This window comes from Microbacterium sp. UBA1097 (genome assembly GCF_002313585.1).
GTDB lineage: Bacteria > Actinomycetota > Actinomycetes > Actinomycetales > Microbacteriaceae > Microbacterium.
This window is the reverse complement of the sequence record NZ_DCBW01000044.1, coordinates 1-57,671: the sequence shown is the minus strand read 5'-3', so window position 1 is coordinate 57,671 and position 57,671 is coordinate 1. Positions and strand designations below refer to the sequence as shown.

Annotated in this window: 55 protein-coding genes (1 of these 55 running past the window's edge); 32 read left to right on the top strand and 23 right to left on the bottom strand. The window is 66.4% G+C overall.

Features of this window, described 5'->3' with window-relative positions; genetic code table 11:
* From B4F19_RS10730 to B4F19_RS10670, 13 genes are all read left to right on the top strand, one after another.
* Positions 1-355, top strand: the 3' portion of a protein-coding gene (locus tag B4F19_RS10730; protein ID WP_292726577.1) for a fibronectin type III domain-containing protein. The gene continues 2,348 nt to the left of window position 1, outside the view; 355 of the gene's 2,703 nt are visible here — the last part of the coding sequence; its start codon lies beyond the left edge, outside the window; the stop codon is at positions 353-355.
* A gap of 3 nt (positions 356-358) precedes the next feature.
* On the top strand, positions 359-1,534 hold the full coding sequence (locus B4F19_RS10725; protein ID WP_414683160.1) for a TRAFAC clade GTPase domain-containing protein: 1,176 nt from the start codon (positions 359-361) through the stop codon (positions 1,532-1,534).
* Between the two features lies 1 nt (position 1,535).
* Positions 1,536-3,947, top strand: a complete 2,412-nt coding sequence (locus tag B4F19_RS10720) for a hypothetical protein (RefSeq protein ID WP_292726581.1) — start codon at positions 1,536-1,538, stop codon at positions 3,945-3,947.
* A complete protein-coding gene (locus B4F19_RS10715; RefSeq protein WP_292726583.1) occupies positions 3,944-5,506 on the top strand; it encodes an Hsp70 family protein in 1,563 nt (520 codons plus the stop codon). Before B4F19_RS10720 ends, B4F19_RS10715 begins: the two co-directional genes overlap by 4 nt.
* A 13-nt stretch (positions 5,507-5,519) precedes the next feature.
* Positions 5,520-6,131: a vWA domain-containing protein gene (locus B4F19_RS10710; RefSeq protein WP_292734819.1), complete on the top strand. Its 612-nt coding sequence runs from the start codon at positions 5,520-5,522 to the stop codon at positions 6,129-6,131.
* A gap of 54 nt (positions 6,132-6,185) precedes the next feature.
* Positions 6,186-7,871: a TRAFAC clade GTPase domain-containing protein gene (locus tag B4F19_RS10705; RefSeq protein WP_292726587.1), complete on the top strand. Its 1,686-nt coding sequence runs from the start codon at positions 6,186-6,188 to the stop codon at positions 7,869-7,871.
* Positions 7,872-7,883: 12 nt separating this feature from the next.
* Positions 7,884-8,006 (top strand): hypothetical protein, encoded by a 123-nt coding sequence (locus tag B4F19_RS10700; protein ID WP_292726589.1) that lies wholly within the window; start codon positions 7,884-7,886, stop codon positions 8,004-8,006.
* A 9-nt stretch (positions 8,007-8,015) separates the two neighbouring features.
* A complete protein-coding gene (locus B4F19_RS10695) occupies positions 8,016-8,198 on the top strand; it encodes a hypothetical protein (RefSeq protein WP_292726591.1) in 183 nt (60 codons plus the stop codon).
* Between the two features lie 44 nt (positions 8,199-8,242).
* Positions 8,243-8,791, top strand: coding sequence for a hypothetical protein (locus B4F19_RS10690; protein WP_292726593.1), 549 nt, complete (start codon positions 8,243-8,245; stop codon positions 8,789-8,791).
* A 157-nt stretch (positions 8,792-8,948) separates the two neighbouring features.
* Positions 8,949-9,137: a hypothetical protein gene (locus B4F19_RS10685; protein WP_292734816.1), complete on the top strand. Its 189-nt coding sequence runs from the start codon at positions 8,949-8,951 to the stop codon at positions 9,135-9,137.
* A 134-nt stretch (positions 9,138-9,271) separates the two neighbouring features.
* Entirely contained in the window at positions 9,272-9,550 is a 279-nt protein-coding gene (locus B4F19_RS10680; RefSeq protein ID WP_292734814.1) for a type II toxin-antitoxin system RelE/ParE family toxin, read from the top strand.
* Between the two features lie 12 nt (positions 9,551-9,562).
* Positions 9,563-9,844 (top strand): HigA family addiction module antitoxin, encoded by a 282-nt coding sequence (locus B4F19_RS10675; RefSeq protein ID WP_292734811.1) that lies wholly within the window; start codon positions 9,563-9,565, stop codon positions 9,842-9,844.
* Positions 9,841-9,990: a hypothetical protein gene (locus B4F19_RS10670; RefSeq protein ID WP_292734808.1), complete on the top strand. Its 150-nt coding sequence runs from the start codon at positions 9,841-9,843 to the stop codon at positions 9,988-9,990. The genes B4F19_RS10675 and B4F19_RS10670 overlap by 4 nt, the downstream gene beginning before the upstream one ends.
* Here the strand turns inward: B4F19_RS10670 and B4F19_RS10665 are convergent.
* Complete coding sequence (locus B4F19_RS10665) at positions 9,967-10,335, bottom strand: type II toxin-antitoxin system PemK/MazF family toxin (protein WP_292734805.1); 369 nt, start codon at positions 10,333-10,335, stop codon at positions 9,967-9,969. The two genes, B4F19_RS10670 and B4F19_RS10665, sit on opposite strands and share 24 nt — an antisense overlap.
* Positions 10,332-10,553: a ribbon-helix-helix domain-containing protein gene (locus tag B4F19_RS10660; protein ID WP_292734802.1), complete on the bottom strand. Its 222-nt coding sequence runs from the start codon at positions 10,551-10,553 to the stop codon at positions 10,332-10,334. Before B4F19_RS10660 ends, B4F19_RS10665 begins: the two co-directional genes overlap by 4 nt.
* Before the next feature lie 84 nt (positions 10,554-10,637).
* Between B4F19_RS10660 and B4F19_RS10655 the strand changes: the two genes are divergently transcribed.
* Complete coding sequence (locus B4F19_RS10655; protein WP_292734799.1) at positions 10,638-10,907, top strand: FitA-like ribbon-helix-helix domain-containing protein; 270 nt, start codon at positions 10,638-10,640, stop codon at positions 10,905-10,907.
* On the top strand, positions 10,904-11,062 hold the full coding sequence (locus B4F19_RS10650; RefSeq protein ID WP_292734796.1) for a hypothetical protein: 159 nt from the start codon (positions 10,904-10,906) through the stop codon (positions 11,060-11,062). Before B4F19_RS10655 ends, B4F19_RS10650 begins: the two co-directional genes overlap by 4 nt.
* Positions 11,063-11,079: 17 nt before the next feature.
* On the opposite strand, the gene B4F19_RS10645 is transcribed toward B4F19_RS10650, so the two are convergent.
* The 11 genes from B4F19_RS10645 to B4F19_RS10595 all read right to left on the bottom strand — a co-directional run bounded on the left by B4F19_RS10645 (position 11,080) and on the right by B4F19_RS10595 (position 26,784).
* Positions 11,080-11,271 carry a hypothetical protein gene (locus B4F19_RS10645; protein ID WP_292734793.1) on the bottom strand — a complete coding sequence of 64 codons (192 nt, stop codon included), beginning with the start codon at positions 11,269-11,271 and terminating at the stop codon, positions 11,080-11,082.
* A gap of 231 nt (positions 11,272-11,502) precedes the next feature.
* Positions 11,503-14,589 carry a hypothetical protein gene (locus B4F19_RS10640; protein WP_292734790.1) on the bottom strand — a complete coding sequence of 1,029 codons (3,087 nt, stop codon included), beginning with the start codon at positions 14,587-14,589 and terminating at the stop codon, positions 11,503-11,505.
* Positions 14,586-16,388, bottom strand: a complete 1,803-nt coding sequence (locus B4F19_RS10635) for a phospholipase D family protein (RefSeq protein WP_292734787.1) — start codon at positions 16,386-16,388, stop codon at positions 14,586-14,588. The genes B4F19_RS10640 and B4F19_RS10635 overlap by 4 nt, the downstream gene beginning before the upstream one ends.
* Complete coding sequence (locus tag B4F19_RS10630; RefSeq protein ID WP_292734786.1) at positions 16,381-17,598, bottom strand: DUF6361 family protein; 1,218 nt, start codon at positions 17,596-17,598, stop codon at positions 16,381-16,383. The genes B4F19_RS10635 and B4F19_RS10630 overlap by 8 nt, the downstream gene beginning before the upstream one ends.
* On the bottom strand, positions 17,598-18,170 hold the full coding sequence (locus B4F19_RS10625; RefSeq protein WP_292734783.1) for a hypothetical protein: 573 nt from the start codon (positions 18,168-18,170) through the stop codon (positions 17,598-17,600). The genes B4F19_RS10630 and B4F19_RS10625 overlap by 1 nt, the downstream gene beginning before the upstream one ends.
* An 81-nt stretch (positions 18,171-18,251) precedes the next feature.
* Positions 18,252-18,353, bottom strand: a complete 102-nt coding sequence (locus B4F19_RS10620) for an SHOCT domain-containing protein (RefSeq protein ID WP_292734781.1) — start codon at positions 18,351-18,353, stop codon at positions 18,252-18,254.
* A gap of 464 nt (positions 18,354-18,817) precedes the next feature.
* Complete coding sequence (locus B4F19_RS10615) at positions 18,818-21,931, bottom strand: type I restriction endonuclease subunit R (RefSeq protein ID WP_292734778.1); 3,114 nt, start codon at positions 21,929-21,931, stop codon at positions 18,818-18,820.
* Positions 21,928-23,121: a restriction endonuclease subunit S gene (locus B4F19_RS10610; protein ID WP_292734775.1), complete on the bottom strand. Its 1,194-nt coding sequence runs from the start codon at positions 23,119-23,121 to the stop codon at positions 21,928-21,930. The genes B4F19_RS10615 and B4F19_RS10610 overlap by 4 nt, the downstream gene beginning before the upstream one ends.
* Entirely contained in the window at positions 23,118-25,067 is a 1,950-nt protein-coding gene (locus B4F19_RS10605; protein ID WP_292734772.1) for a type I restriction-modification system subunit M, read from the bottom strand. The genes B4F19_RS10610 and B4F19_RS10605 overlap by 4 nt, the downstream gene beginning before the upstream one ends.
* A gap of 607 nt (positions 25,068-25,674) precedes the next feature.
* A complete protein-coding gene (locus tag B4F19_RS10600) occupies positions 25,675-26,565 on the bottom strand; it encodes a hypothetical protein (protein WP_292734769.1) in 891 nt (296 codons plus the stop codon).
* A 45-nt stretch (positions 26,566-26,610) separates the two neighbouring features.
* A complete protein-coding gene (locus B4F19_RS10595; RefSeq protein WP_292734766.1) occupies positions 26,611-26,784 on the bottom strand; it encodes a hypothetical protein in 174 nt (57 codons plus the stop codon).
* A gap of 578 nt (positions 26,785-27,362) precedes the next feature.
* On the opposite strand from B4F19_RS10595, the gene B4F19_RS10590 reads away from it, so the two are divergent.
* From B4F19_RS10590 to rpsA, 3 genes are all read left to right on the top strand, one after another.
* Positions 27,363-28,925, top strand: a complete 1,563-nt coding sequence (locus B4F19_RS10590; RefSeq protein WP_292734764.1) for an AAA family ATPase — start codon at positions 27,363-27,365, stop codon at positions 28,923-28,925.
* The gene (locus B4F19_RS10585; protein WP_292734761.1) at positions 28,922-29,929 is read left to right on the top strand and encodes a hypothetical protein; all 1,008 of its coding nucleotides are present in this window, start codon (positions 28,922-28,924) and stop codon (positions 29,927-29,929) included. Before B4F19_RS10590 ends, B4F19_RS10585 begins: the two co-directional genes overlap by 4 nt.
* Before the next feature lie 527 nt (positions 29,930-30,456).
* Complete coding sequence (rpsA, locus tag B4F19_RS10580) at positions 30,457-31,932, top strand: 30S ribosomal protein S1 (protein WP_292734758.1); 1,476 nt, start codon at positions 30,457-30,459, stop codon at positions 31,930-31,932.
* Between the two features lie 109 nt (positions 31,933-32,041).
* Here the strand turns inward: rpsA and B4F19_RS10575 are convergent, their stop codons facing one another.
* The 4 genes from B4F19_RS10575 to B4F19_RS10560 form a co-directional block, all read right to left on the bottom strand.
* Entirely contained in the window at positions 32,042-33,022 is a 981-nt protein-coding gene (locus tag B4F19_RS10575) for an FUSC family protein (protein WP_292734756.1), read from the bottom strand.
* A 141-nt stretch (positions 33,023-33,163) separates the two neighbouring features.
* Positions 33,164-33,898, bottom strand: coding sequence for a GIN domain-containing protein (locus B4F19_RS10570; protein WP_292734753.1), 735 nt, complete (start codon positions 33,896-33,898; stop codon positions 33,164-33,166).
* Between the two features lie 35 nt (positions 33,899-33,933).
* Positions 33,934-34,389 carry a DUF6326 family protein gene (locus B4F19_RS10565; RefSeq protein WP_292734751.1) on the bottom strand — a complete coding sequence of 152 codons (456 nt, stop codon included), beginning with the start codon at positions 34,387-34,389 and terminating at the stop codon, positions 33,934-33,936.
* 89 nt (positions 34,390-34,478) lie between these two features.
* Entirely contained in the window at positions 34,479-35,465 is a 987-nt protein-coding gene (locus tag B4F19_RS10560) for an NAD(P)-dependent alcohol dehydrogenase (protein WP_292734748.1), read from the bottom strand.
* Between the two features lie 134 nt (positions 35,466-35,599).
* On the opposite strand from B4F19_RS10560, the gene B4F19_RS10555 reads away from it, so the two are divergent.
* The 4 genes from B4F19_RS10555 to B4F19_RS10540 all read left to right on the top strand — a co-directional run bounded on the left by B4F19_RS10555 (position 35,600) and on the right by B4F19_RS10540 (position 39,843).
* On the top strand, positions 35,600-36,298 hold the full coding sequence (locus tag B4F19_RS10555) for a DUF2306 domain-containing protein (RefSeq protein ID WP_292734747.1): 699 nt from the start codon (positions 35,600-35,602) through the stop codon (positions 36,296-36,298).
* A gap of 4 nt (positions 36,299-36,302) precedes the next feature.
* Entirely contained in the window at positions 36,303-37,418 is a 1,116-nt protein-coding gene (locus B4F19_RS10550) for a sensor histidine kinase (RefSeq protein WP_292734745.1), read from the top strand.
* On the top strand, positions 37,415-38,083 hold the full coding sequence (locus B4F19_RS10545; RefSeq protein ID WP_292734742.1) for a response regulator: 669 nt from the start codon (positions 37,415-37,417) through the stop codon (positions 38,081-38,083). The genes B4F19_RS10550 and B4F19_RS10545 overlap by 4 nt, the downstream gene beginning before the upstream one ends.
* Before the next feature lie 170 nt (positions 38,084-38,253).
* Complete coding sequence (locus B4F19_RS10540) at positions 38,254-39,843, top strand: MFS transporter (RefSeq protein ID WP_228178996.1); 1,590 nt, start codon at positions 38,254-38,256, stop codon at positions 39,841-39,843.
* A gap of 153 nt (positions 39,844-39,996) precedes the next feature.
* On the opposite strand, the gene B4F19_RS10535 is transcribed toward B4F19_RS10540, so the two are convergent.
* From B4F19_RS10535 to B4F19_RS10515, 5 genes are all read right to left on the bottom strand, one after another.
* Complete coding sequence (locus tag B4F19_RS10535; RefSeq protein WP_228178997.1) at positions 39,997-40,431, bottom strand: TA system VapC family ribonuclease toxin; 435 nt, start codon at positions 40,429-40,431, stop codon at positions 39,997-39,999.
* Positions 40,428-40,652, bottom strand: a complete 225-nt coding sequence (locus tag B4F19_RS10530; protein ID WP_228178998.1) for an antitoxin — start codon at positions 40,650-40,652, stop codon at positions 40,428-40,430. The genes B4F19_RS10535 and B4F19_RS10530 overlap by 4 nt, the downstream gene beginning before the upstream one ends.
* Positions 40,653-40,797: 145 nt before the next feature.
* A complete protein-coding gene (locus B4F19_RS10525; RefSeq protein WP_292734737.1) occupies positions 40,798-43,158 on the bottom strand; it encodes an excinuclease ABC subunit UvrA in 2,361 nt (786 codons plus the stop codon).
* Between the two features lie 357 nt (positions 43,159-43,515).
* Positions 43,516-44,223 carry an SDR family oxidoreductase gene (locus B4F19_RS10520; protein ID WP_292734735.1) on the bottom strand — a complete coding sequence of 236 codons (708 nt, stop codon included), beginning with the start codon at positions 44,221-44,223 and terminating at the stop codon, positions 43,516-43,518.
* Positions 44,220-46,241 carry an FAD/NAD(P)-binding protein gene (locus tag B4F19_RS10515; protein ID WP_292734732.1) on the bottom strand — a complete coding sequence of 674 codons (2,022 nt, stop codon included), beginning with the start codon at positions 46,239-46,241 and terminating at the stop codon, positions 44,220-44,222. The genes B4F19_RS10520 and B4F19_RS10515 overlap by 4 nt, the downstream gene beginning before the upstream one ends.
* 167 nt (positions 46,242-46,408) lie before the next feature.
* Between B4F19_RS10515 and B4F19_RS10510 the strand changes: the two genes are divergently transcribed.
* The 10 genes from B4F19_RS10510 (at position 46,409) to coaE (ending at position 57,080) form a co-directional block, all read left to right on the top strand.
* Positions 46,409-47,650 (top strand): ABC transporter substrate-binding protein, encoded by a 1,242-nt coding sequence (locus tag B4F19_RS10510; RefSeq protein WP_292734729.1) that lies wholly within the window; start codon positions 46,409-46,411, stop codon positions 47,648-47,650.
* A 119-nt stretch (positions 47,651-47,769) separates the two neighbouring features.
* Complete coding sequence (locus B4F19_RS10505) at positions 47,770-49,764, top strand: ABC transporter permease (RefSeq protein WP_292734727.1); 1,995 nt, start codon at positions 47,770-47,772, stop codon at positions 49,762-49,764.
* Positions 49,761-50,693, top strand: coding sequence for an ABC transporter ATP-binding protein (locus B4F19_RS10500; protein ID WP_292734724.1), 933 nt, complete (start codon positions 49,761-49,763; stop codon positions 50,691-50,693). The genes B4F19_RS10505 and B4F19_RS10500 overlap by 4 nt, the downstream gene beginning before the upstream one ends.
* Positions 50,690-51,448 carry an ABC transporter ATP-binding protein gene (locus tag B4F19_RS10495; protein ID WP_292734721.1) on the top strand — a complete coding sequence of 253 codons (759 nt, stop codon included), beginning with the start codon at positions 50,690-50,692 and terminating at the stop codon, positions 51,446-51,448. Before B4F19_RS10500 ends, B4F19_RS10495 begins: the two co-directional genes overlap by 4 nt.
* A gap of 17 nt (positions 51,449-51,465) precedes the next feature.
* Positions 51,466-52,107, top strand: coding sequence for a CMD domain protein (locus B4F19_RS10490; RefSeq protein WP_292734718.1), 642 nt, complete (start codon positions 51,466-51,468; stop codon positions 52,105-52,107).
* Positions 52,104-52,712: an alkylhydroperoxidase domain protein gene (locus B4F19_RS10485; RefSeq protein ID WP_292734715.1), complete on the top strand. Its 609-nt coding sequence runs from the start codon at positions 52,104-52,106 to the stop codon at positions 52,710-52,712. Before B4F19_RS10490 ends, B4F19_RS10485 begins: the two co-directional genes overlap by 4 nt.
* An 80-nt stretch (positions 52,713-52,792) precedes the next feature.
* A complete protein-coding gene (locus B4F19_RS10480) occupies positions 52,793-53,413 on the top strand; it encodes a hypothetical protein (protein WP_292734712.1) in 621 nt (206 codons plus the stop codon).
* 174 nt (positions 53,414-53,587) lie between these two features.
* Positions 53,588-55,240 (top strand): sensor histidine kinase, encoded by a 1,653-nt coding sequence (locus B4F19_RS10475; protein WP_292734710.1) that lies wholly within the window; start codon positions 53,588-53,590, stop codon positions 55,238-55,240.
* Positions 55,237-56,457 (top strand): hypothetical protein, encoded by a 1,221-nt coding sequence (locus B4F19_RS10470; protein WP_292734707.1) that lies wholly within the window; start codon positions 55,237-55,239, stop codon positions 56,455-56,457. The genes B4F19_RS10475 and B4F19_RS10470 overlap by 4 nt, the downstream gene beginning before the upstream one ends.
* 2 nt (positions 56,458-56,459) lie before the next feature.
* A complete protein-coding gene (gene coaE / locus B4F19_RS10465) occupies positions 56,460-57,080 on the top strand; it encodes a dephospho-CoA kinase (RefSeq protein WP_292734704.1) in 621 nt (206 codons plus the stop codon).
* Here the strand turns inward: coaE and B4F19_RS10460 are convergent.
* The coding region (locus B4F19_RS10460; RefSeq protein ID WP_349675951.1) for a DUF4126 domain-containing protein at positions 57,020-57,671 on the bottom strand (652 nt) is incomplete at its 5' end. The two genes, coaE and B4F19_RS10460, sit on opposite strands and share 61 nt — an antisense overlap.

The following is a 57,671-nucleotide window of genomic DNA, read 5'->3' as shown; positions in this document are numbered from 1 at the left end:
GGTCTCTGCGCCCGTAGCGGTGGCTCATGCCCAAGACCGAATGTCGGTCAGCTATCGACTCACGATCAAGAAGGGCATGTTCAAAGCGCCGTCCGTGGAGGTTCGCCTCGACCCAGGTGAGTACTCCGGACCCCTCGACTGTCTCGTTGTCTGCGCCGCCGGGCCTTTCATGCCGACGAGCCCAGCCGACGGGGACGTCCGCGCGAGAGAACGACTCGAACTGCGTGCCGGCCGGGCGGCGACACTCGAAGTCGCGCTCCCAAAGCTGCCCTCGCCCTTCTGGGTGCGGGTCTTTTCTGATGGGTCATCCTCCGCGGATCTCGTCGACCCTCCGACCGACCAGATGAAGGGCTGACCAATGGGGATATTCAGTAAGTCAAAGGTGCCCTGTCCCTATTGCTATAACGAACTCGACTTGAACCGCGTCGTTTTTCGGTGCACGGGCCAGACGCAGGCGGGCCGCCAGGCGTGTACGCCTCGGCCGGACACGTTCAGAATGCAGTTTCTTGGCGACGGCACACCGACGATGCCGATCGTCCAGGCTGGTGGCGCGGCAGTCACGGGTCGCGATAGCGCAACGTGCGCTGATTGTGGTGCGCGTACGGCAGTGAGATGCTGTCCGAGCTGCCACTCGATGCTTCCACATTCGATCACTGCGGAGTCGCCGCTCTTCGGCCTGGTAGGGGTGCGGGCCTCCGGGAAGACGGTAATGCTGTCGGCGCTGCACAGCGAACTGACCAAGACTGTCGCGCGCCGGTTCGACGCGGCTATCGACAACCCCGGCGGGGGGACTGGGCTCGCGAAAGTCTTGCAGGACCTCAATGCTGAGATGGCGCATGAGGGCGGGCTCTTGCCGCAGCAGACCCAGGTGGGGCAGAAGTCGGCCCCAGCGGTCTATGAATGGCGCTATGCGCAGAACGGCCGTACACGCTCGACAATCTTCTCATTCTACGACAACGCCGGAGAGGATTTTGCCTCAGAGGACCGGGCGCTGAGCATCCACTATCTGGGTCAGGTGTCGGGCGTGATCCTCCTTCTGGACCCTTTCTCGTTTCCGGAGAACGCCGCGCGGGCTGCCGATCGCGGCGTTTCGCTGTCTGCATCCGACGGCCCGGAGGCGGTACTTGGTTCTCTCACGGCAGTGCTGCGTATGAGCCATTCCGTGAAGCAGAACAAGAAGATCCCGGTCCCGGTCGCCGTTGTCGTCTCGAAGATCGATGCATTCTTTGACGAGATACCTCACAACCATCCGCTGAGACAGCCCGCTTCGAAACTTCCGCTCTTTGACGAAGCCGAGTCGAAGTCGTTGCACGATCACATGGCGGCGCTCATCGCGCGGTGGGGCGGCGACGGTCTGCTCCGCTCGTTAGAGCAGAACTACGACACCTACCGCGTATTCGGAGCGTCGGCGCTGGGCGCTGAGCCGGATTACCGAGCGGGCGTCATCAATGCCCGCGGTCGTTTGCCCCATCGCGTCGCAGAGCCGTTCCTGTGGCTGCTCGCAGAGCGCGGATTCTTGAGGAAGCAGAGCTGAGATGGCTTTCGAGGTCGCGACCTTCACTGATGTCACAGCAGCGGAGTCGGTGAACTCTAGCGACGGCTTCCAGTTCCAGGCGGTCTCTGCGGGGTTCGATCGCCAGGATCAGGCCGTTGTGCAAGGGGAGTTGAACTTCGTACCCGCGCCAATGTGGGCGGCGGCGCACGGCGGCGACCCGCTCTCGCATCCGCTCCAGTGCACGTATGCCGTGCGTGAAGGGCGGATGTATCTCACGCAGTCGCGGGCGCTTGGGCTCACTGCGAACGGCCGTCCCGGCAACCAGCTGACCGAAGCTGCTGTGACCGATGATGTCGATGACTTCGTTCCGTACTCGCCCGCCCAGCTCATGGCGGCGTCCGAGTGGACGTTGGAGAAGGCCGCATCGAAAGTCAGGGACGCGTGGGTGACACCACTTCAGATCGCTCCCTCGCTCGATGCGGAGGCGATCGAGAGGTTCGCCCGCGAGGACCCATGGACGCTGACCGCGTTGGCAGGATTCGTCACGATGCTCCAGCGGTCCCTCGCCGAGGAGGGCAGCAGGGTGTTCATCGAGCACGAGGACCTCACAACGGTGCTGCGCTGGATCGCTCTGGGCTCTATGTTCCTCGGCGGAGAGGCCGTAGCTCGCCTGACCTTTCGCGTGTTTCACGCATCGCCTTGGGCAGGATCATTCAAGGTCGTCGGTGTCCACCCAGAGCTGGTTCAACTGCTCCGCCCGGCCGACTGGCGGCAGTCTCCATCCGCGTACTGGATCGCCCCTGCTTCCCACGAAATCGGGCCGATCGATGCGTCTCTGCTTGCGCGGGAGGCTGTGCGATGGTTTATCGAGGGTGGAGCGCTGCGTGCGGCAGAAGGCATCGACATTACCCAGCGGCTGGCCGTACTCGGTGATGCGGGCGCTGCGCGTGCCGCCGACCTCTTGATCGATGGCGGAACCGGCGCGGCCGAGCGTGACTGGCGCACCGCTGTGCACGTCGTGGCCGCGCTTGCAGCTGCCGGTCGCGGCGATCTCATCGAAATGTACGAGGATGACCTGCTTGACGCTGTCGCGCAGTACCGGCCCCGCAATGCCGAGGAGTTCGCGTTGGCTGCGAAAGCGATCACCGGCGGCCTTGCCGTCGGTCTCGCTGGGGTCGCGGCGGGAGTTGCCGGCCCGACCCTTGAGGCACTCGCGGGGGCGACAGAGTTCGCTGGGGCGTTCGCGGCGCCACTCGCGCAGCCGCGCGAACCTCTCGTCTGGCCGGATATCGACGCGCGGGATGCAGCATCTAGAGCGTGGGCGACGGTGCTTGCCGGGGCTCCCGAGAGCGAGCTTACGGCGCTTTTCGGCGCGACCGATCGTCTTGGACTCGACATAGAGGAGGCCCTGCTGCGCCCAGCGGCGGAGCGAATCTCAGCACAGTGGGCCGCGAACCCGTCCCTGGGAGCCGCAAGCACGCGCTGGTATGGGCGCGCGCTGATCGAGCGGCTCACGGCCGAGAAGGTTGGTCAGCAGCTCGCGGCGGGGGCGCCGGCACAGCTCGATGCACTAATGCAGGGCATGTGGTCGCCGCTGGGCGCGGTGCCTGAATCGCCCCTCGACGGTTGGTTCCGCGCTCGTGAGATCGCGACCATGCAGCCAACTGCGCGGGTCGAAGCGCTCCGCACTGCGCACGCGAGGTCTGTCCCTCGAGAGTCTTGGCGCATACTCTCGCGTGATACCGCGCAACCTGTGGACACTGTGCTCTGGGGTGCGATCGTGCAAGCGGTGGGCCTTGACGATGCCGGCGCAGCTGCGCTGGTCGGGATGATCCGGGATGACCTCGTGGCGACGCCGACCGCAGAGGGTCCGCGCGTGCCCGCCCTCTGGGGGCCGGTTTTCGACGCGCTCATCGTGGCGCGCACGTCCGGTCCAGAACTCCCTCACGCGGTTCGCGAACTTACCGAGCGGCTCATCGAGGCTCGATCTGCGTGGGTGCACGTCGTCAGCGATCTCGACGTCGTGCCGAACAACGCCTTGCGCAACGCCGACGCGCAGGTTCGCGTGTGGGCACTAGATGATCTGGCCGCCGTCGGAGGGATGCTCGTTTGTGCTGCGGATCGTGCCGCCGCTGTGAACGCGGCTCGTGCGCTCGGTGGCCTCTCTCGGCCGACGATGGACGCCTTCTTGCGGGTCGAGACCAGCGCCGATGATGCTCTTGCCGCGGCGGAGAAAGCCTGCAGTGCTTTCGCTGTCGCAAGCGGCGAGTTTCGTACTCAGCTCGGAGGTGCGATGCGGGCTCACTTTGACGCACATCGCAATCATGTGCGTGCGCTGAAGAAGCAGCCGCATACGGCCGAGATCGTGGATCTCGTATTCGCCGAGTTCTCTCCCGAGTCGACGCCCTCCTGGCGTGACCCGTCGTCGTGGTTTCAGAGGGGGCATCGATGAGCCGCAGTATAGGAATCGACCTCGGCACAACGTACTCGTGCGTGATACACCGCTCGCCGGAACACGGCGAAGTCGTGGTCGAGAGCGCCGACGGCAAGGAGCTGACCCCATCGGTGGTGTATTTCGCATCTGACGGATCGGTGCTTGTCGGTGACCGTGCGAAGGACCACCTTGCCGACGATGCGGAGAACGTTGTCGTCGGGATCAAGCGTCAGATGGGACGTCAGTTTCCGCTCTCCTATCACGGCAATGAGTTCACTCCCGAGGCGATCTCGGGAGTGATTCTGCGCAGACTGGCCGAAGATGCGGCGGCCGCTCTCTCAGTGAGTGCGGCTGAGCTCAGTGCCGTCGTAACCGTTCCCGCCTACTTCGGAGTCGGTGAGCGGGAGGCAACATTTGCTGCGGCCAGTATTGCCGGTGTGCGGTGCATGGAGTTGCTCGCTGAACCCGTAGCCGCGGCCTACGCATATGGACTTGCTGACGAACCGCACCTCACTTCGCTGGTCTACGACCTCGGCGGCGGGACGTTCGATGTTGCGGTGGTGGGGATGCACGCGGGTCGGCCGCGCGTGTGGGCGGTGGACGGTGACACCCAGCTCGGCGGCTTGGACTGGGATGCGCGCATCGAGGACCTGCTCTGGGAGCAAGTCGAGCAACTCGAGGATGGGAGTGATCTTCGATACGACGACGAAGTGATGGGCCTGATCGGTGCGGCATCCGAGATGCTCAAGCGACGCCTCACAACGCACAGCGCCGTCACGGAGCGGGTGTACTTGCATGGGAGAACGCTTGAGCTGGCAGTCTCGCGAGATGACTTTGAGCGTGTGAGCGAAGACCTCGTCTTGCGCTCGCTCGAGACCGTCGACCGTGTTCGGGCCGCCGCATCCGCGGCAGGTGCCCCGCCGGTTGATCAGGTGTTACTCGTCGGCGGGTCGACTCGAATGCCGATGGTGCGGCGCTCACTCGAGACGCGATGTGAACTACCGGTAAAGCTTGCCGATCCTGACAAGGCAGTTGCCCGAGGCGCGGCGGTACTCGCCGAGCAGTTGGCTGATGCGGCAGTTCCGCGTCTCGGCCCCGCCGAGGTGCGCCCTGGCGCGGGCGGCGTGACCCGGATTACATCTGTGCTTCCGAAATCGCTCGGCGTGCTCACGCACAGCAGCGGTGAGCCGCTTCGCGAGGAACCATATGTGCATCACGTGCTGAAGGCGAACACGCCGTTGCCCATCATCGGCTTCGAGCACCTTGTCGCGACTGTCGTGGACGCTCAAGACCGGGCTCGCATTCAGATCTACGAACAGGCCGGTGTACGGGAGTCGATCGAGCCGGGTGACAACCGATTGCTGCTCGAAGGGGAGATCCTTGGGATCCCCGCCCGCCCGGCGGGCAGTCCGGTACGCCTGCGCATCTCGGTTGCCGTCGACGGCCGAATCACCGTCGAGTCCGCAGACGGCGAGCGCCCGATTCAGCTCGAGGTGGAGGCGTTCTTGCACGGTGTGCTCGACGACGCCGAGGTCAGTGCTCAGGGATCGGTCGTGGCGGGATTGAGGTTGGTGTGACGTGGCGTCGTGGATGAAGAGGACGTTTTCTGCCGAAGGGGTTACCGAGTACCCGCCAGGATCCAACCTCGCCGCGTTGCAGACCCGGTTCGGCGGATCCGGGGTGGTGGTGCTGTGCATCGATGTGAGTTTTTCGATGTCTGGGGATCCGCTGGAGCAGGCGCAGCGGGGTGGTCGCGGCTTCATCGAGGATGCGGTCGCGGGAGGCTATTCGATCGGGCTCGTGCTCTGGGACCATGAAATTCTCGACGCCGTGCACCCGACGAGGGATGCCGCAAGGGTGCACCGAGCGCTCGATGCTGCCACCGCACGCGGGGGGACGCAACTCGTGCCAGCGCTTACGCTCGCCGAGCGCATGCTGATGGACTCCGATGCCACTGACAAGGTGTGCGTGATCTTCAGTGATGGGTCTCTGACGGATCAGGATGACGCCGAGGCGGCAGCATCACGACTCAGATCCCAGAGGGTGCGGATTCTTACGATCGGCCTCGGCCCGGTCGCCTCTCGCGGGCTCGATCCGCTCGCGAGTCCCAGCCAGCCCGCGACGACGACGTCGACTGCGAAGACGCTGGCGCACGATATGCGGCAGATGGCGGCAGGTCTCAAGAGAAAGAACCGCTCATGAGTGGGTTCTGATGCTCGCGAACTGTGACTTATCCCGTGTGAAAGGAATGCGTCCGTGCCCTACCTGATTCTTCTCTTCCTCGCTCTCTTCCTCCTTGGCGCCTACATTGTCGCGTTGGGATTCCTTCTGTTTCTCATCGCGACGTTCGCGATCGTGCCGCTGGTCGCGATCGCTGCGGTAGGGGCATACGCCGTCGCGGCGATCTTGCCGCTCATCCTTCTGGTTAACAAGGGGCTGAGCGGGATCGACGGCGACCTTGCGACACCGGCCGAGGTTGTCGGCGGACGGGTGCTGGGCGCGAGGCCGTCCGGAGAGATGGCTGCGCACGGTTGGGATCCCGCGTGGCCGCTGTATTTCCCCTATCAGGCGAAACGCGATTTCAAGGCTGTTGCGGCATGGATGATCGGGTTCAACCTTGCGGCTCTGAAACTTCCTTGGCGGTGGGTCAGTGCTCTGTGGCTCCGTTCCAAGGGGTTCTCAAGGTGGTTGTGGTGGGTCCCGGTGATCGTCTTCATGATCCCGACGGTCGCGCTACCGATCACGTTGTTCGCTGTCTTGGAAACGCTTGCAGGCGCGATCTTCATCGGATTGCTGTGGCTCGTGATGACGGCCACCACCTACCTGGCGCGAGCGGGGGGTGCCGCGTACGGCGCGACCGAGCGGTCGTCTCGCCGCAGGGCGAGCAAGGAACTGGTCTGTCCGACGTGTTATCGCACAACGTTGACGCCGGGCTACCTCTGCGCAACGTGCGGTAGAGCGCATCGACTGCTGCAGCCCGGCCCGTTGGGAATACTTACCCGCACGTGCGAGTGCGGGTCGAGGCTCCCGACGACGGCGACTCGTGCTGCGAAAGCGCACCTCGAGGTGGTATGTCCCTATTGCGATGGTCAGTTGTCGGCGACCGCGGGCGCGCGACCGACCGTGTTGATTCCCGTGGTCGGTCCGGTCGGAGCAGGAAAGACCACCTTCTTCGCAAGCGCGGTCGTTGGGATGCAGGACTACGCCTTGGGCGCCGGGGGAGCGTTCGAACCGACTAATCCCGCGGCGACGCAGTTCGCGTCGCTCGCCAGCACGGCGGAGTTGCTTCCGAAGACCGCGTTCGCTGGCCGGCCCGAGGTGATGACATTCGAGGCATCCCGCGGCGGATCCACTCACGATATCCAGCTCGTTGATGCGGCAGGCGAGTTCTTCGTCGATTGGGAGTCCGCTCAGGCTCTCACCTATATCGACAGTGCCACCGGATGGGTCTTCGTCATCGATCCGTTGATGTTGCCGGAGGTGCGGGATGTGATCGAACGCAACGGGGTCGACCTTGGGCAAACGATCGTGGGCACGGGCGACATCGGCGGTGCATACGCGAGCGTCGTCGACCGCTTCAAGGCCTCGGGAGGTCGCCTCAAGGACAAAGCGCTCGCTGTCGTTGTGTCGAAGGCAGACCTCCTCGTGCAGGTGCCGGAGTGGTCGCAACTGAGGGAGGCCAGCGCTGTGCGCCAACTGCTCTTCAACCACGGTGCAGACAACTTGCTGCGTGGAGCAGAGCTCGACTTCGAGAAGATCAGCTACTTCGCTGTCGAGTCGCGAGACCGCGAGGCTCTGGATCCGAGCCGTGACCCGGTCCGCGTCATCGACTGGGCGCTCGCGCAGAAGCGGCTGAAGCTGTCTTTCATGCCCGTCGCTGCACAGCCGGCGCCCGTTGAGGATGCGGCGGCGCACCACGACCCAATTGTCCCGACAAAGTGAGGATGCGCACGAATGAGCGTTGAAGTTCCAAAGTCCTACACGGTGTTCCGGATTCTCATGGGGTCTCTGGTGCTGCTCATCGGTGGCGGCGTTGCTTTCGCCCTCGTGACCGTCGTCACCGGACTGATCGGCTAAGGCGGCGCCATGGCTGAGTTGTTGTCTGTCGCGGGTGCCGTATGCGCCGTGATCGGCGGTTATGTATTGGTGCGCTGGCTGTTCACGCACAAGCGATTTACCGCAAAGCGTCCCCGTCGCTTCTATACGGGGCTCGGACTGCTCGGAATCGCGGTTGGGCTCTTTGCGATTGCAGGCTACTTCGTCCCCTGACGCGGTCTCAGTTGGAGTGGTGATACGAGAGAAGGGATCGAGACATGAGCGCAGAACAGGATGCGCGCCGCGCTGAGTGGGCACGCGCTGCCGCAGAGCGGGAGGCTGCACAGAAGGCAGCTCAGTCGCGCAAGGAACAGTTGGTGGGGGAGTTGCGTTCGATCGCGAACGGTTCGTCGACCTCGTGGGAGACGACGACGCGCGTGAAGAACATCTCCGGTGAGTTCTTCAAAGCGGGCTATGCAGGCAAGGGCATCAATGAGGTGTTGAAGCAGCGGCACGACGAAGCGAAGGCCGAGTATTTTCGCAAGGTTGAGGCCGCACGCAAACGCGAAGAGGAGAAGCGCGACCGAGCGCGTCGCGAGATGGAGCATCAGCTCTACGTTCTTGAGCGGATCGCGCACGCGGACGTCCGTACTGATCGATGGAATGCCTGGAAAGAAGCATCCGACAAGTTCTTCAAGATCGGATACCCAGGGAAGGACGCGAAAGCAGACCTGATGAATCGATTCGGCAAGCTCCGAGACGATCTGGGCCGAGGTCTTGAGCGGGATCGCGCTCACAAGGCGGCGCAGAGAAAGTCGCGCTGGTAGCAACGGCGAGGTGGGCCCATCTGATGGAGTCACTGAGCCGCCGCTGAATCGAGCCGTCGGTGATGCGCGAAACGCGGCCGCTCGCTCTGCGGGATCCATCGCCGATTCATGTCCTGTTTGCGAACCTGATGCAGCGACACTCCTGGCAGGCTTCGAGGTGGCGGCATCCGTTCGCGTCGTGACTCTGCTCGTGCTGGCGGCCTCGGCATCCGTCTGGGTCGTGACCGGATGGCGCGCCCGCCGCGACATCGAACGAACAGACGGATGCCGCACCGACGCGCTCCTCGGCTGGGCCATCCCTCTGGCGCCCGCCGCGCTCGTGCTCTCGACCGTGTGGGTGGGCTGAGTCGGGCTCTCACGCCTCGGGATCGCCAGTTCGCCGTCGGGTACGCGCCGCCAACGCACCCGCTGCCCCGCGCTGGTTGAGCCCTGTCGCGAATGATCCGTGTATCGCGATGCGATACGCGATACATTGAGACGGTGATCGTGAGCTTCCGACACAAGGAACTCCAGGCGCTCTACGAGTCAGGCTCGAAGAGGGGCGTGCAGCCGGCACACGCGCCGAAGCTCTCTCGCATCCTGGGTCTCCTCGATGTGGCGCAATCGGCCGCGGACCTCGCGATCCCAGGATTTCGAACACGCGAACTGAGGGGCGACCTCGCTGGCCACTGGTCGATCTGGGTCAACGGTAACTGGCGAGTGACCTTCAGATTCGTCGGCCAGGATGTCGAGCTCGTCGACTACCAGGACTATCACTAGAGGAGGAGCATCATGATGAAGAGCCCACCGCACCCCGGGCAGATCATCGGCGAGGACGTGCTCGGTGAACTGGGGCTGACTGTCGCGGAAGCGGCCGCACGACTCGGCGTTTCCCGCGTCACGCTTAGTCGTGTCATCCACGGACATTCCGGGGTGAGTCCGAACCTCGCAGTCCGTCTCGAGCGCGCGGGCGTCGGGACGGCCCGCGCTTGGATGGCGATGCAGACCAGTTACGACCTCGCCCGCGAACTCGAAGGCAAGAGCCACGACGTCGAGCCCCTCGTCGTCGCGTGACAAACGCGGAGGCTCTCGAAGCGCTCGAGAGGGCCCAGGACGTTGCCGCCTACCGGCAGGCCAAGGCTGAGGATGACGGCACCCGCGTGACCCTCGATGAGTTACGCGCCGACCTCGCTGGCTCACAACGACAGATGAAGCCGTAGGGCGTCGTCGAGCGCGCCGAGTGATTCGCCCGTGATACGGCCAGTGACGCGGCTCACACGCGAAATCGATACAGTGCGCACCTGTTCTGCCTGGGCTTTGCTGGCCCGGGGGAGTCCCGATTCTTCCGGCGAGAGAAGCACCTGAAACGGATGAACCTTCGAGATGTTCGGGGTCACCGGCACGACCGTGATCACCCCGTGCCCGGTGCGCGCAGCGCTGAGGTTTGCCGTCGCGTTGCTGACAACGATGGCCGGGCGAGCTCGCGCGGCTTCGGATCCGACGGCTGGATCGAGATCGACGAGCACGACGTGACCGCGTCGCAACGCGCGGACAGGATCTGTCACTGCCGCGTAAGCCCGTCGCCGGATGCCGCATCCCACGCATCATCGGCAGGTTCGGCGAAGGCGTCGGCATAGGCATCCGCGAGTCGTTCTTCGCGCAGCAGCCGCACGGCGTCTTGCACCGCCGCGGACCGACTGGAGTAGACGCCGGTTCGGGTCTGGTCGTCGAGGAACGCGAGGTCATCGGTGCTGAGGCTGAGGCTGACTTTCACGTGCACCATTCTTCGATGCTACCGAAGTAGCAAGATCGCAGGCCGGGTGAGCCGGGGATCCGAGAGAACAAGACCGAGGCGGGGGAGGAGTGGATGCAGGACGCAGGCATCCGCGCCTACCGTGATGCAATGCCGGTGAGCATCACGATCCGCAACGTCCCCGACGAGGTGCGCGACGAGCTCGCTGCCCGCGCGGCGCGGTCGGGCAGGTCGCTGCAGGAGTTCCTGAGCGCGGAGCTCGTCCGCATCGCGAGCACGCCAACCCCGGCCAAAGCAGCGGCGCGTGGGCGACTGGCCGCCAGTGTGAATCCCGCCCTGTCCACGGACGAGATCGTCGCCGCTGTGCACGAGGGGCGTCGGTGACAACGGATGCCGACAGTGCCCTGCTGCGGGCGGACGTGACAACCGACCACGCCGGATACGCGGCACTTGCCGAACTCACGAATGCCACGCTCGTGACATGTGACGCGCGGCTCGGGAACGTCCGTGGCACGATGGCCCGCACCGCGTTCGGGTAGGTATTCGAGTCTGGGATTTATGCCTCTGGAGGCGTCTTGCCTCGATCTGCAACTTGGAGGAGCCGCACCGCCCAGACATCGGCAACAAGAGGATCGCGTAGCGCTGCCGACACGGCGGATTTGATCACCCAGTACAGGATCGCGAGACCGACCGCGAAGGCTGCGACGTACAGGGCGATGAGGAGAAGGATCTCGGGACCGAGTGTCATGCGCTCACAGTACTGTTCAGCGAATGACGGACGGAAGGCTCCGTGGTGCCCGAACTTCACGCTTGCAGCTCATCGAGCACGACACGGGAATCGCTGAGATCACCGTGCTGCGCTCCAACATGCCAATCGTTCCGGCTGCCACGACTTCCAGCCTCTCGTGAGCGGCGCGGGACATGGTCGCCCGAACGAATCCGGACGAACACAAGGTCGTGGCGAGTAGCCTATCCGCGTTCACGGCACAGGCGGCCGGAGGTCGATCGTGGGGACCGCCTCACCGTCAACGCCCTTCTTGGCGAGCAGCTCGACCATGTCTTCCTGGCGCGGCTGGCCGAGGGTTAGGCGATACAGAGTCAGGGCGGTTCGCAGCTGTTCGTACTTCGCGATGTCCCGACTCAGCGGGTAGTGCGCGATCACCCGATGGATGCGCGCACTCCCCGGGTACATCCACCATGGAGAGAACTCCCCGAGCTCGTTCGATGACGTTGCCGCCGCGTCGAAGGCTGCGCGCCACGCTCTGACGTCGTTCGAGAGCAGCACGTCGTTCCAATGATGCTCGACAACGTTCTTGCGCACGGCATGCCCGGCGAAGCGATTCACACGTCCCTCGCGCTGCTCGAAGTCGACCGGATTCGAGGGAAGATTCCAATGCAGGATCGAGTGGCTCCACCAGTGGAAGTCGATGCCCTCCTGGCCGACACTGGTCGAGGCGAGAACGAAGGGGGCGAATGGGCTGTTGAAGGCGGCCCGGACTTCTCCTTGACGGACGCCAGCGGCTTCGTCGGCGTCGGACGAGAATCGGCCGCCGTAACGGAGGGCGAACCTCGCCATCATGGGGATCTCGCCGCGCTCGGGTGTGTTGTCTCGTGCGACGTAGCGTGCAGGGCGAAGCTCCATCGACTCGACAGCCCGTCGCGCCAACGCGGCAAGTCCATCGTCGTCGAGTTCCGCGCCGCCGCCTTCGCTGACCAACTGGAAGAGGTACTCGTCCATCACGGCCTGCAGGTTTCCGTCCGCGCAGTACTCAATGACGCTGCGCCAGTAGGGTTGCTCACCGTACAGGGTCACCAGTAGTGCCGTCGACTCGGTGCGGTTGAAGAGGGTCCGGATGCCGCGCACAAGCTCGAACGCCGCGCCCCACAGACCCTCCGCGGTCACGTCGGGGCCGGCGATACTGCGGAGCGCACGCCACGCGATGTTGCCGGGTGAATGGGCGGCGATTCGCGCGAGGTCCGGATGCGTGTGGGTTCCGATGCCCGCGGTGTCGAGCGCGAGCCTCACATGCTCCAGCAATCCCGCGAAGCGGCCCTCCTCGGAGCGGTACTCGAGCAGGCGCTCGGCGCCCGCCGAGCGGAGAGAATCCGGCAAGAGCCCCGGATACGAGAACACTGCATCGGCGACCTGGTCTGTATCCGGCCCCGCGTCAAGTCGCTCGCCGATCCGTTCAACCAGTGACGCTGCCGGCACCTGGGTGCCTGACTCTCGGGCTGCGGCCAGGGGATCGCCAAGCTCCGCGAGCGCAGGGTGGGGCCAGAACAGGGCGAGCGTTGACATCGCTGCGGGTCTACCATCGGCGAGCCGGTACTGCAGTCGCGCTCCCACTGCCTTACGCGCGTCGGGGGTGTTGTCCCGCAGAAGGGTGCGGTCGCCGGCCGCGAGCCGGTCAGCCTCGTAGCTCAGTAGGGCGGCGATCGCTGTCGGTACTCCCGTCCACGCGGAGAACAGCACCCGCTTCGTGACCGAGCCGTCGGAGAGCGGGGCATAGATCGGGCCCGGTTCAAGGTACGGCATCGTGGGAGGAACCCAGAGCAGCTGCCACCAGCCCCGGCCAAGCGTCTCGTCGGCGAGCGCGCGAAGGTGGCCGTTCCCGAGGTCGATCTGCTCGTACGCCTCGACAGCTTGGCGATCCAGTGATCGCGTCGACGCGAGAAGGTCAGCGACAGTGCTCGAGGCGGCGCCTTCGAGCGCCGTCTTGACCTTGTCGGCGGTCTTGTACCCGTCCATGAAGCTTGCGAAGTAGGGGATGGACTTCCAGTACTCCAGATCGACGGGGGAGTCCACAGCGTGTCCGAGCGCCCGTAGCGCTGCCCATTCCCGCAGGTCATCGGCGGTCGGCGAGGTCGTCGGCAAGTGGTGTACCGCAACGAGATCGTCGCGTTCACCAATCGGTGGACGCTCTGACCGTGTCATCAGGGGCGTGAGCACCGCCCTGACGCGCGATGCCGCCGCCGCGGCATCCCCGCCGACGGTGAGCGTCTGACGGTACTCGGCCAAGGACGCCGCAACCTCCCTCTCACTGCCCGCGCTCCCGCCTGCCAAGAAGCGCACGGTGGCGAGGAAGTCCTCGTAGTGGTCGTCGTCGCCATCGTCGCTGTTCGTGAACGGCTTGTACGGAGTTGCGGAGAGCAACAGCACCCGCGCATCGCGGTGTTCGAACAGAGCATGCGCGAGATCGGCGGCATCTCCCGAATCCGGATTGAGGAGGTGTCGGAACCGTTGGAATTCATCGAGGATGATCAGGTCCGGTTCCAGGGTGTCGACACCGGCCTTCGCCAGGGCCTGCCTGAGATCCGAGATCAGGTCGTGGGTGCGGTGCCAGAGTTCGGCGGGCACCGCCCGTTTGAACTTCATCTCCTCGCGAAGGGACACGAAACGGCCGAGCGTACCGTTCTCGTTGATCAGCCGGGTGAACGCATCCACGATCCGAGGGTCAGGCTCGCCACTCAGGTCAGCGCGCAGCGGCTTCACGTACCGGTTGTCGAATCGCTGGGGCGACCGCACCGTCCCGTGCATCATGAGGCGCGTCACGCGACGGTCGGAGTCGGTTCGGTTCGCAATCTGATCAAGGATGATCGTGAGCATCGCACGTTCCGGCGCAGACCCCTGACGCCAACCGCCATCGCTGAATGAGGTTCCCGGCGTGAACGAAACGAGGTTGACCCTCTTCCCCGATCCGGAGGAAGGCGCTGTCAGGCGGCGGCTCTCTCTCGCCAGCATTGTCAGACGGGTTGCCATGCCGATGTGCTCGTCGCCCGTGACGTTCAAGCGGCGCAGGTTCTGTGTCGCGAGGTCGGTGTTGCTGCAGACATAGACGATGTCGATTCTGTCTACGCGGTCGACGGTCTGGAGGTGCTCGATTGCTCGGGCGATGACTCCTCGCGCGACGATGCTCTTGCCGAGCCCTGTTTCGTCGGCGACGAGGAAGCGACCGGATCGGCCCTCGCCGCCGACTCCGTAGAAGCGCTCGATGACATGATCAACGGCTGCGCGTTGAAAACCCTTGAGGCCCGCCATGACGGACTCGACGTCGACCTCGCTCACTCTTCTTCTCCTCGCAACAAGCGGTGCGCAGCCCACACCTGGCTCCAGAGCTCGTCGAAGCCATCCGGAAGAACGGCGTCCGCGTCATGCTCGCGCAGGTAATCGATGATCCGGCGGGCGTCGGACAGGCCCCCGTGATCGTCTCCGACCGCCCGGACCAGTGCTTCGAAGAGGCCGGCGCCGGTGCCGCCGCGAGCCGTAGAACCGAAGAAGCCGGTGGCATCGGCCGAGTTCCCATTTGTCACCGAGACCCCTGACAGCTCCAGCAGAAGCGTGAGGAGCCGGATGAACGCTGCCCTGTCGGTGAGTTGCCGCGCGATTACCGCATCGCGCCTGTTCTCGACGTCGTCGAGCAGGCGGGCGAGCACCACGGTTCGTCGCTGGTTGCCGCCCGAATCCGTCGCCGTCAAGACCAGGAACGGAGTGATGTCCGCAAGGGGGATGCCGTCGACCACCACTCCGGTCGACTCGTCGTATCCGATCGTCGCGCTCCCCAGGTCAGGGCGGGTGAGAAGGTGCCACGTGATCACGACATCCTCATGCCGTGCCACCGCTGCGGCGAAGTTCTCGTCGGCCCAGACGCGCAGCGCGTATCCGACGTCGGTGAGGAGTCGCGCGCTGAAGCGAGCCGAGGCCAAGCCGCGAACCAGGGACTCGAGCGCGCGCTCTGCTTCTTCACGCGCATCCGGCTCCCTTCCGCCGGTGGTCTCGTAGGGAACGGCGAGATCGCCGAGAGCACTCAACGTCGCCTCCACCCCGACCCGCGGCACGGGGCCGACGAACTCGACCATCACCTCGACATTCGCGCTCCAGCCGGCGTTCGTTGCATTGGCTGATCCGAGGAAGACGTGGGCCCCGTCCAGCCGGTCGATGATTACGGCCTTGGCATGCAATCCGGCCAGGGGCTCGGCGCGCGGCACGGGGACGTCCGCGTCCTGAGCTGACTCGTCGGACGGGGGACTTGCCGCGTCGTCGAGCACATACGCCGACAGCCGGGTGTCGAACGAGCGCGAACCGAGTCGGTCCAGACTCTCGGCTCGAGACACCAGGTGCGTCTCAGTGCGGATTCGGGTTCGCAACGCTCCCACTCCCTCGTCGGAGAGGAAGGGCGAGATGATGAGTGCGCGCTTGCCGTGGAGATCGAGTTCCGGGGGTGCTCCGACGCCGAAAGCGTGAAAGGCGACCGCTCTCATCGGGTCGGGTAGATCCCAGATGATCGCGCGCCAGCGCGCAGCGAGCTCATCGATCCGCGCGCGGCGCGCTGGTGGGATCGGGTGCACGGCCCTGTCTGCAAGCGAGCGGAGGAGGTCGACGAGGGGTCGATTGATCGCCGCGGACTCTCGGAGCTTCCCCGGTGGGGCGGGGTGGCCGTCCAATCGAACGATGACGTCCCAGCTGCGATCGGCGGTCAGATTGCGACTGGAGCAGAGGAAACGGAAGGCGCTGGTCTCTCCTGCGCGGTATTCGAGGAACCACACTTTCGGGTGGAACAGTCCCCGGCGGGGAGCGACGGGGTGGACGATCGGCTCGAGGAACGCGACAAGGTCCGAGCGCGTGCCCATCGTGATCTCGCCCGCCTGAGCGAAGATGTCGACTCGATCGGCAGCGCGGCGGATGGAATCGAGAACCCCGAGCGTGTCATCTCGCACCGCGACACGGTGCGACGCGAAAGACAGGGGAACGGCGAGGGCAGAGGCCAGATCCAGCGTGAACGTCGTTCCCACGGCGTGCGCGAGTTCGAATCCGGGGGGCGGTCTGAGCTGCTCGGTCAGTGCCGCGCGGGTCTGCGGCTCAAGCATCCTGGTCTCCGGGTGCGCTGTCGAGCCCGGCGTGAATGTCAAGCAGGATGCCGCGAACAGTGGACCATCGATACGTCATCGCGCCCGCTCCCGCAGTGCCACCCCAGGAGGCAAGACGTCCGAGGTTTCCGAGACGCGCCTGCGGACCCTTGTGCTGCCGTTCGCGCGCCGCCATGAACTCACGAGCCGGCCCGTACTCGATGATCGACTGGCCGCCCCCATCGGCCAGGAGGTCTCGCCACGCAGTCACGAACTGTCGGGTGCGGGGATTGATCGGAGACCCGCGGACGATGTCGACGCGATGAAGCAGTGCCGCCAGGTCCCACGACGTCAGATCGACAAGACCCTCGAAGCGTGACTGCCAATCCTCCAGCGCAGCCCCGAACCGTTCGGACGGAGCGTTGAGTCTGTCATAGCCGGCTGACTCGTACTGCTCCGCGAGCATCAGGTTGTAGAGCAGCTGTGCACCGTGCATGAGTGCGGAGAACGATCGTGCGTCGTCGAGCCACTCACGAGCGGTACCACTGACCCGCAGTGCCGCTGCATCGGCCCAGGGAGTCGGGCTCTCCGGCGCCGGGCGGTCGATGACCAGATGCGCAAGAAGAGTCTCCGGCGCGAAGCCGAGCAGACGGTCCCGCAGCCATGCCGCCTCTTCGTATCGGAGTGTGAAACCCCCGGGGATCGACTGCGGGAACCCGTCGGGCGGATTCGGCATCGTCGATGACCAGGCGTCCGGCCTTCCGCTTTGTGTTGCGGTGGGGTCATCGGACAGTGCTCCGCGCACACGGATCGCGATCGACTCTTCTCGCGATAGGGACGGATCGGCGAGGATGCCGTAGTGCCGGAGCATTGACCAATACACCGCCGAGGGGAGTGTCTTCAATGCTTCGCCAGCCTGCATCCCGAGAAGACCGGCGTAGTCGTCAGAGTCCCGGAGCGCACGGATGATGTCGCGCTCGAACCGGTCGGCGGCGGCTGCGGGGTTCGGGCGGTTGGCGGCAAGCTGGTACGCCCACGGCACGAACAGCAGGTATCGCGCGCGAGTGAGCAGCGTGGAGGTTCCAGGGAAGAGCGCGTCTGCGATCGCATCTCGGATCTGACCGAGTCCGAGCTCGTCGCGACTCTCGCGGTCGGAGAAGAGCCGGATGATGTCTCGCATCCGTCGCTGTTCCTCGCTCGAGGCGTCGAGCCACGCGATCGCGGATGCCATCACGTCTGTGATGTCGGGACGAGCGCTCCCGTTGCGTCAAGGACCTTGAGGGTGGCGAGGACCGCGCTGTCGCGGTACTGCTTCGACTTCGCGGCCTCGCGCACTTTGGCCACCACGTGCTTCGCGTCGTAGACCTGAAGCGGACCGCTTCCGATGATCTGAGACTTCGCCCACTCCCGGATCTCCGCTTCGCTCGCCGCGGTCGAGAATCGTCCCGCATACAGACGCATCTCGATCTGATCGACGTCGTAGCCGAACCGCTCCGCAGCGCGGTTCACGACCGCTTCACGCACATCGGTTTGGTTGAGCAGTGCGTACCACTTCGCGTAGTTGGTGCCGTCGCCTTTGACGTGGCTAGCGACCACGCCCCGAGAGCCGAAGAACGACTTGACCGTCGCAAGGACGAGCCGGTCTCTGCATGCGCCGACGAGGTCTACCTCGAACCCGTGAGTCTGGTACTCGTCATAGGCGGCCTTGCGCGTCTTGCGCGTGACGTTGAACTTGAGTGCGCCCGACACGACGAGTCCCTCAGACTCCATCGACAACGCGACAAATTGCTCGAATGCTTCCATGCTGCCCCCGCCGTCACCCTAGCGTGTGGGTCCGTCGCGCGGTGGGAGGACGGATTCCGAGGCGGAGTTGCGGCCCGCCAGTCAGAGGCGCCCAAGCAGTTCCGTCTTCTTGAGAGCGAACTCCTCCTCCGAGAGGATGCCGGCATCTCTGAGAGAGGCAAGCTTGCGCAGCTGCTCGGTCACATCGACTTGCGGAGCATGTGTGACGGGAGCATCTGTCGACGTCTTGGCTCCGGAAGAGAAGCGGTCCTTGACGAGTCCGGAAAACGAGGTCGAAGGCTGCGCCCACAGCGGCCGACGCCGCCTTGCCGAAGCGCCCCGGCAGCGCGACGCCTGCTGCCGCCTTTCCCATGGCGCTGGTGGCGGTGTCCTTCGTCTCAATCGGGATTTCCTCCCACGACTTCACGTGCTCAGCGGTGAGCTTGCGGCGCTTGAACCCCGTTTGGACGACCAGGTCACTTTCAAACGTTGCGGTGGCGACTGTCGAATCGAGATACGCGCCACCGATTACCTTGCCAAACGAACTCATGCGCAGACGCTATTGTCGCCCGGAGACACCGAAGGTGTGCCTCCCATGCTCACTCGGTGAAGGATCACACTTCGGCGGATTTCCCCAGCGAAACGCACTTCTTCGACGCTCCTTGCGCTCAGCCACGTGCAGCCCCCTGGTCCTTCAGGTACTCATACAGCATCGCCGGCAGCGCCTTCCCCAGCTCGGCGAACAGCCCGCTGTCGCTGAAGAGGTCATCGATGAATGCGGGCGTCTCATCGCGCACACCGAGCAGCGCCTTCGTGAACGCCTTCGGCAGCGCGGGCGACTCTGCGAACTGCTGCGGGCTGTTCACTGCGGCCTGGTTCGCGAGCTCGACGTCCAGGGCGAGCTTGCCGACGATGTGGTTCATCTGCAGGTCGATGACACCGACGCCGTACTTGTCGCCGAGGCGTTCGTTGAGCTTCTGGATGATCTCCTCGAGCGCGGACCGGTGCTTCTCGTGGATCGCGCCCGACCCGATCGCGGTGATCGGATCCAGCCCAGGGCCCTGCTCGAGGTTCAGCTTCACCGACTCGCCGGCGCTGATCTTGTACCCCACCAGCGTCACGTCCGAGATGTCGACGGGTTCGATGATCGTCGCGGTCGACAGTTGGGGGAGGATGCGGCGGAAGAAGTAGTGCCGGCGCGGGAGGTCGGTGTCTTCGAGGTTCCGGGCCTGGGAGATGAAGTCGTAGAACTTCACGAAGTTGCCCACATCGGCCTTGAACAGGCGCAACTCGTCCTGCTCGGCCTTGTCGTCATCCAGAACCGCAGCGACCCACCGCTTCTGGAAACGGTCCACCGCCGGAGCGGTCGCCGCCGACACCTTCGAGTTCACATTCACGCCACCGGCCAGCGCAGCATCGAACGCCTGCTCGACCTCCGACATGTAGTAGATCCCGGCGGAGTCGAGTTTCACGACGAGGTCGTAGATCAGGTTCGGGTCGGTCGTCGCGGTGAGCGTCGCCTTCCGGTAGTACGGCAGGAACGCATCCAGCACCTCGACAGGGTCGTTGACGAAGTCGAGGACGAACGTCTTGTCCTTGCCCGGGTAGGTGCGGTTGAGTCGGGAGAGGGTCTGCACGGCCTGCACGCCGCCGAGCTTCTTGTCGACGTACATCGCGACCAGGCGAGGCTGGTCGAACCCGGTCTGGAACTTCTCCGCCACGATCATCACGTTGTACGTGGCCGGCTTGAACGCCTCGGCGAGATCCGACTGGACACCCGGGTTCAGGGTCCGCTCCGTCAGCCCCTCACCGACATCGTCCGGGTCATCGACCGTTCCCGAGAACGCGACCAGCGACCTCACATCCTGCAGCCCGCGATCAGCGATGTAGTCGTCGAGGTACTTCTTCCATCGCACCGCCTCGACGCGCGACCCCGTGACGACCATCGCCTTCGCCTTGCCCTCGAGCAGCGGCTGCACGAAGGTGCGGAAGTGGTCGACGACGATCTTCGCCTTCTGGCTGATGTTCGTGGGATGCAACCTGACGTACTGTACGAGCGCTTTCACCGCGGTCGACTCGTCGACCTCGTCGGCACCGTCGTAGTCGGAATCGGGATGCTGCAGCTTCCACGCCACCTTGTACGGGGTGTAGTTCTGCAGCACGTCGAGGATGAAGCCCTCCTCGATCGCCTGCTGCATCGAATACAGATCGAACGGCTCCGGCGTCGCATCCGGCCCCGCGTCCTCCGGGACCCGGCCGAACAGCTCGAGGGTCTTCGCCTTCGGGGTCGCGGTGAACGCGAAGTAGGAGATGTTCGGGGCGGACGCGGTGACCTCCATCGCCCACTGCAGGTACGCGTCCGAATCGATCGGGGCCCCCTCCGCGACTGCGGCCTGCTCGTCCGGCGACAGCACCTTCGTGAGCGCACCCGCGGTCGATCCGGTCTGGGATGAGTGCGCCTCGTCCGCGATGACCGCGAACCGGCGCCCCTGCAACTCCGGCAGAGTCTGGATCGCGGTGATCAGCGCCTCGAAGGACTGGATCGTTACGATCACGATGTTCTTGCCGCCGGTCAGCGCGGCGGCGAGCTGCTTCGACTTCGACTCGCCCGCATCCTTTGTGATCGACTGCACCACCCCGGCCTGCTTCTCGAACTGCGAGATCGCATCCTGCAGCTGCTTGTCCAGCACCGTCCGATCGGTGACCACGACAACCGTGTCGAACACCCGCACATTCGCATCATCGTGCAGCTGGGAGAGGCGGTGCGCAAGCCACGAAATCGAGTTCGTCTTCCCCGACCCCGCCGAATGCTGCACCAAGTACCGGTTCCCCGGCCCCTCCACCCGCGCTGCCTCGACCAGCCGGGTCACGGCCCGCCACTGGTGGTACCGCGGGAACAGCACCTTCTCCGTCTTCGTCTTCTTTCCCGTGTCGGGGTCGACATCGACCTCGACCTGCAGGTGCACGAACGAACCCAACAGCTGCAGCCAGGTATCCCGCTGCAGGATCTCCTCCCAGAAGTAGGCGGATGCCGACCCAGTCGGGTTCATCGGGTTCCCCGCACCCTCATCCGCACCCTTGTTGAACGGCAAGAACCGCGTCTTCGGTCCGGCGAGGCGCGTGGTCATCCGCACCTCGGAGTTCGACACCACGAAATGCACCAGCGACCGCTTCGCGAACCCGAACAACGGCTCACCCGCCGGCGATCGGTCGAACCGGTACTGGTCCACCGCGTTCCCGATCGACTGCGTGAAGTCGGTCTTCAACTCGACCGTCGCGACCGGGATGCCGTTCACGAACAGCACCAGATCCAACGCCTTGTTCGGATGCTTCACCGAGTAATGCAACTGACGCATCACCCGCACCCGCATCTTCGCGTACGCCTCAAGCGTGTCCGGGTTCTGAGTGGTCGCCGGCCGAAACTGCGCGAGCTTGAACTTCACGGCGCCGCCATGCAGAGGCACCATCGAGAAGCCTTCATGCAGGATCCGGATCGTCCCACCGTTCTTCAGGGGGTCAAGATCCAGCGACTTCGCGAGGCGGTTCAGGATGCCGTCGCCCGCGGCCTTGCGCTGCGCGTCGGTGTCGCCGGGTCGGACGACCTTCGCGAACTCGGTCGGCTGCGAATCCTCCAGCCAGCCGAGCACGTCGTCGGGGAACAGGGCGAGTTCACGGTTGTAGCCGGCATCGGTTGGCGAGTAAAGCCAACCGTTTGCGGCGAGATGCCGGGCGATCTCGTTCTCCAGCACCGACTCCAGATGTGCCCCGGCAACACCACTCACACCGCCACCCCCACTTCGATCTTCCCCGTCACAGCCGCAGAAATCAGCGCCGCGCGACGCTCACGAGCAAGCTCAATGGTGGTCGTGGCGACGGAAATGGCCTCGTCGATGGCAACGACATCTCGATCGAGCCTCGTCGTGATGACCTGCTGAGCTGCAACATCGGGCAAAGCGATCGGAATGCTCGCTACGTCGCCGAGGTATAGCCCTGGCTGCGCTGAGACCTTCGCGCGCAACCAAACCTCGTCCTGGAACGCTCGCGTTTGCGTGTAGTACCAGAGGAATCTGGAGGTCAGGAGGCGTCCGGGGCGGAGAAATGCAACGCTGCGCTGGAACGACAACGAGTCCGTGAGTTCATACACCGCGGACTTGCCGATTGTTGCCCCAACAATCACAAGCAATACATCGCCGCGGCGAGGGAATCCGTTCGCGACAATTGCGCGGTGGTCGTCCTCGGAGATCGTTGATTCCTTGCCATCAAGCACGAGTCGCCCACCTTGAACGTTCCGCGCACCGAGCAACGGGTGAGGGCTCTCAATTCGGGCGAAGCTGCCGTGCGTCCCATCCTTCAAACCGCGGAGTAGCACTCCGAGCTTCGCGGTCGCTCCTGCGCCCTCCCGAATCGCCAGTTCTATGACAGCGCCACGGCGTTCGGTGAGCAGGGTGATGAGTTCCTCGTTCTTCGCGATGAACGCGTCGATCTGCGCCGTTTCCCGATCCAGATAGTCCGCAATCGCCCGCTGGTCGTGGGGTGCGGGAAGCGGGATCCGGATCCGAACGAGGTCCGACGCGTTGATCGCGGGGTAGCTCACGCCAGTCGATTGGGCAACGACCTGATCCATGAAGGCGCGATCAAGGACCGCGTACTTCAAAAAGCGTTCGTCCACTCCACGCGCGCGAAGCACGGCGAATCCCGTCGAACAGATGGCACCGTCGTAGTTCGTGCCGACGGCGGCAACGGCTCGGAGGTAGGTCCTAACCGTTGACACGATGACGTCGCCGCGTTGCAAGATTCGGCGCGCCCTGCTCGGGGCCTCACCGAATGCGACATCGGCTGCGCCGGTAATGCCGTCAGTCTCGTTCACGTCCGAGATCTCGACGTATCGGATCTGAGTGCTCTCGTCCGTCGACTCAGGCAGGGAATCGTCGTTGTAGCTGACGACCCATTTCAGCGGGACCTCGGCAATCACCGCTCCACCTCGACGAGCATTGCGCGGAGTTGGTCCATGACGGCGTCGAGGTCGCGGTCGATTTCTTCGAGCGGGCGGGGCGGGATGTACTGGTAGAAGTGGCGGGTGAAGGGGATCTCCGCGCCTTCCTTGGTCTTGGAGTGGTCGATCCACGCGTCGGGCGCGTACGGGAGGACTTCGCGGGCGACGTACGCGTCGACATCCTCGTCCCAGGGCACGTTCTCGGTGTCGCGGAGGGAGGCATCCGGTTCCGGGTTCCCCTTGGTGTCGGTGCAGGTGTCGGCGCTGTCGTCCTGCTCGCCGAGCTCCGTCGTGACGGTCTTGAGCAGCGGCGCGGGGAGGGTGAGGCCTTCGGCTTTCGCGGCATCCTTCAGCACCTTCTGGAACTCAGCCCGGTTCTTCCACACCGTGTCGGTGCCGAGCCGGTCGAGGGCGGCGCGAAGGGCTGCGGCATCCGCCTCGCTTAGCTTCTGGATCGCCTTGGCGTCGAAGACGGTGTCAATGCGTTCGGGCGTCGCGTGCCAGTTGAGTTTGAGGGGGCGTTCGACGGTGATGGTGCGGTAGAGGAAGTCCTCGTTGCGGAAGATCTTCGAGTGCTCGCCGTCCTCGAAGCGAGCGTAGAGGCCGACGATGGTCTCGATGTTCTTCGGGGACAGTTCGTTGCGCTTGGAGCCGAGCCCTTTGCGGAGCTTGGTGAACATCTCGCGCCCGTCGATGAGCTGCACGCGGCCCTTGCGGTTCTCGTCTTTGCGGTTGGTGAGGACCCAGATGTAGGTGGAGATGCCGGTGTTGTAGAACATGTCCTTCGGCAGTCCGATGATCGCCTCGACGAGGTCGTTGTCGAGCAGCCACTTGCGGATGTTCGACTCGCCACCGCCGGCGCCTCCGGAGAACAGTGGAGACCCGTTGAGGACAATCGCCATGCGGGAGCCGCCGTCTTCGGGTTTCCGCATCTTCGACACCAGGTGCAGCAGGAACAGCATGGCGCCGTCGCTGACGGCGGGAGTTCCGGGGCCGAAGCGGCCGTTGAAGCCGAGCTTGGTGTGTTCGTCGTCGACGTAGGTGCGCTGGTCTTTCCAGTCGACGCCGAAGGGCGGGTTGGAGAGGCCGTAGTCGAACTTCTTGTCGTCGAAGGCGTCTTCGGTGAGGGTGTCGCCGAGTGCGATGTTGTCGACGTCTTGGCCCTTGATGACCATGTCGGCCTTGCAGATCGCGTACGAGGCGTCGTTGTAGTCCTGCCCGTACAGGCTCAGCTGGATGCCCGGGTTCAGGGTGCGGAGGTACTCGTCGGCGACGGAAAGCATGCCGCCGGTGCCGGCGGTCGGGTCGTAGATGGACCGCACCACTCCCGACTTCGACAGCGCGTCGTCGTCGAGCGCGAACAGCAGCTCCACCATGAGCTTGATGACCTCACGCGGGGTGTAGTGGTCGCCCGCGGTCTCGTTCGACTTCTCATTCGCGAACCGGATCAGCTCCTCGAACACCAGACCCATCTGGATGTTGCTGACCGTGCGGGGGTGGAAGTCGGCCTGCGCAAACTTCTCGGTCACCGCGAACAGCTTGTTCTTCTCCGCCAGCTTGTTCAGCGTCTTGTCGAACTCGAACCGCTCGAAGATGTCCCGCACGTTCGAGGAGAACCCGGCCAGGTAGGACGACAGGTTCGCGCGAAGGTCGGCAGGGTCGGCGACGAGCTTGCCGAAGTCGAACGGGGACGTGTTGTAGAACTGGTGACCCGCAGCTTCCTGAAGCTTCATCACCTGGAGCATCTCGGGGAGTGACGCGATTCCCTTCGCAGCGTCGAGGACCGCGGGCTTGGTGTCGGCGAGGACGGCGTCGAGGCGGCGGAGCACCGTGAATGGCAGCACCACCGACCCGTACTCCGAGGGCTTGAACGGGCCGCGAAGCGACTCGGCGATGTTCCAGATGAAGGCGACGTGATTCACCACAGGTGGGCACTCCTGCTGTCGAGCAACGATGAAGCGGCGCCGGCGCCGCGGATGCTCCCATACTGGCCCATGGTGGCGACACGGTGTGGGCGCATTGTCGGGACTGCGAGGGATCCGCTTGCGGGCGAAGCCCGCTGGCGGGACCGATTCGTGCGATTTGCGGAATCGAATAGCCGCGCCCAAGGGATGTAGTGCTCCGCCCCATCGCCCCCGCGACACATCGATCCACCACGTAAGCGGCGGCTGTCAGCGGATCGACTCCCCGCCGATGCCACACCCTCCGGAAGCGGGGACTTCGACATAGCAATTGGGGCACGTTTTCGCGGCCTGTGCCTCACGTTGGCGCTCGGCGCTCAGAGCAGCGGGTTGATCGCCAGCCACCAGTCGGTCGTAGGACGTCCGGCAGTGCTCCGCCACCTTGGCCGCGTCGCGATCGTAGGAGGCAGGCAGGCGAACCTCGTCCTCCGAAAGATGGAGCGGCTTCTTGAGCTCGCGTGTGTAACAGCCGGGTATGTCGGTTCGCAGGCCATTCATCTTCCAGCCCACAGCGTCGGACGAACGCCCTAGAGCTCGCGCCACCAGCGCGCATCGCCGAATCCGACGCGCCTCACCAATCGATCTGTTTGGTCGGCATCCGAACACTGCGATTGATGGCGTCGCGCGTCGGATACTTCGCGCGGACCCGCTCGGGGATCGGGGTCCGTTCAACGGGCTGATCACGCAACCCCAGAGCCACGCCGAGTTCCGTGACACGGGCGGCGGTCTCGCGTGAGATGGGGTGCTGGGGCAGATCTACCCGTCGCCGGCTGTTCGGCCACAGCGCCACCAATGAGCCGCCGGCCGCCCGCTTTACCTCGCGCACAGCGTGGCTCACAACAGCTCCCAGCTCGGGCGCGCTGACGATAACGACGACGAAGAGATGGCCGAGACCACCGAATGCGAAACTGCGAACCGCAGTCTCCCGGAATCCGTCGACCGTGAGCGCGCTGTAGTTCCCGCCGGCGTAGAGGAAGCCCTCGTTGTTGTGCCCGATAAGAATATGGGCGTCACGAGGAGGCCGTCGAAGCTCGTACAGTTCGGAGAAGCGTGTTGATGGCAGCCCGTACGCATCCCGCTGACCCCACATCCCGATCAGCGCGGCCCGGTACAGCGACGTCGCCAACGGCAACACCTCGGGAGCCGACACGTACGTCCGTCGCCGGAGAGCAAGATCGATCGCCACCTGCTTGGCAGCGACGTCAATCTCCCGTAGCCACCCACTATTGCAGTCACTACAGATGCCGTCGAACTGCTTGTCGAACTGGCTGAGATTCTCGACCCGACTCGTGCTCTCGCCGTCATAGTCGTGCCGCGCTGAGATCAGGTTCGGGAGCCGCGGGAAGTAATCGCCCCAGTCGGCAGGCAGCCAGTGCTCCTTGCTGAACTTGACGCCGGACGCACCGCAAAAGGGACACCGCCGCTGTCGCTCCGTCGCACCGTCACCGTTCTGCCTTCCCACGGCTCCAGACTAGGCGCGAGCACCGAGAGCGAGATCGCTGACGTCCTAGCGCCGAGCGGCAGCGCGCGCCTCAGTCGAGACGTTGACAATGAACTGCCAAGCTTCCTTGCGGAGCACGGCTTGAAAACCGGGGTCGCGCCAAACACGCAGGGCGCACGCGCCGACAGCAGCTTCGAGGTTCGCGCGCCTGGCGGGCTGGGATGAACTCTGCAGAGCCATGATTCACCTCCTTCTCGGATCAGATGCCCGGTCGCACAGCACCCTCCAGCACTGCGCGCTCTGCACTCCCCCGACGCTCGCCCAGCCAGCGAGGTCAAAGATGCAAAGTCGATCAGGTTACGGCGATGTCATCGAGCACCGCAAGTGGCAGGGAGTCGCGGCCAGTAACGGCGGGCGGCTTGACAACACGAACGCGACCCCCATAGCCTGATCAACTTTGCCTCGGGCGGCCGACGATGGAGACAACGCGAGAACCGCACGGTCTCGACGGGCAACTCGAACATCCGAGAGGGGGTGAACATCATGGGGAAGAACTTCCGCGACCAGAACTGCTGGTCACGTGGGGAGGTGAGTGATGCCCGTCTGCACCAGCACTCCGGCTCCCAGCACGCTTTCGGCGGCTGGGAGAAGGTGAGCAACGGCGACGGCTCGTTCTGGATGCGCGCAACGCGTCGCTGACTCCCGTCGACGCTCCGCCTGGCCTCAGGGCAACCTGCCGGGCGGAGCGTCTTCTCGACCGTGGACGCCTGTCCACGGTTCAATGACGTTGACGACAGAAGCAGCAGAGAGGGGCCGGGATGCCGGATCCAGTAGGCGCGACCCCCGAGTCGGGCAGTCCAGATGCGCCGCGCCGCAACGTCGAGTACGGCGCGGACTGGGTCGGAATCGACACCAGGTCGATGAAGGCGAAGCGCGACGCACAGCGTCAGCGCGAGCGCGAAACCGTCGCTTCAGAACGAGCGCGGCTGAAGCGAGAGGAAGAGGAGATTCTCTCCTCCTTCGCGAACGATGAGGCAGACGCGGCGCCGCCCCGGGCCCCCCGCACCACCCACGATGAAACCGCCTCGCCGCGGATCTCGGAACCGAGCCCCTTGATCGAGCGGCTCCACATCGAGAACCTGCGGTCGTTCGCTGGCGCCCACGACATCGCCCTTGCTCCGATCACCCTGATCTACGGGCCGAACTCCGCGGGCAAGTCGACGGTGATCAAAGCCCTGCGACTCCTAATGCAAGTCGTCGACTCGGGGCGTTACGACGCGCTTCGTCCGTGGGACGCTGCCTTCAGCGAGTCGAGCGCGCGAAGCCTGATGACGTACGCAGAACCCGACCCCGACGATTCGAGCGGCTATCAATGGCGGTCGCCGCTCGTGCTCGGCGTCGACTTCAAAGCTCAGGACGGCCGGCGTGCAAGTGCCGCACTTGACTACGACCTCAACCCGGTGGGTTCGATCGATGTCCACTCCACATCGTTCGGGTCGCTCGATGCGGGACCAGTGATCCGCAAGCGGTTCACACCGGAGAACTTCGACGACGACCACGACCCCTTTCACCCCGCAGACTTCGGCGAGTCGCAGCTCGCGACCTTCATCGTCGAGGAGAGCGAGGATGGCGAGGTGTGGTCTCGGGAGACGAAGCTTATCGATGCCGAACTTTTCGGACACGCCGACCGGAAGCTGCAAGCCGAACTCTTCGAGATGGCCTTCCTGCTCCGCTACCTGGGTCCTCATCGCGGCGCCCCGGGCAAGGCCTACGACCCCATTAGCGGCGCCTTCAACTCCGGCTGGTTCGATGGGTATCGGAAGCCCCGACGGCCGGGATTCAGCGAGTTCGACCTCCTGAATCAGATGCTGGCTCAGCTCGAGATTCCATACGTGTTCGAGGAGGATCCGCTCTGGAAGCTCCGCAATCCGCACCAGCAGAAGTGGACACTGAAGGACGCCCGCTCGGGTGCACCTGTCGACCTCGACCAAGTTGGTTACGGCGTCAGCCAACTCCTGCCGGTCATTGACGTGTGCGTTCATGCCGAGCGGCAGATCATCTGCATCGAGGAGCCGGAGTTGCACCTCCACCCGCGCTTGCAGGCACGTCTCGGGAACTTGTTCGCGACTTCTGCGGCGATAGGCCGAAATCAGGTCATCGTCGAGACTCACTCCGAGGCGATCCTTCTTCGCCTGCGGCGTCTGATCCGTGGCGGGAAGCTCCGCCCGGATGACGTCGCAGTCATCTACGTCGACAACACCGCGGCCGAAGGCGCCTCCCTGCGCCGCCTTCGACTCGGCGACCGCGGCGAGCTCCTCGATCCATGGCCAACCGGGTTCTTCGACGACGGGCTGGCCGACATCCTCGGGATCACCGCATGAGCCAGCCGCGGGTGCTGTTCCCGATTGCGGTGGATCCGGGCGCGCTGACTGATCATCCAACCGATCGTGACCAACTGATCCATCGCGAGGTGGTCACCACCCTGGGCGCCCACGGGATTCTGACACTTCCCGAGGCCGATCAAGGGGCGCTCCTCGATGCCATCGCCGGCCTCGGCGAGGCATCGAGGAAGCTTTGGGAAGCGCAGATCCACGCCCTGTACGATCTGAACCGCCTCGATCAGCTCCCAGGCGCCATGGGCGTAGGCGAGATCCTGCGACGCAAGGAAGAAGAAGGGGACAGCCAGACCGGCGCGCGTGTGTTCGTCGCCAGTCGCGCGCTTGCTGAGGAGTTCGGAGTCGACGACACGTCGGGATCCAAGACCGTCGACGACTCGGATGTTGTCCTCGCGAGCACGATCCACCGGTCGCCTGCCGTGGTTGCTGCGAAGGAGGCCGGTCTGTTCCCGACCGGCAAGACGCGCCGCCCCGCCGTCGCGAATACCTTCATCCATCCGCTCGCAGAGCGTTCATCCGCAGTGAAGATCCTCGATCCGCACATTCTCGAGGGTCTCATCAGCGGCAACAGCACTACGTCGCATGCCGAGTGGCTCATCCAGAGGCTCGCCGACTCGATGCCGGCAAACGCGACCTTGTCCATCCTGGGGAAGCTCCAGCGCGATTGGCAGACGGCTGACCGTCCACGTCATGAGGCACGCATCGAAGACTTCTTGAGCAAGGCGCTCCAAAGGCGGACACTGCCGATAGCCGTCGAGGTGCGCCTCTTGAAGTCCACCGCGCTCCGAGATCGCTTCATCTGGTTCAGTTCGGGATCTTCGTTCGACGTCCTGCACAACTTCACGGCCCTATCGAGCGAGGTACTGAACGACGATCTCCGCTTCATTCGGCACGACGACAGACTCGCGCTGCAGACGCTCCAGACGGCCGAGGCAATGGAGAACAATACCCAGCCGACGATGGTGAGCATCACGAAGCTCATCGCGTGAGCACGCGTGCGCGCTGGGCGTTCGCGTCAGCGGTATACACGTCCGGTGTTGGTCGCCTTCGCCGCAGTCTAGATCCGGGCTGACCGCAAGAACCGCGCAACGCACGTGACCCCATCGGTCCGTGCCCGCGAGCCGGTAGCTCAGCGGTCGATCCGTGAGCCTGCAGCGATGAAGCTGCAAGCTCATCTGCCGAAACCGAACGGCGCCGAAGTGCTCGATAGCCCGGCGCGATGCGGTTCTCACTTGACGTCGCCTATTCGTCCGGCGCTGCCAGACTTGGACTGATTTTCTCGGGCGCCCGAGACACCCAGAGTCCGGAGATGGGGGATCGGGGAGCGCCGTCGAATCCGGCCCGCCGCTCTGATATCCTGAAGTGTCACTCGTGGGCTTCGTTCTGCATGCCTGCCCGCGGGAACGCGGGGGAGTGACATCGCATAACCCAATCCACCTGGCCTTGGTGCGGCATCCGTTTGCCCGGATGTCGAGCCTGGCCCCGACTACAACACCATCCAAGGACAACCCACTACATGACTACTGCAACGACCGCCCCGGCCACCAAGCAGGTTGCGATCAACGACATCGGATCTGCTGAGGACTTCCTGGCCGCGGTCGAAGAGACCCTCAAGGGCAAGGACTTCAACGACGGCTCGCTCATCGAGGGCACCGTCGTCAAGATCGACCGCGACGAGGTCCTCCTCGACGTCGGATACAAGACCGAGGGTGTCATCCCCTCGCGCGAACTTTCCATCAAGCACGACGTCGACCCCAACGAGGTTGTCAACGTCGGCGACCAGGTCGAGGCGCTGGTTCTCCAGAAGGAGGACAAGGAAGGCCGCCTCATCCTCTCGAAGAAGCGTGCCCAGTACGAGCGTGCCTGGGGCGACGTCGAGAAGATCAAGGAGAACGACGGTGTTGTCACCGGTTCCGTGATCGAGGTCGTCAAGGGTGGACTCATCGTCGACATCGGCCTGCGCGGATTCCTCCCCGCATCGCTGATCGAGCTGCGTCGCGTCCGCGACCTGACCCCCTACCTGGGCCAGGAGATCGAGGCGAAGATCCTCGAACTCGACAAGAACCGCAACAACGTCGTGCTCTCGCGCCGTGCGCTGCTCGAGCAGACCCAGTCGGAGTCGCGCTCGAACTTCCTCAACAACCTGCACAAGGGCCAGGTCCGCAAGGGCACCGTCTCGTCGATCGTCAACTTCGGTGCGTTCGTCGACCTCGGTGGCGTCGACGGTCTCGTGCACGTCTCTGAGCTCTCGTGGAAGCACATCGAGCACGCATCCGAGGTCGTCGAGGTGGGCCAGGAAGTCACCGTCGAGATCCTCGAGGTCGACCTCGACCGCGAGCGCGTGTCGCTCTCGCTCAAGGCCACCCAGGAAGACCCCTGGCAGGTGTTCGCCCGCACCCACGCGATCGGCCAGATCGCACCGGGTAAGGTCACCAAGCTCGTTCCGTTCGGTGCGTTCGTTCGCGTCGCAGACGGCATCGAGGGCCTCGTCCACATCTCTGAGCTCTCGGGCAAGCACGTCGAGCTCGCCGAGCAGGTCGTCTCGGTCGGCGAAGAGGTCTTCGTCAAGGTCATCGACATCGACCTCGAGCGTCGCCGCATCTCGCTCTCGCTGAAGCAGGCCAACGAGTCGATCGACCCCTTCGGTGTCGAGTTCGACCCGGCCCTCTACGGCATGGTCACGGAGTACGACGAGAACGGGGAGTACAAGTACCCCGAGGGCTTCGACCCCGAGACCAACCAGTGGAAGGAAGGCTTCGACGAACAGCGCGAGAAGTGGGAGCAGGAATACGCTGCAGCCCAGGCGCGCTGGGAAGCCCACAAGGCCACGGTTGCCAAGGCCGCCGAGGCCGAGGCCGCCAAGGAAACCGACGACAGCTACAGCGGTTCGTCCGCATCGGGCTCCGGCTCGTACTCGAGCGAAAGCCCCGTGGGCACGCTCGCGGATGACGAGGCACTCGCGGCCCTGCGCGAGAAGCTCTCGGGCCGCTAAGACCCGGCACCACCCGCGTCACAGCCGGTAGCACCACACAGCAACGGAAGGCCGGGATCCCCTCGGGGGTCCCGGCCTTTCAGCGTTCCCGGGGCGCGTTCGGTTCCGGTCAGCGCTCGGAGGACGCCGGTCGCGCGGGAAGGAAACGCGCCACCACGACCGCAGCCGCCGCCGTCAACAACGCCGCGGCGACGGTGATCCCCACCCGCATCGCATCACCGGCGAGCACCTCACGCGGCGCGAACGACGTCAACACGATCGTCACCGTCAACGCCGCCGCATACGCCCAGTACGGCCGAGCCGTGAGCTTCAACACGGCTGTGACAAGCGCGGCGACACCGCCCACCAGCGTGACAGCCTCCGCCGGAACCCACACCGCCACCGCGTAGGCGATCACCCCGCCGAGCACCGTGCCCGCCACCCGCGCCAGCACGCGAGACGCGAGCTTCGCGCCCGTCGGCTGCAGCACGACCGCGACCGTCAGCACCGACCACCAGGCATTCGTCTCGCGGAACCACATCAGCGTCACGAACGTGAACAGCCCCGCCAGAAAAGCCAACAGCAACGTGTAGGGGAGAGTCGGCGGAGGAACCTCGGACGCCGGAATCCGCACCCTCCGCAGCGCCAGCCATATGACAGCGCTCGCCCACGCGGTGGTGAACGCCGCAAGAGCGCCGAGGGCGACGGCGACGCCCAGCGGACCCATACTCGCGAACGGTGCGGATGCCGACTCCGGCACCGCCATGAGGTAGACCGCCAGCACAATGACCAGGGCGCCGGTGCTCTCTCGCCCGATCTTCACGAGCGGCGACGCGAGCACGGCGAGGCCGACGACCAGCGCCGTGCCGAGCCAGGGGAGAAGCGGTCCGGTCTGCACGAGCAGCAGTGAGACGAGAACGGTCACCGCCGCCGCTGCGGACACGAGGACCATCGAACGGATGCCGCCCCGCGCCACACCGAGCACGGGCAGCAGTGACAGCACGAGAACGCTCGTTGCGCCCGCCCAGGGTGAGAAGGCCGTCACGATCACCGGCAGGGCAGCCAGCACCGCCACCAGCGTGAGCAGCAGCATGCGTGGTGGACGGGGCATGGCCGGATCCTCTCGTCGCGGGCTCTGCCCCCAGCATCCCAGTGATCGGCGCGCCCGGTGGAGGTTCGACATCCGCCTCGGACTTCGCGTGCGGCCACGGTGGCAGCAGCTCTGCCAAGCCGCGCCGCCCGTTTCGATGGGCTACCGGGGCGCCGCGATCTCCACTGTGCCGCTGCCCGTGACATCCGTCGCGACCTGGACGGGATCACCGGCATAGGTGAGTCCGCCGCTGCCGCTCACGCTGGCACGGAGTGTGTCGGTGACGAACATCCACGCGGAACCGCTGCCCGCGATCGATGCTGACGCCTTCTGGGTGCGCAGATCCTCGCCCGAGAAGTCACCCGACCCGTCCATCGTGAGGTCGAGCGACACGCTCGAACCGTCGAGGGTGACGCTGCCCGATCCGTCGATCCTCACCGTCAGGTCCTGCGTGTGAGTGTCGGTCAGCGCGAGGCTGCCGGAGTCCGTGATCTCGACGACCCCCTCAGGTCCGAGCACATCGGCGCCCGAGACGCTCCCCGAACCGCTGACCTGCACACGATCGAGGGAACGCACGGTGAGGGCATAGCTGATCCGGCTCACGCCGAACGCGCCGCCGCCGTAGTCCAGCACCAGCGTGCACTCGTCGACGTCGGAGGTCAGCGCCGAGATCGCGACAGCAGATGCGGTGATCGTCAGCGATTCCTCCTCGCCGATCGTGATGGTGAGATCGCCGCTGGTGCGAAGGTCCACGGCATCCACCTCGTCGAGCTCTCGCGTCTGGGTCGTCATGGGTCCTGCGAACGGGATCTGTCCGCAGGCCGACAGCGGTGCGACAAGCACGACGGCGGCGGCGAGAACCGCGGCGCGGGTGAACGGTTGGGTGCGGGTGTGCATGGTGCTCCGTAGGAAGAGGGTGGGGAAGGGGGATGTTAGGACCGGGCGTTCTGTCGGCTGGCGTCGCGCTGCCACATCCAGGCCGAGCGCAGGATGTACGCCAGAAGCGCCAGCTCGATGCCGATCGAGACGACGTAGAAGGGCGCCCACTCCCAGGTCTCGCCGACGGCGTTGAACACCGTGACGGGAACGTAGAGAACGCCCACGACGAGGTTCGTGATGCGGTTCGCGCGGGCGGGAAGGACCGCGGAGAGCACGACCATCACCGATGGGATCGCCGTGAGCGTGAGAAATCCGGTCATCAGCGCCGGCGTAATGGGGAATTCGAACACCAGACCCGCCTGGATGTTGTCGATGACGTCCGGCTTGTGGAGGTGGTAGTAGTCGACATAGATGTACAGGAACATGAAGCTCGTCCAGGCGGCGGCGAGCTTCGCTTGCACGGGGACAAGCGCGGTGGCGAGCGGTTTCGTGGTGGGTGAGGTGGTCATGGGTCCTTCTCGGTGTCAGGGGTGTTCCATCCGCCAGGGCGGCGGCAGGTCGGGGTGCGCAATGCGCGGTGTGGATGCCGTCAGCGACCTCAGATCGTGACGACGACCTTTCCTCGCGTATGCCCGGTCGCGACGTGGCGAAGAGCATCGGCGGCGGCATCCAGCGGATAGACGCGGTCGATGACCGGCGTGAGCTGACCGCTGCTCACGAGCGCGGCCAGAGTGAGCAGGTCTTCTCGGGTGCCGACGGAGGTGAACGGTCGCAGGCGCTGGCGGGTGAACAGGGAAAGCACATGGGCGCGGATGACTCGTCCGATGGGTCCGAGCAGGCGGCCGCCCTTCCCGCTGTTGGGGATCAGGGTGCCGGCGGGGGTGAGGGCTCGACGGACGACGCTGAGCGGACGGGACTCGACGTTGTCGAGGATGACGTCGTACTGCGATTCCCGCGCGGTGAAATCGGATGCCGCGTAGTCGATGACGTGGTCGGCGCCGAGCGAGGCGACAAGCTCCCCGTTGCCGGCGCTGCACACGCCAGTGACCTCGGCACCCAGGGACGTGGCGATCTGCACGGCGAAGGACCCGACACCGCCGGATGCCCCCACGATGAGCACCTGCTGTCCCGGTGTCACGCGCGCGACATCCCGCATCGCCTGCAGCGCCGTCATGCCGGAGGTCGGCACCGCGGCGGCCTCCGCGAGCGACAAGTTCTCGGGCACGGGCGCGAGGTTCCTCGCCGGAACGCGGGCGTACTCGGCAAGTGACCCGGTCGCGCACCACCCGAACACGTGGTCGCCGGGCTCGAAGCCCTCGACATCCTCACCGACCGCCGTGACCACGCCCGCAAGGTCCATGCCGCGGATGGCATGGCGCGGCCGGCGCAGACCGAAAGCGAGGCGCACGATGTATGGTTCGCCGGTCATGACGAAGTAGTCGCCGGGGTGCACCGACGCCGCCCGCACCCGCACGAGCACATCGCCGCGGCCAGGAACCGGCGGTTCGACATCGGCGATTTCGAGGACGGAAGGCGGACCGTACTGGCGCTGCATGGCGGCGCGCATGGTCGTCGTGGTGTGCATGACATCGAGAATGCGCCGCGTGCGCGGCATCCGTCATCGGCCGGAAGGCCGCGATCTGATCGGCCGGAAGTACGGTCCTCAGTCCGTACCCCAGGCCGATGTGCGGGGTGATGCACCCACGCGAGCATCGAGTCATGCCTTCTCACGTGAAAGACGCCCCGCCGCTGCCGGCGGCACCGGATGCCCGGCCGCGAACGAGGTCCGGATGGCCCGCCATCAGCGGACTGCTGCTGCTGAGCGCGCTCCCGATCATCGGTGGTGCCCTCAGCCTGCGTGAGGCCAGCGCTCCCGCAGCCGATGCCCTCGCGTGGGCATCCACCGTGGCGATGGTCGCCCACATCGTCTCGATGAGCGTGTTCTGCGTGGCCGGTGCCTTTCAGTTCTCGCCCGCGCTGCGGGCACGCCGCCGGTGGCATCGAACCGCCGGACGGGTGCTGCTGCCGCTCGGATTCGTCGCGGCCCTGTCGGGAGCCTGGCTCGCGCTCTTCTTCGGCGGCCCCGACGAGGAGTTCCCGCTCGCGATGGTGCGACTGTTCTTCTGCGCGGTCATGCTCGTGTTCCTCACGATGTCGGCGATCGCCATCGTGCGCCGCGACTTCACCGCGCACGGCTCGTGGTCGACCCGTGCCTTCGCAATCGCGGTCTCGGGCGGCACACAGGCGCTCGTCTCGATCCTGTGGACGATTCCGTTCGGCGAACCCGACGCATCCGGTGAGACCTGGGTGGTGGGTGCGGGGTTCGTGCTGAACTGCCTCGTGGCCGAGGTGATCATCAGGCGCCGGGTCGCCGCCACGTCGCGGCGGGCGGCGGAGCGTGGTGCGCTTGTATCCTGACCCGGTGAGTGGGCTCTTGCGCTCAGCCTGGGAGGCGCCGAGCGCCGTGCCGCCGCCGCCACGTCGGGTATGGCGGGACTGGGTGCTGTTCGCCCTCGTCGCCGTGCTCGTGGTCGTGGAGGGCGTGTTCACGCCCGACCTGGTGAACCCGCTGCTGTCGACGGCCGTAGTCCTCGCGGTCACGCCGACGCTGCTGTGGCGCCGCACTCAGCCGCTGTGGATGCTCTGCATCGTCCTGCTGCCGATCGACATCGTGCTTCCGGTGGCGAGCCTCACGACGAGCCTGTTCCTGATGGTGATCGTCTACGCCCTGTTCCGCTGGGCGTCGGGGCGCGACCTCGTGATCGGTTCGGTGCTCGTGCTCGCGAGCCTCAGCCTCACGTTCGTGCGAGGCGGGGGACTTCTCGAGCTGGTCGGCGGATTCGCCCTCCTGCTCATGTCGGTCCTGCTCGGCATGGCGTTTCGCTACCGGGCCGGCGCCCGTCTGCGCCTGCTCGATCGCATCCGCATGCACGAGCGGGAGCAGCTCGCCCGCGACCTGCACGACACCGTCGCGCACCACGTCACAGCGATCGCGATCCGCGCGCAGGCGGGAACCGCGGTCGCACCGCACGACCCATCCGCGGCGCAGGACGCGCTCCGCGTGATCGAGACCGAGGCGGCCAAGACCCTGCGCGAGCTGCGGTCGATGGTGCGCGTGCTGCGAGACGGTGAGACGGCCGAGCTCGCCCCGAGTCCCGGCCTCGGCGACATCGCACAGCTCGCGGGAACCACACCCGGCGGCGTCGTGGTCGAGGTCGCAGTCAGCGAGACCGAGGTCAGCATCCCTCCGCCCGTTGCCGCCGCGGTGTTCCGCATCGCGCAGGAGTCAGTGACCAACGCCCTCCGCCACGCCCGTCACCTCACCCGCGTCGAGGTGGTCGCTGTGGCCGACGAGACCGGAGTGCGACTGAGCGTCGCCAACGACGGCGACCTGGCGACACCGCCCGCGCCCGGCTTCGGCCTCATCGGCATGAGCGAGCGCGCGGCCCTGCTGGGCGGCACCTGCGAAGCCGGCCCGCGACCGGACGGCGGGTGGACTGTGACAGCGACCCTCCCTCGTGTTGGATGGGCTCCGTGACCATCCGCGTGCTCATCGCCGACGATCAGGAGCTCGTTCGCACGGGGCTCAGCATGATCCTCGACGCACAGCCCGATATCGAGATCGTCGGGCAGGCATCCGACGGCAACGAAGCTGTCGCGCTGGCACGCCGACTGCGTCCAGACGTGTGCCTCTTCGACATCCGGATGCCGGGCCTCGACGGCATCCAGGCGACCCGCATGCTCGCCGGTCCCGACATCCAAGACCCGATGGCGGTGGTCATCATCACGACCTTCGACCTCGACGAATACGTGTTCGACGCGCTGCGGGCCGGGGCCAAGGGATTCCTCCTCAAGGATGCCGGGTCCGAACTGCTCGCCCAGGCGATCCGCGCCGCCGCGAACGGTGACGCCCTGATCGCGCCCAACGTCACAGTGCGGCTGCTGCACGCCTTCAGCGCTGCGGCCCCGTCGCCGGTTCCGCAGCCGATCGAACCGCTCACCGAGCGTGAGGAGCAGGTGCTCGCCGACGTCGCGCGCGGGCTCAGCAACAGTGAGATCGCGACGAACCTCTACATCACCCTCAGCACCGTCAAGACGCACATCGCGAGCCTCATGACCAAGCTCGGTGCCCGCAACCGCGTCGAGATCGCGATCTGGGCACACCAGACGGGGCGGATGCGCGACCAGAGTCCCCGTCCGTAAGGTCCCGACGACGTTCCTCCGCGCGAGGAGGCCTGCGGTACGTGTGGCCAACTCCTCACATCCGCGGGCGGCGCGGGAGTCCTGCGCGCCGGATGCCGTGCCGGGCCGCGGTATTGAGGAGTTGGCGACGGATGCCGATGCCGCCGACCGAGCATCGCTAGTGTTGTCGCGTGACCGACGCCGCAGCATCCGTGCCCGCCACCCCCGCCGCGCCGCCGCGGCCGAAACTCGTGCTGACGGCGCTGATCCTCGGCGCGCTGGTGTGCAACATCAACCTCGCCGCCGCGAACATCGCCCTCCCCGACATCGGGGATGCGTTCGGCGCCGGGCAGACCGCGCTCAACCTCGTCGCCGTCGGCTGCTCGCTGGGCCTCGCGATGTCGGTGCTCTACCTCGGCGCCGTCGCCGACCGGTACGGACGCAAGCAGCTGCTCGTCCTCGGCCTCGGCCTCACGGTGGTCATCAGCTTCGTCGCCGCGTTCTCGGCATCCGTCGAGATGCTCATCGTCGCGCGCATCCTCACCGGCATCGCCGCCGGCATGGCCTACCCCGTGACCCTCTCGCTCATCACCGCCCTGTGGGGACCGGGCAAGCAGCGCACCCTCGCGATCGCGCTGTGGTCGGCGGTCAGCGCCACCGCGACCGTCGTCGGATCGGTGCTCGCCGGCGTACTGCTGCTGTGGTTCTGGTGGGGCTCGGCGTTCCTGCTGGCCGTCCCCTTCGCCCTCGCCGGATTCATCCTCGTGTGGATGTTCGTGCCCAGCCACGTCGCCGAGAACAACGAGAAGGTCGACCACCTCGGCGGTGTGATCTCGGTGTTCATGATCGGTTCGATCGTGCTCGGGCTCTCGACCGTGTTCGTGCCCGACACCGCCACGTTCGGGCTCATCCTGCTGATCGCCGCCGTGGTGCTGCTGGGGCTGTTCGGGTGGCGGCAGGCGACGGCATCCTCGCCCCTCTACGACCTGCGCGTCGCGCGGCGCCGGATGTTCTGGGCGCCCGCGACCGGCGGCATGATCGTCTTCGGGTCGCTCATGGGGGCGATGTTCGTGGGGCAGCAGTTCCAGCAGAACATCCTCGGGTACTCCACCCTGGATGCCTCCCTCTCGATCGTGCCCGCCGGTGTCGGCCTGCTGCTGGTCGCGCCGCAGTCCGCGAAGCTCGTCCTCACCCGCGGATCGCGCTTCACGATGATGATCGGCTACCTGTTCGTGCTGTTCGGGTTCATCACGATGCTCTTCTGGAACGAGACCACCCCGTTCTGGTACGTCTCGATCGCCTACCTCGTGATCGGGATCGGCGCGGGGTTCGCGATGACCCCGGCATCCCGGGCGATCACCGAATCGACCCCGGTTCGCCGCGTCGGGATGGCCTCTGCCACCGCCGACCTGCAGCGAGACCTCGGCGGATCGATCATGCAGGGCGTGCTCGGCGCCATCCTCGCCGCCGGCTTCGCCCACCACTTCGGCAAGCTCATCTCCGAGTCCTCGCAGGCCTCGAGCATCAGCGACCAGGTCGTCGCGGCGCTGCAGGCCTCGTACGCTTCGGCGCTGCACGTGGCCGACCAGTACCCGCAGTACAAAGACCAGATCCTGACCGCCGCCCGCCAGTCGCTGGAGACCGGGTCGATCGCGGCCTACGCCTTCGGCGCGATCGCCATCGCCATCGGCGCCGCGGTCGTCTGGTTCTTCCTCCCGAAGAAGCAGAAGGAACTCGAGCTCGTCGCCTCCTACGAGAAGGCCGACGCCGACAAGGCCTGAGCCGGATGCGGCGGCGGGCGAGGCCACGGTACATTCATTTGCCGCAAACTGTGGGGCGAGCGGGCCAGTTGCGGCGTGTTGCGGCAAGTGAGCGGAGCGGGGTGCGGTGGGAGCGGGGTGCGGTGGGAGCGGGGACCGGGCGGGCGGGGGCGGTCAGGCCGGGATGATCGTCACGTGTCGGCGGTCCTCGGGGGCGAGGGAAGCGACCAATCGGGAGTCAAACGTTGCCAGCTGCGCACCTTTTCGGGCGACGAGGTCCACGAGGTGATAGTCGGTGACCTGTCGGTGACCGACGAGTGCCGCCACATCGATATGGGGGGCTGCCAGGCTGGAGTCATCCGCAAGGAATCGGTGGAGCGGCAGGGCTCGCAGCCCTCGCAGGACCTCGAGCGCAGTTGCGGCGGTGAACGTCGCGCCCACGACGACCGGATTGAGCACGAGCCTCACCAGCCCTGCTTCGGTATAGGGCGTCGTGGCCCACTGTGTGGTGTCGGAGAACCACGCGTGGGCAGCCTGGTAATGGACGTGATCCGGGGAGATGAGCGCGAGCAGGACGTTCACGTCGGGTACGGCAAGCGGAATGGTCATGCGACGTCGTCGCGGTGTTCGGCGACCAGCTCATCGGTGATGACGTGACTCCCGCCCGCCCGGGGAAGAGTCGGAAACCCCTGGGGAATACGGGGGGCTTCTGCGCCGAGGCCGCGTCGCGCCAGCTCCGAGACAGCTGCACCGAGCGACTGATCGGTCTGTGCAGCAAGCGCGCGTGCCGCACGGAGCACGGTGTCGTCGATGTCGAGAGTCGTGCGCATGGCGCCATTCTACGAGCAGCGCATCAACGCATCAACGCATCAACGCATCGATTCTGCGAACTTCGCGGGGAGGCGACCGGGATGCGGCGGGGGGCGTTTCGTCTCGCTTCGCTCGCTCAACGACCGGGGAGCGACCGGGCGGATCTCAGGCGCCGACGTAGTCGGCGAGGTGCTGGCCGGTCAGCGTCGAGCGGGCGGCGACCAGGTCGGCGGGCGTGCCCTCGAACACGACCCGGCCACCGTCGTGTCCGGCACCCGGGCCGAGGTCGATGATCCAGTCCGCATGGGCCATGACCGCCTGGTGGTGCTCGATGACGATGACCGACACCCCCGAGTCGACGAGCCGGTCGAGCAGGCCCAAGAGGTTCTCGACGTCGGCGAGGTGCAGACCCGTCGTCGGCTCATCGAGCACGTAGACGCTGCCCTTCTCGCCCATGTGCACCGCGAGCTTCAGCCTCTGCCGCTCCCCGCCCGAGAGGGTGGGCAGCGGCTGGCCGATCCGGATGTAGCCGAGCCCGACATCCACCATCCGGTTCAAGATCGAGGCCGCCGCCGGCACCTTCGCCTCGCCCGAGCCGAAGAACTCCGCAGCGTCGGATGCCGACATATCGAGCACCTCGACGATGTTCTTGCCGCCCAACAGATGGACGAGAACCGCCTCATCGAAGCCCTTGCCCTCACACACGTCGCACGGGGTCTCCATCTGCTCCATGGGTCCGAGCTGGGTCACGATGACGCCCGACCCCTTGCACACGGGGCACGCGCCGTCGGAGTTCGCACTGAACAGCGCGGGCTTGACGCCGTTCGCCTTCGCGAACGCCTTGCGGATCGGCTCGAGCATCCCCGTGTAGGTACCGGGGCTCGAGCGGCGCGAGCCCTTGATCGCGCCCTGATCGATCGCGACGACACCCTCGCGGCCGGCAACCGATCCGTGGATCAGCGAGCTCTTGCCCGATCCCGCGACCCCGGTGACGGCGACCAAGACGCCGAGCGGGATGTCGACATCCACGTCCTGCAGGTTGTGGGAGCTCGCGCCGCGCACTTCGATCGCCCCCGACGGCTGGCGGACGGATGCCTTCAGCTGCGCCCGATCGTCCAGGTGCCGCCCCGTGAGGGTTCCCGAGGCCCGCAGCGCCTCGACCGTGCCCTCGAACATGATCTGCCCGCCGCTCGATCCCGCGCCGGGCCCGAGGTCGACGACATGGTCGGCGATCGCGATCGTTTCGGGCTTGTGCTCGACGACGAGCACCGTGTTGCCCTTGTCGCGCAACTGCTCGAGGAGGCGGTTCATGCGCTGGATGTCGTGCGGGTGCAGCCCCACCGTCGGCTCGTCGAAGACATAGGTGACGTCGGTGAGAGCAGACCCGAGGTGCCGGATCATCTTGGTGCGCTGCGCCTCGCCGCCCGAGAGCGTCCCCGATGCGCGATCGAGCGAGAGGTAGCCGAGGCCGATGTCGACGAACGAGTCGAAGAGGACGCCGAGGCTCCGCAGCAGGGGAGCGGCACTCGGTTCATCCAGCCCTTTCACCCAGGCGGCAAGATCCGAGATCTGCATGGCGCAGGCATCCGCGATGCTCTTGCCTGCGATCTTCGACGATCGCGCCCCCTCGTTGAGGCGGGTTCCGCCGCACTCGGGGCAGGGCTGGAACGCAACAGCCCGTTCGACGAATGCGCGGATGTGGGGCTGCATCGAGTCGACGTCCTTCGACAGGAACGACTTCTGGATCTTCGGCACCAGACCCTCGTAGGTCATGTTGATGTTCTCGAGCTTGATCTTGCGCGGCTCGCCGTAGAGGAAGTCGTGCCGTTGCTGCTCGGTGAAGTCCTTGATCGGCACATCCATCGGCACGACTCCGCCGAAGATCTTCACGTACCAGCCATCGGCCGTGTATCCGGGAACCGTGAGCGCCCCGGCGGCGAGCGTCTTCGTCTCGTCGAACAGTTGCGCGAGATCGATGTCGCTGACCTGCCCCATGCCGTCACAGTTCGGGCACATTCCGCCGGTGACGGTGAAGCTGCGCCGTTCGACCTTCTTGCCGTCGGCGGTATGGCTGGTCACAGCGCCCTTGCCGCTGACCGAGGCGACGTTGAACGAGAACGCCTGCGGGCCGCCGACGTGCGGCTGGCCGACGCGGCTGAAGAGGATCCGCAGGAGGGCGTTGGCATCCGTCGCCGTTCCCACGGTCGACCGGGCGTTGGCGCCCATCCGCTCCTGGTCGACGATGATCGCGGTCGTGAGGCCCTCGAGCACGTCGACATCCGGACGCGGGGGCGTGTTCATGAACGCCTGGATGAACGTCGAATACGTCTCGTTGATCATCCGCGACGACTCGGCGGCGATCGTCCCGAACACGAGCGAGCTTTTGCCTGACCCGCTCACTCCGGTGAACACCGTGAGACGCCGCTTGGGTAGTTCGACGTCGACGTTCTTGAGGTTGTTCTCGCGCGCGCCGTGCACGCGGATGAGGTCATGGGCGTCGGCGGCGTGCGTCGTCGGTGCAGGCATGAGCACACGCTAGCGGGATGCCGCGACATCCGTCCTCTCGATTCGTGACGGCATCCGTACACGTCGTCGGCTGTGGCCAACTCAGCAAGAACGGTGGGCGAGCCGGATGCCAGGCGTGGCGTCGCGCGGGCTCGGCCCGGAAGTGAGGACTTAGCGACATCGGGCGCGCCGGGCCCAACCGGTCAGGCGAGAGGGCCGGGCGGCATCCGACCTTGGGATTCGTGTCGGATCGGCTCCGTCGTCGGCCGTCGCCAACTCAGTGAGAACGGCGGCAGGGACCGGATGCTGCGCACAGCGGCACAACAACCTGCTCCGGAGATGAGGAGTTAGCCACCTCCTCGCGCCGAGCCGGCAGTCTCAGAGGCGCGCGATCTCGACCCGGGGGCGCACGGCGATGTCGGTGAGGTGGACGTCGGGGGAGGCATCCACGAGGAACCGGACTGTCGCCGCGACCGACGACGGCTTGATGTAGCGCTCGGGCTCGTACGGGGTGCCCATTTCGGCCGACTGCGTGCGCAGCATCCCGGTGTCGGTCTGGCCCGGGGCGAGCGTCACGACCCGCACGCGATGGCGCTGCTCGTCGATGCGCAGCACGTCGGCAAAGCCCCGAAGCGCGTGTTTGGATGCCGTATAGATCGCGTGACCGGGAACGGGGCGAGTCCCGGCGCCCGAGCCGATGAACACCACGGTTCCGCGGCTCTCGCGCAGCAACGGCAGCACCTGACGCGTGAGCTCTGCCGGGGCGAACACGTTGATGGCGAACTGGCGCTCCCAGTCCTCGGGCCTTGCCGATTCCGCCGTGTGGACCGCGGCAATCGCAGCCCCGTGCACGAGAACGTCCAGGCGTGTGAGCTCTGCCGTGCGGGCAGCGAGGGCTTCGGCATCCGTGATGTCGAGGACCCAGGGCGTGGCGCCCGTCTGCGCCGCCAGTTCGCTCAGCGCATCTGCGCTGCGACCCACCGCAATGACGTCGTGGGTGCGCGAGAGCTCGCGCACGATCTCACCACCCATGCCGCCGGTGGCTCCCGTCACGAGGGCTTGGGGGCGAACACCGGATGCGGTCATGCAGAACTCCTTGCGAGCGGAACGGTGGGTGAGACGGATGCCGCGTGCAGCGCGATCCGCACGGCGCTGCGCGCGACACGGTCGGTTTCACGCAGCATGGTGGGATTCGTGCCCGGCATGGGGCTGATGATCGTGTCGTGCACGACCTCGTCGACGGGGATCCCGGCCGCGTGGACAGCGGGGTCGAGCGTACCGTCGGCGCGGACCAGCAGGCCCGTGGCGGGGTCGATGTCGATACCGCCCGTCGCTCCGAGCTGGCCGTCGCTGTCGGCGACCTGGAAGACGCGCAGGCGTCCGGCATCCGTCAACGACCGCACGAGCGGATCGGCGCTGGAGCCCGCGTCATGCATGTGCATCCACGCGTCAATCAGGGTCCGGGCGGTGAGGTCGGCATCCGGAACCCGCGCGGAGGTGACGTGGAAGCCGTCGTCGGTGATGCTCAGCTGCGGGCGCGGACCGAGGAAGCGCACGATGCCCGCCGCGTGCAGCGCGAGAAGCTGGCGGTTGCGGAATGCGGGCGGACCGGACCCGAACATCCCGCCGATCGAGAGCAGTCGGCCGAACGCTCCGCGTCGGGTCGCCGCGTCGAACCCCCCGAACGCTCCGGCCAGGCTGACGGGCTGCCGAGCAGACCCGATCGACCACAGGGCGGCCTTCAGGGGCGAGTCGGCACCGCGCTCGGCTTCGCGGAGGTCATCGGCGAGGAACGCCGCTACCCACGTGTCGAACTCCTCAGGATCGGCGAAGGATCGGTTCGACGGGTCGAGCGCGGCGGACAGATCGAACAGATCCGAGGAGTTAGCGACGAACGGGGCAACCGCCGCAGCGAGCGTATCGGCGTCCCCGGCATCCGCAGCGATCGCCTCCCGCAAATCGTCCAGTGAGCCCGTCAGCGCCTCGGGGCGAACGCGGTGCAGTGTTTCGTAGTACGCCTCGAACGCATCCTTGCGGATCGCAGGCCACAGCAGCCCCTCGACGTCGATCGGCCGCGCGACCCCGGCATCCAGCAGCGCGCGCAGGTGCCGCTGCGGGGCGCGCGGCGGCAGGCTGCCGTAGAGCGTCTTGGCGCGGTACGGCACGCCCCGGGGTGAGGTCGCCCACAGGATCGGTTCGGCCCCGGATGCCTCGTACCGCAGACCGCCGGGGGAGGCGGCATCCGTGACGAACCGCCCGCCGCGACCGATCGTGAGCAGCGTGACGGTGTCGAAGAACCCCATCCCGAGCCCCCGGATGATGACGTCCTCGCCGGCGGGGACGCGCGAAAGATCCTGGTCGACGGGGTTCCCCGGCTTCACCCACACGAGATCTGGTCGTGCCGAGACGGATGCCGCGAGCGCGGTCTCCTCGGCCGTGGGAAGGTTCCCGAGCCACCCAGTCGCCAGGATCACGGCATCAACGATGAGCAGGGATGCCGCGCCCTCGGCATCCGTGATCTGCAGCTCCTGACGCCCGCCGCGGTCCACGATCGCCGTCACGCGACCCGTGCGCAGGTGTACGCGCACGCCCTCCGGCGCCACGCGCACGACCTGCGCGAGGGCCCACGCGATGTACTCGCCGTAGAGCGACCGGCTCGGATGCGACTCCGGTCGCAGCGCCGCGAGCTCGTCGCGGTAATCGGCGACGAATCCCTTACGCACGGGAGCCTCACCGAACCCCGCCCGCCGAGCCGCGGGAACTCCCGCGACGATCGCGGCGGTCCGGTCATCAGGCTCGACGGCGTGCGCAGCCAGAAGAGCCCACTCATACAGCGTCGGCCCCGGGCGCACGGTGCCGGCCATCTGCACCGAGTCGTCAGTGAACAGCGTGACGGCGTCCGCAAGGGTGTTCATGCACAGCTCGCGCGTCTGATCCGTGCGCCACACCCGTCCGGCACCCACCTCGACATCGTCGATCAGATACACGTCGACAAGCGTCCTGTCACTCGCCGGCAGTTCGGCCAGTGCCGAAACGAGCCGCTCCAGCAGCGAGACCCCGCGAGGACCCCCGCCGACGAGCGCGATCGCGGAGGTGGCAGACATACCTTCGTGTCTAGGCAATCCCGGGCCGAAACGCGAATTCAACTGTCACAAACGGTCGTTTGTGCCGAGCAAACATCGCAATCTGTGACAGCCGAGCCGGGCGTTTGTGACGAAATGCTTCGCTTCATGACGGCCCGACTGCGTGATCCGGGTCGACACTGCGCACAATGGCCAGGCCGCTTCACGACGACAGCGGCAGCATCCGGCCGTACCTCACGGCAACACAGCATCCCTTCCCACCAGGAGTCAGCATGAATCTGCGCACGCGCACCCTTGCGGCAGCCGCCGCCCTCACCGCGACAGCACTCGTCGCGGCAGGCTGCGCCTCCAGCAGCGGAGGTACGGATGCCGACAGCACCGAACCGATCGTCTTCGGCGTCTCGGGCCCGCTCACCGGCAACCAGGCCGAGTACGGCGAGAACTGGGAGGAGGGCTTCGCGATCGCCCTCGACGAGATCAACGGCGCCGGCGGCATCAACGGCCGCGAGGTGCAGATCGACTTCCAAGACAGCCAGGGCGAGGCGAGCCAGGCCACCCCGATCGCGCAGCGCTTCGTGAGCGACGACTCGGTCCTCGCGGTGCTGGGTGACTTCTCATCGGCCACCTCGATGGTCGCGAGCCCCATCTACCAGCGCGCGGGCCTGCTTCAGCTGGGCATCACCAACTCGCATCCAGAATTCACTGCGACCGGCGATTACATCTTCAGCCCGTCCGTCACGCAGGCAGTCGAGGCCCGGGTCATCGAGGATGCCGCTCACGAGATCGGTTCGAACATCGCCGTCTTCTACCTCAACACCGACTGGGGCAACACGGCGTTCGAGGTGCTGCAGGATCAGGCTGAGCAGAACGGCGACACGATCGTCTACAGCTCGCCCGTCGAAGAGACCTCGACCGACTTCCGCCCGCAGCTCGTGCAGGCCCGCGACGCGGCCCCCGACGTCGTGATCTTCTACACGTACTACGGCACCACCGCCCTCCTCGTGCAGCAGGCCGAGCAGACGGGCCTGGACGTTCCGTTCCTCGCTGTGGGGTCCAACTACTCCGCCGAGTTCCTCGATCTGGCCCAGGATGCCGCCGAGGGTGTGTACGTCGACACGACGTTCTACCCCGAGTCCGACGACCCGGCGGTCGAGAGCTTCGTGACCGCCTACACCGAGGAGTTCGGGCACACCCCCAATCTGTTCGCCGCGTACGCCTACGACGGTCTGAAGCAACTGGCGTGGGCGGCCGAGAACGCCGAGACCCTCGACCGTGAGGGAATCCGCAACGCCCTGCGCGACGGCACCGATATCCCGTCCATCATCTATGGCACCGCCACCTACAACGACGAGCGTCGTATCGACCGCCCGCGCTTCCAGTGGCTGGTCGTCGAGGACGGACAGTTCGTGCTTACCGACCAGGTCGGCTGAGCCCACACCGGATGACCGGGGCTTCACTCCCTAAGCACTAGGGCCTCGGTCATCCGGTCGTCCGCATTTCAGCATCCGCCTCCCGACTCGCACCGTCCCCTCCCGACCCCTGGAGCCTCGTGTTCGACCTGCTCATCGCCGGCCTCATCAACGGAAACGCCTACGCCCTGGTGGCGCTGGGCCTTTCGCTCGTGATCGGCGTCGCGAACGTCGTGAACTTCGCGCACGGGTCGCTGTTCGCGGTGGGAGCCATGGTCGGGTGGCTGGTCACCTCGAGCCTCGGGATGCCGCTGTGGCTCGGCGCCCTCGCGGCGATCGCCGTCACCGCGGCCCTCGGGTGGCTCATCAACCTCGTCGCGGTCCGCCCCTTCGCGGGCAAGGCGCCGATCGCGGCGGTGCTCGCCACGATCGCGGTGATGATCATCCTCGACAACCTCACCCAAATCGTCTTCGGGCCCGAGGTGCGCCGCTTCGACTCGGGCCTTCCCGACATCACGTGGCAGATCGGCGGCATCACGCTGCGGCTCATCGACGTCGTCATCCTGGTCACGAGCGTGACGCTCATGCTCGTGCTCGCCGGCGTCCTGCGCTACTCCAAGCTCGGCCGTGCGATCCGCGCGACCTCGCAGGACCGTGAAGCGGCGGCGCAGATGGGAGTGCCGGTCGCGCGGGTCCAGTCGATCGCGTTCATGGTCTCGGCAGCCCTCGGCGGCCTCGCCGGAGTGCTCGTCGCCGCGTACTTCACGACGATCGCCCCGACGCAGGGCTTCCAGATCGGCCTGGCCGGTATCGCCGCAGCCGCGATCGGCGGACTCGGGTCGCTCCTGGGCGCCGTCATCGGCGGCCTCGTGCTCGGTGTCGCCGAAGCCTTCGGCGTGGGCCTGTGGGGCGACTCGGCGCGCCAACTCATCACGTTCGGTGCGTTGCTGCTCGTCCTCTGGATCCGGCCCGAGGGCATCCTCGGCAAGAAGACCGTGCGCCGCGAACCGCTCACCGGGACCTTCTTCGCCCAGGCTCGTCCCGTCGTCATGCGGCGCTGGCAGGTCGCGGTGCTGATCGCACTCGCGCTCATCCCGACGATCCCGGGCGTCTTCGACGGCTACGCCGTGCAGATCGGTGTGCAGATCCTCGCCTTCGCGATGATTGCCCTGTCGATGACGGTGATCGGCGGCGCTGCCGGGCAGCTCTCGCTCGGCCAGGCGGGACCGGTAGCCCTGGGAGCGTATGCGGCGGCGATGCTGACGAAGGATGCCGGGCTCCCGTTCCTCGTCGCCGCCCCCCTGGCGGGACTCGTCTCCGCCGTGCTCATCGCCGTGCTCAACGCCCCCTCGTGGCGGTTGTCGGGGCACTATCCCGCCATCGCGACGCTCGCCACGGGCGCTGCCATTTCGGCCGTGCTGCTGGTCGCGACCCCGATCACCGGGGGCGGCAGCGGCATCGCGCAGATCCCCCTGCCCGACATCTTCGGCATCCAGATCTCCTCGACCACCCAGTTCTATGCGCTCGGCCTCGGCATCCTGCTCGTGCTCATCCTGCTCGTCCACCGCCTCGGACGATCGCACCTGGGCCTGACGTGGCGCGCGATCCGCGACGACGAGGTCGCCGCACGATCCGCGGGAATCGCGACCCCGCAGTACAAGTCCCTCGCGTTCGGGATCGGCGGGTTCATCGCCGGTGTCGCCGGCGCGTTCTGGGCGGCACAATTCGGGTTCGTCGAGCCCAAGATCTTCAACCCGAACCTGTCGTTCCAGATCGTCATCATCGCCGTGCTGGGCTCCATGCTGCGCCCGTTCGGAGCGGTGCTCGGCTCGATCGTTCTGGTCGGCGGCCTCGAACTGTTCCGGGTCGCGAGCGAGACACGGCTGCTCATCTACGGCGTCGTGTTGTTGCTGCTGATCTGGTTCCGCCCCCAGGGCATGTGGACGCTTCCGCTGCCGTTCGCGCGGCTCTTTCGTCGCGCGGATGCCGGCACCCCGGTGGTCGCCGAGCAGTCGGCATCCGCGGGGCTCGTGGGAACCCTCACGCCCGCCGGTCGCGCACGAACCGGCGCGGCCGAGCGAACCGGCCCTGCCGAGCGAACCGGTACCGACGGGGGAGAGGAGACCCGCTCATGAGCGCGGCCACGACACCGCTCGTGCGGGTCACCGACCTCGCGAAGTCGTTCGGCGCCCTCGCCGCCGTCGACGGGATCTCGTTCCACGTCGCGCCCGGGGAGGTCGTCAGCATCATCGGACCCAACGGTTCCGGCAAGACGACCACGATCAACCTGCTCGCGGGTGAGCTGCGCCCCGATCGCGGCGACGTTGTGCTCGGCCAGACCGACATCGCGGGACGCACCCCCGACGTCATCGCCCGCGCCGGCCTGCGCCGTACCTTCCAGAACGGCCGCGTCTTCGGCAACGCCACCGTCGAAGAGAACGTGCTCGTCGGTCAGACTCCGCTCGTGCGGGCATCCGCACCGCTGCCGCGGCTGCGCCGCATCCCCGTGCTGCGGTGGATCGCGCTGATCGTCGAGACGGTGCTCGCGATCGTCGGCACCCCTGCGCAGCGGCGCGAGGCTGCCGACCTCGATGCCCGCGTCACGGCGCAGCTCGAACGGTTCGCGACGCGGCTCACCGCCCGCCGCAACGACCCCGCCGCGACCCTGTCGTACGCGAACCGTCGGCGCACCGAGATCGCGCGTGCCCTCGCATCCGACCCTCGCCTGCTGCTGCTGGACGAACCGACCGCCGGGATGAACGTCTCCGAGACCAAGGAAGTCATGCACCAGCTGCTCGAGCTCAAGGCGCAGGGGCAGACGATGGTCGTCGTCGAGCACAAGCTCGAGCTCGTGATGACGATCTCGGACCGCGTGATCGTGATGGACGGCGGCCGCATCATCGCGGAGGGAACGCCGCACCAGGTGCAGAACGACCCCGCGGTCATCGAGGCCTACCTCGGTTCGCGTCGAGCGAGTGTCGTGGCGCGCACGCACCACATCGAAGACGTGATCGAGTCGCCGGCGAGCGATCCGACTGACGACGCGCAAGGAGGCCAGCGATGAGCGCCTCGAGTATCGAGACGGATGCCGCGCAGCCGCTCCTGGACGTGCAGGGCATCAACGTCTACTACGGCGAGTTCCACGCCCTCCAGGACGTGAGCTACCGCATCAACGAGGGCGAGATCGTGTCCCTCCTCGGCGGCAACGCCTCCGGCAAATCGACAACCATGAAGGCGATCCTGCGCCTGGTGAAAACCCGCAGCGGCGAGATCCGGTTCGCGGGCCGCAGCATCCTGCGTCATACCACCGCAGACGTCGTTCGAGCCGGGATCGCGAGCGTCCCGGAGGCCCGTCGCGTCTTCCCCGAGATGACGATCGAAGAGAACCTGCTCGTCGGTGCCCACACCCGGCGGGGCGGTGCCCGCGCCCTGCGCGAGGACCTGGATGCGCAGTACGACCTGTTCCCGCGCCTGGCCGAGCGCCGCCGGCAAGAGGCCGGGACGATGTCTGGCGGTGAGCAGCAGATGCTGGCCTTCGCCCGCGCCCTCATGTCACGGCCGCGCCTGATCTGCATGGATGAGCCCACCATGGGGCTCGCGCCGATCATCGTCGACCAGGTGCTCGACACGATCCAACGCATCAACCGCGAGCGCGGCGTCGCCGTCTTCATGGTCGAGCAGGCAGCAGAACTCGCGCTCTCGATCGCCCACCGCGGGTACGTGCTGGCCGGCGGAACCGTGCGACTGGAAGGCACGGCATCCGAACTCATCGCGAACCCGCAGGTGCGCGAGGCCTACCTCGGCCAGAGCGTCGCCTGACTACCGAAAGGAATCTCATGCCGCCGACCGATGTCATCGACGCCCTCGCGGGGATCGAGCCGGACTCCGCGCTCGACCGGCTGCGCTCCCGGCGCCCCGAGTCGCGCACTCACGCACAGGGGAGCTACGACGCGCTGTTCGCGCCGGCAGACACCGCGCACGCGAGCCTGGCCGAGCGCGCCGCCGTCGCCACCTTCGTCGCGTCTTTGCACTGGCAAGACAGCGCCGTCGCTCACTACCGGTCGCTTCTGGCACAGGAGGATGAGCGGCTCGTGCCGAGCGTTCTGGATCTCGCCGAGCGTGCCGTGGCGCTCGCACCCGAAGGTCCCTACGGCGACTTCGTCGGAGAGAACGCGCCCGAGAGCGTGCCCGGCCCCCGGTTCGCCGTCACAGATCTCGCCGCGACCTACGTCCTCGGTGATCGCCTCACGGCGGCCCTCGAGCACGCCCACCTGCTGACCCTGCACCCCCGCGATGCCGCGCCCGCCGACCTCCAGCGACTCGAGGATGCCGGGTGGAGCGCCACCGGCATCGTCACGCTCTCACAGCTGGTCGCCTTCCTCGCGTTCCAACTGCGGGTCGTCGCCGGCCTCCGGGCGCTGCAGGACGCCCGCGCCGCCGTCGGCACCGCCTCGACCACGGAAGGAGCCGGCCGATGAGCGCCGTCATCCCCGCCCCCGACGACCTCATCGCGCCGACGCGGTTCACGCAAGAGACCCTCGACTGGGTGCCGTGGGTCGAGCCGCTGCCGATCGAGGAGGTCACCGAGCACCACTACGAGGCGCTCGTGCAGCGCTCCCGGGTCAAAAACCCGTACTTCCGGCTGCTGGCGCGCGACCCCGACATCCTGCGGGAGCGCACCAAGACCGACCTCGACATCTTTCTGAACACGGATGCCGGGCTGCCACGTGCCGAACGGGAGCTCGCCGCGACCGCGGCATCCCGCGTCAACGGCTGCGTCTACTGCGCCTCGGTCCACTCCGCGTTCACGACCCAGCAGTCCCGCAGGCGCGAGGACGTGCAGCGGATCCTCGACGAGGGAGTGTCGGCGCGCATCGACGAGCGCTGGGACGCGATCGTCGACGCGAGCGTCGCGCTCACGCGCACGCCCGCGACGTTCGGGGCGGCCCAACTCGCGGGACTTGATGCTGCGGGCCTGGATGACCTCGAGGTGCTCGACACGATCCTCGCGGCATCCTTCTTCAACTGGGCCAACCGCCTCATGCTGTCGATCGGGGAGCCGGGGGTTCCCGCGACGGCGTGAGAGCGCCAGCTCTCACAGCGGTCCCAAAGCTGCGCTGGATAGCGTCAGGAGTCCCCGAACTCGACCCCACGGAGGACACCATGGGTTTCCTTGACCGACTCTTCGGCACCGAGCCCCAGAACCGGCAGCCGTACGCGCAGCAGCCCGCCGCGCCGCGTCCCGCGGGTTATCCGTCCACGACGCCGCCGAAGTCCGAGGACGAGATCGCGATCGAGCGGTACCGCTACCTTCTGCGCACAGCGCCGCCCGAGACGATCGAGCAGGTTCACGCCGAGGCTTTCGCGAGGCTCACCGAGCAACAGCGGCAGCAGGTGCTTGCCGACATGACAGCCACCCTCCCGGCATCCGAGCAGCCCCGCTCCACCGACCCGAACGAGATGGCCCGTGCCGCCACCCGAGCCGAGTACATGAATCCCGGCTCGATGGAGCGCACGCTCGGCGGCCAGCGTCAGGGGCCGTCTTTCGGCTCGATGGTCGGCTCGTCGCTCCTCGGAACCGTCGCCGGGTATGTCATCGGGTCCGCGCTCGTGTCCGCGTTCATGGCTCCGGTTTTCGCTGCCGACGCCGGTGCCACGGATCCGGGAACAGCCGAGGCGGGAACCGACACGGGGGGCGACCCTGGCTGGGCCGACGCATCCGGAGCCGGAGACACGGGCTTCGCGGACGGCGGCTTCGGAGACTTCGGCGACTTCGGTTTCTGATCGGGCAGCGCGCGGAGGTCTCCACCCGCCCCGCCTGCGCGATAACGTTCATCTATGGGGAAGGTGGAAACCGGCTCTGCACGCCGCGGTGCGAGCCGCGCAGCAGGTCGAAGTACTTTGTGGCGCTCTCTTGCTGACGACTTCGCCCTGCGCCGCGACGGCACCGAAGCACGCATGGCAGTGCTGCAGCAGGTGATGCTCGCCGTCGTCGTTCTGGTCATCACCGCGTTTGCGATCATCGCCGCCATCCCGGGGGATCTCACGCTGTTCTTCGTCGGTGTCGCGATGGTGTTCGTCATGACGATCGTGACGATGCTCGTTCCGTGGAACGCGATCTCGCCGTGGGCCGTGGGTATCGTCCCGGTGATCGACGTCGTCGCGATCCTGTTCATGCGGGCCGCCTTCCCCGAGTCCGGTATTGCGTTGCTGTGGCTCTTTCCCGTGATGTGGCTGTCTGCGTCATTGGGGTTGGCGGGGTTCCTCGCGGCGAATCTGTTCGTCTGGGTCTCGTATGGGTGGGTGATCGCCGCCGGCAAGGAGTCGGCGTTCAGCTTTGCGCTGATTCTCCTACCGATCGTGACCCTTGCTGTTTCGGCCGGGGCGTACTTCAGTCTGCGCCGCTTCGCCGCGCAGCGGACGCTGCTCGACAAACAGGCACTGGTGCTCGGACAGAGCCTGGAACGCACCCAGCATCAGGAGCAGCTGGTCACCCAGGTTCTGGACTCGGTGGACTTCGGCGTCATCCGAATCTCACCGGACGGTGCAGTCACGGTCACCAACGAGGCTCACGCGCGGATGCAGCACGCGCTCATCAGCGCCGACGGACACAACCGCCTCCCGGCATTCGACGCCGACGGCCAGACCCCCCTCGTCCCGGAACGGATGCCGGTTGCTCGCGCGCAGCGGGGCGAGGTCTTCGACAACCAGATCGTCTGGTTCGGTGCTCCCGACACCACGCGACGGGCCCTGAGCGTGACGACGCGGCGCCTGCGAGACACCCAGGGAGCGGATGCCGGCACCGTCGTGATCTCGCGAGATGTCACCGCCGAGCGCACCGCGCTCCTCGCTCGCGACAACGTGGTTGCATCGGTGTCGCACGAACTGCGCGCGCCGCTGACCGCCATCGTCGGCTATCTCGACCTGGCGCTGGAGACGGAGGGCATCCCCGAGAAGGTACGTGGCGACCTCGACGTGGCCACGCAGAACGCCGAACGGATGATCCAGATCATCTCCGACATCCTCTCGGCCACGTCGTCGTCGAAATCGACAGTCGATGTGACGGTGTCGCCCGAGAACGTCGACCTTCAGCAGCTCGTGCTGGCGTCCGCCGAGGCGTGGGAACCCTCCGCGCTCGAGCGGCGGATCACGATTTTCACCGACGACGTGCAACCCACGCATGCCTACGTGGACCCGGCACGGATGCGCCAAGTCGCCGACAACCTCATCAGTAACGCCATCAAGTACGGGCGCGAAGGAGGATCGGTGCAGCTAGCCGTCTACGGCGATGACGTCGCGTCATACCTGCTGGTGCGCGATGACGGGATCGGCCTGTCGCCCGATGACCAGAGCCGCCTCTTCCGGCGATTCTTCCGGGCCCGAACCGACGTCGGCGGCACGGGCCTCGGTCTTGCGATCTGCCGCGACATCGTTCGCGCGCACGGCGGAGAGATCATCGTCGGCAGCGAGCAGGGCGTCGGTTCTGTCTTCCTCGTGCGGGTTCCCGCCCAGGTCGACGTTCCGCTGCTGCCGATCGACCCCGAAGAGGCACTCAACATGTCGGGCGCGATCACCACGGCGGGCCGCTCCGACATGGAGGCGACGAGATGACTCTCGACCTCTACTCGGTCAGCGTCATGACGGCAGCGGTCGTGCTGATCGTCGGGATCATCTACATCTCCGAAACCCTCATTCGCCGTGACGAGGTGTCGGGTCGGCACTGGTCGATCGCCTTTCTCGCCGGCATCCTGACCACCATCGCCTACGCGATCTGGGCAGCCGGTGGGGGATGGATCGCGGTAGCCGCCGGAAACGCGGCATTCGTGGCGGCCACGGGGTTCATCTGGATCGGATGCCGCAGCTACAACGGACACCGCATCGGCTGGGCCTACGGCACGGTCGGTGTGGGCATGGCTGTTGCGTTCATCGCCGTCGTTGTCGAGGGTCCGCAAGGCGGCGACTGGGCAGGGGTTGTCTGGATGTATGCCGCGCTGGCGGTGCTGGCATCGTTTGGCGTATGGGAGACCGCACGCGGTCGATTGGCGCAGACCCGCACGACCATTGCCCTCGCCATCGTGCTCGTGATCGAGGCGCTCTATACGGCCGCGAGGGCCCTCGTCTTCCTCCTGCGCGGACCCGATGATCCCGTGTTTCAGGCGTGGTTCTCCACAGTCCCGGCGAGCTTCGTGACGATCACGCTCGTCATCACTGCGGCGATCGTCACCTCCATCCTGCGTGCGGGCCGCGCAGGGATGCGGGGGTACACCAACCTCGTGGCAGTTGACGGAAGCGACCGCATCCTGACAGAACCGCAGTTCCGTGCGACGGTCACTGACGTGCTTGAACGCGCCGAAGAGAAGGGCATCGGGGTCGGCGTCATCGCGATGCGCATCGATGACCTGCCGTTCATCGCGAAGGCCTTCGGGAACGAGGTCGGGCGCCATGTCGCTGTCGCAGCCCGCGATGCCGTGCGGCGCACTGTCGAACCGCTCGCTGTCATCGGCGATGACGGCGCCACGGTGTTGTGGGTGTGCGACACATCCTGGGACGCGAGCGAGGCGCGACGGCAGGCATCCCGACTCGCCACCGCCGTGTTCGAGGCTCTGCGCACCGTCCCCGACGCCGTGGTCCCGGTCGTCGGCATCGGCGTCGCCGTGACCCACGACTTCGGCTACGGCGCCGGCGCGCTCATCGACGCAGCGGATGCGGCATCCACCCGTTCGGCCAAGACCGGCGACATCTCGGTGCTGATCGCAGAACCGCCGCGCTCGAACCCGCCCGCCTCCGTGGGTCCCGACGCGCCGACGTCAGCACCGGCGGGGAGCTGATCATGCCCCTCATCGCACTCACCGGGGGAATCGCGGCGGGCAAATCCACCGTGGCATCACGGCTGTCCGAGCTCGGCGCCGTGGTCGTGGACGCCGATCAGGTCGTCCGCGACGTCCAGAGCGTCGGGTCGCCGGTGCTCGACCGCATCGCCGAAGAATTCGGTGACGGCATCCTCACGGTCGACGGAGCGCTCGACCGCGCCGCGCTCGGCTCCCTCGTGTTCGGAGACGCGGACCGGCTCGCCGTGCTCAACGCGATCGTTCATCCCGCCGTGCGGGAGGAGTCGGCTCGCCGCTTCGGGCAGGCCTTTGCCGCCGATCCCGACGCCGTCGTCGTGTACGACGTGCCGCTGCTGGTGGAGGCGCGGGTGGATGACCCGTGGGAACTGGTCGTCGTCGCACACGCCCCCGCCGAGCTTCGCGAACAGCGCCTGGTAGAGCTTCGCGGCATGAGTCCGCAGGAGGCTGCATCCCGAATCGGATCGCAGGTTCCCGACGATGCGCGACTTGCGATCGCCGACGTCGTGATCGACACGGCGGGGACGCTCGCGCAGACCCGAGATCAGGTCGACGTGCTCTGGGAGGCGTTGCCGTTGCGGATCGCGGCCCGCCGGTCCCGCTGACGTCGCCAGCGCGGAATCACCACGATTGCAGCCACGATCGCGCCGATCAGCAACAGGAATCCGAGGATCGGCAGCACGATCGCGAAGATCGAGAGTGCGAGGCTCGAGACATCCTCGACGGTGCTCACTATCGGCGCTGCGACTCCGGCCGTCGCCGCGTTCGCGACCGGGCGAATGGATGCCTTCACCACGTGGATGGCCAGCGCGATCGCAACCCCGATGCCGATGGCCACCCAATTCTGGTTCGCGAAGAACGCGCTCGGGTCATCCACCCGAACGGTCTCGGCGCTTGCTCCGGCGCCGAACGCAATCCCGCCGGATGCGGGGCGGATCACGGTCTGCACGGCATCGTTGATGGAGTCGACCACCGGTACTTTGTCGGCGACGATCTCCAGCACGAGCAGCGCACCGATGATCCAGAGAGCGATGTCGCTCGACAGCCACGCCCACCCTGCTGGCAGCTCGATCGCGTCGAAGAAGCGGTTCGCGAGCCCGAGCACCAGCAGCGGCATCCACGCGTTCAGCCCCGCCGCTGCGGCAAGACCGGATCCCACGAAGAACTCGAGCACCCCTCCAGGGTAGGCATCCTTC

Excerpts from the sequence above, each read along its gene's own strand:
- B4F19_RS10630 (WP_292734786.1), bottom strand. The coding sequence starts at position 17,598 with ATGGCATCCGCGATCGCGTGGCTCGACGCCTCGAGCGAGGAACAGCGA.
- B4F19_RS10720 (WP_292726581.1), top strand. The coding sequence starts at position 1,536 with ATGGCTTTCGAGGTCGCGACCTTCACTGATGTCACAGCAGCGGAGTCG.
- rpsA (WP_292734758.1), top strand. The coding sequence starts at position 30,457 with ATGACTACTGCAACGACCGCCCCGGCCACCAAGCAGGTTGCGATCAAC.
- B4F19_RS10495 (WP_292734721.1), top strand. The coding sequence starts at position 50,690 with ATGAGCGCCTCGAGTATCGAGACGGATGCCGCGCAGCCGCTCCTGGAC.
- B4F19_RS10500 (WP_292734724.1), top strand. The coding sequence starts at position 49,761 with ATGAGCGCGGCCACGACACCGCTCGTGCGGGTCACCGACCTCGCGAAG.
- B4F19_RS10715 (WP_292726583.1), top strand. The coding sequence starts at position 3,944 with ATGAGCCGCAGTATAGGAATCGACCTCGGCACAACGTACTCGTGCGTG.
- B4F19_RS10530 (WP_228178998.1), bottom strand. The coding sequence starts at position 40,652 with ATGCGCACGACTCTCGACATCGACGACACCGTGCTCCGTGCGGCACGC.
- B4F19_RS10595 (WP_292734766.1), bottom strand. The coding sequence starts at position 26,784 with ATGGCTCTGCAGAGTTCATCCCAGCCCGCCAGGCGCGCGAACCTCGAA.
- coaE (WP_292734704.1), top strand. The coding sequence starts at position 56,460 with ATGCCCCTCATCGCACTCACCGGGGGAATCGCGGCGGGCAAATCCACC.
- B4F19_RS10470 (WP_292734707.1), top strand. The coding sequence starts at position 55,237 with ATGACTCTCGACCTCTACTCGGTCAGCGTCATGACGGCAGCGGTCGTG.
- B4F19_RS10590 (WP_292734764.1), top strand. The coding sequence starts at position 27,363 with ATGCCGGATCCAGTAGGCGCGACCCCCGAGTCGGGCAGTCCAGATGCG.
- B4F19_RS10565 (WP_292734751.1), bottom strand. The coding sequence starts at position 34,389 with ATGACCACCTCACCCACCACGAAACCGCTCGCCACCGCGCTTGTCCCC.
- B4F19_RS10625 (WP_292734783.1), bottom strand. The coding sequence starts at position 18,170 with ATGGAAGCATTCGAGCAATTTGTCGCGTTGTCGATGGAGTCTGAGGGA.
- B4F19_RS10675 (WP_292734811.1), top strand. The coding sequence starts at position 9,563 with ATGATGAAGAGCCCACCGCACCCCGGGCAGATCATCGGCGAGGACGTG.
- B4F19_RS10570 (WP_292734753.1), bottom strand. The coding sequence starts at position 33,898 with ATGCACACCCGCACCCAACCGTTCACCCGCGCCGCGGTTCTCGCCGCC.
- B4F19_RS10555 (WP_292734747.1), top strand. The coding sequence starts at position 35,600 with ATGCCTTCTCACGTGAAAGACGCCCCGCCGCTGCCGGCGGCACCGGAT.
- B4F19_RS10485 (WP_292734715.1), top strand. The coding sequence starts at position 52,104 with ATGAGCGCCGTCATCCCCGCCCCCGACGACCTCATCGCGCCGACGCGG.
- B4F19_RS10725 (WP_414683160.1), top strand. The coding sequence starts at position 359 with ATGGGGATATTCAGTAAGTCAAAGGTGCCCTGTCCCTATTGCTATAAC.
- B4F19_RS10525 (WP_292734737.1), bottom strand. The coding sequence starts at position 43,158 with ATGCCTGCACCGACGACGCACGCCGCCGACGCCCATGACCTCATCCGC.
- B4F19_RS10490 (WP_292734718.1), top strand. The coding sequence starts at position 51,466 with ATGCCGCCGACCGATGTCATCGACGCCCTCGCGGGGATCGAGCCGGAC.
- B4F19_RS10575 (WP_292734756.1), bottom strand. The coding sequence starts at position 33,022 with ATGCCCCGTCCACCACGCATGCTGCTGCTCACGCTGGTGGCGGTGCTG.
- B4F19_RS10510 (WP_292734729.1), top strand. The coding sequence starts at position 46,409 with ATGGCCAGGCCGCTTCACGACGACAGCGGCAGCATCCGGCCGTACCTC.
- B4F19_RS10700 (WP_292726589.1), top strand. The coding sequence starts at position 7,884 with ATGAGCGTTGAAGTTCCAAAGTCCTACACGGTGTTCCGGATTCTCATG.
- B4F19_RS10710 (WP_292734819.1), top strand. The coding sequence starts at position 5,520 with ATGAAGAGGACGTTTTCTGCCGAAGGGGTTACCGAGTACCCGCCAGGA.
- B4F19_RS10690 (WP_292726593.1), top strand. The coding sequence starts at position 8,243 with ATGAGCGCAGAACAGGATGCGCGCCGCGCTGAGTGGGCACGCGCTGCC.
- B4F19_RS10635 (WP_292734787.1), bottom strand. The coding sequence starts at position 16,388 with ATGCTTGAGCCGCAGACCCGCGCGGCACTGACCGAGCAGCTCAGACCG.
- B4F19_RS10585 (WP_292734761.1), top strand. The coding sequence starts at position 28,922 with ATGAGCCAGCCGCGGGTGCTGTTCCCGATTGCGGTGGATCCGGGCGCG.
- B4F19_RS10515 (WP_292734732.1), bottom strand. The coding sequence starts at position 46,241 with ATGTCTGCCACCTCCGCGATCGCGCTCGTCGGCGGGGGTCCTCGCGGG.
- B4F19_RS10535 (WP_228178997.1), bottom strand. The coding sequence starts at position 40,431 with ATGACCATTCCGCTTGCCGTACCCGACGTGAACGTCCTGCTCGCGCTC.
- B4F19_RS10560 (WP_292734748.1), bottom strand. The coding sequence starts at position 35,465 with ATGCACACCACGACGACCATGCGCGCCGCCATGCAGCGCCAGTACGGT.
- B4F19_RS10645 (WP_292734793.1), bottom strand. The coding sequence starts at position 11,271 with ATGACACTCGGTCCCGAGATCCTTCTCCTCATCGCCCTGTACGTCGCA.
- B4F19_RS10520 (WP_292734735.1), bottom strand. The coding sequence starts at position 44,223 with ATGACCGCATCCGGTGTTCGCCCCCAAGCCCTCGTGACGGGAGCCACC.
- B4F19_RS10695 (WP_292726591.1), top strand. The coding sequence starts at position 8,016 with ATGGCTGAGTTGTTGTCTGTCGCGGGTGCCGTATGCGCCGTGATCGGC.
- B4F19_RS10475 (WP_292734710.1), top strand. The coding sequence starts at position 53,588 with ATGGCAGTGCTGCAGCAGGTGATGCTCGCCGTCGTCGTTCTGGTCATC.
- B4F19_RS10480 (WP_292734712.1), top strand. The coding sequence starts at position 52,793 with ATGGGTTTCCTTGACCGACTCTTCGGCACCGAGCCCCAGAACCGGCAG.
- B4F19_RS10660 (WP_292734802.1), bottom strand. The coding sequence starts at position 10,553 with ATGGTGCACGTGAAAGTCAGCCTCAGCCTCAGCACCGATGACCTCGCG.
- B4F19_RS10655 (WP_292734799.1), top strand. The coding sequence starts at position 10,638 with ATGCAGGACGCAGGCATCCGCGCCTACCGTGATGCAATGCCGGTGAGC.